Annotated in this window: 53 protein-coding genes and 1 riboswitch (1 of these 54 cut by a window edge); of the genes, 26 read left to right on the forward strand and 27 right to left on the reverse strand. The window is 64.9% G+C overall.

Annotation, left to right across the window (positions count from 1 at the left end):
- A partial coding sequence (locus tag EN846_RS12545) for a cobalamin-dependent protein (RefSeq protein WP_189523006.1) occupies window positions 1–394 on the forward strand: 394 nt, incomplete at its 5' end.
- Window positions 395–478: 84 nt separating this feature from the next.
- Here the strand turns inward: EN846_RS12545 and EN846_RS12550 are convergent.
- Window positions 479–619, reverse strand: coding sequence for an entericidin A/B family lipoprotein (locus EN846_RS12550; RefSeq protein ID WP_127393868.1), 141 nt, complete (start codon window positions 617–619; stop codon window positions 479–481).
- Between the two features lie 64 nt (window positions 620–683).
- Here EN846_RS12550 and EN846_RS12555 point away from each other — a divergent pair, with 64 nt between their 5' ends.
- The 7 genes from EN846_RS12555 (at window position 684) to EN846_RS12585 (ending at window position 6117) form a co-directional block, all read left to right on the forward strand.
- Window positions 684–1313, forward strand: coding sequence for a DUF1638 domain-containing protein (locus EN846_RS12555; RefSeq protein ID WP_127393869.1), 630 nt, complete (start codon window positions 684–686; stop codon window positions 1311–1313).
- A gap of 25 nt (window positions 1314–1338) precedes the next feature.
- Window positions 1339–1917 (forward strand): DUF4893 domain-containing protein, encoded by a 579-nt coding sequence (locus EN846_RS12560; protein ID WP_127393870.1) that lies wholly within the window; start codon window positions 1339–1341, stop codon window positions 1915–1917.
- Window positions 1918–2060: 143 nt separating this feature from the next.
- Window positions 2061–2843: a formyl transferase gene (locus tag EN846_RS12565; protein ID WP_127311104.1), complete on the forward strand. Its 783-nt coding sequence runs from the start codon at window positions 2061–2063 to the stop codon at window positions 2841–2843.
- A gap of 239 nt (window positions 2844–3082) precedes the next feature.
- Complete coding sequence (locus EN846_RS12570; RefSeq protein ID WP_127285133.1) at window positions 3083–3385, forward strand: virulence factor; 303 nt, start codon at window positions 3083–3085, stop codon at window positions 3383–3385.
- Window positions 3378–3977 (forward strand): methylenetetrahydrofolate reductase C-terminal domain-containing protein, encoded by a 600-nt coding sequence (locus EN846_RS12575; protein WP_127285132.1) that lies wholly within the window; start codon window positions 3378–3380, stop codon window positions 3975–3977. The genes EN846_RS12570 and EN846_RS12575 overlap by 8 nt, the downstream gene beginning before the upstream one ends.
- On the forward strand, window positions 3974–5065 hold the full coding sequence (locus EN846_RS12580) for a methylenetetrahydrofolate reductase (RefSeq protein WP_127285131.1): 1092 nt from the start codon (window positions 3974–3976) through the stop codon (window positions 5063–5065). The genes EN846_RS12575 and EN846_RS12580 overlap by 4 nt, the downstream gene beginning before the upstream one ends.
- 80 nt (window positions 5066–5145) lie before the next feature.
- Window positions 5146–6117, forward strand: a complete 972-nt coding sequence (locus EN846_RS12585; protein ID WP_127285130.1) for a methyltetrahydrofolate cobalamin methyltransferase — start codon at window positions 5146–5148, stop codon at window positions 6115–6117.
- Window positions 6118–6196: 79 nt separating this feature from the next.
- Here the strand turns inward: EN846_RS12585 and EN846_RS12590 are convergent, their stop codons facing one another.
- On the reverse strand, window positions 6197–6457 hold the full coding sequence (locus EN846_RS12590; protein ID WP_127393462.1) for a hypothetical protein: 261 nt from the start codon (window positions 6455–6457) through the stop codon (window positions 6197–6199).
- Window positions 6458–6528: 71 nt separating this feature from the next.
- Between EN846_RS12590 and EN846_RS12595 the strand changes: the two genes are divergently transcribed.
- From EN846_RS12595 to EN846_RS12605, 3 genes are all read left to right on the forward strand, one after another.
- A complete protein-coding gene (locus tag EN846_RS12595; RefSeq protein ID WP_127393461.1) occupies window positions 6529–8598 on the forward strand; it encodes an ASKHA domain-containing protein in 2070 nt (689 codons plus the stop codon).
- Between the two features lie 184 nt (window positions 8599–8782).
- Complete coding sequence (locus tag EN846_RS12600; RefSeq protein WP_127393460.1) at window positions 8783–8968, forward strand: hypothetical protein; 186 nt, start codon at window positions 8783–8785, stop codon at window positions 8966–8968.
- A 242-nt stretch (window positions 8969–9210) separates the two neighbouring features.
- Window positions 9211–10158 carry an alpha/beta hydrolase gene (locus tag EN846_RS12605; protein WP_127393459.1) on the forward strand — a complete coding sequence of 316 codons (948 nt, stop codon included), beginning with the start codon at window positions 9211–9213 and terminating at the stop codon, window positions 10156–10158.
- A gap of 26 nt (window positions 10159–10184) precedes the next feature.
- On the opposite strand, the gene EN846_RS12610 is transcribed toward EN846_RS12605, so the two are convergent.
- Window positions 10185–11084 (reverse strand): LysR substrate-binding domain-containing protein, encoded by a 900-nt coding sequence (locus EN846_RS12610; RefSeq protein ID WP_127284690.1) that lies wholly within the window; start codon window positions 11082–11084, stop codon window positions 10185–10187.
- Between the two features lie 208 nt (window positions 11085–11292).
- On the opposite strand from EN846_RS12610, the gene EN846_RS12615 reads away from it, so the two are divergent.
- The 3 genes from EN846_RS12615 (at window position 11293) to EN846_RS12625 (ending at window position 13250) form a co-directional block, all read left to right on the forward strand.
- A complete protein-coding gene (locus EN846_RS12615) occupies window positions 11293–11478 on the forward strand; it encodes a hypothetical protein (RefSeq protein ID WP_127284691.1) in 186 nt (61 codons plus the stop codon).
- Between the two features lie 198 nt (window positions 11479–11676).
- On the forward strand, window positions 11677–11970 hold the full coding sequence (locus tag EN846_RS35090; RefSeq protein ID WP_187331318.1) for a hypothetical protein: 294 nt from the start codon (window positions 11677–11679) through the stop codon (window positions 11968–11970).
- 341 nt (window positions 11971–12311) lie between these two features.
- Window positions 12312–13250: a GlxA family transcriptional regulator gene (locus EN846_RS12625; RefSeq protein WP_348627112.1), complete on the forward strand. Its 939-nt coding sequence runs from the start codon at window positions 12312–12314 to the stop codon at window positions 13248–13250.
- A gap of 10 nt (window positions 13251–13260) precedes the next feature.
- On the opposite strand, the gene EN846_RS12630 is transcribed toward EN846_RS12625, so the two are convergent.
- A complete protein-coding gene (locus tag EN846_RS12630) occupies window positions 13261–14604 on the reverse strand; it encodes a PLP-dependent aminotransferase family protein (RefSeq protein WP_135859619.1) in 1344 nt (447 codons plus the stop codon).
- A 280-nt stretch (window positions 14605–14884) separates the two neighbouring features.
- Between EN846_RS12630 and EN846_RS12635 the strand changes: the two genes are divergently transcribed.
- Window positions 14885–15028, forward strand: a complete 144-nt coding sequence (locus EN846_RS12635; RefSeq protein WP_127393168.1) for a DUF1127 domain-containing protein — start codon at window positions 14885–14887, stop codon at window positions 15026–15028.
- Between the two features lie 45 nt (window positions 15029–15073).
- Complete coding sequence (locus EN846_RS12640; protein ID WP_127393163.1) at window positions 15074–15925, forward strand: TSUP family transporter; 852 nt, start codon at window positions 15074–15076, stop codon at window positions 15923–15925.
- Between the two features lie 45 nt (window positions 15926–15970).
- Here the strand turns inward: EN846_RS12640 and EN846_RS12645 are convergent, their stop codons facing one another.
- The 18 genes from EN846_RS12645 to EN846_RS12730 all read right to left on the reverse strand — a co-directional run bounded on the left by EN846_RS12645 (window position 15971) and on the right by EN846_RS12730 (window position 36624).
- On the reverse strand, window positions 15971–16318 hold the full coding sequence (locus EN846_RS12645; protein WP_127393164.1) for a peptidase inhibitor family I36 protein: 348 nt from the start codon (window positions 16316–16318) through the stop codon (window positions 15971–15973).
- A gap of 96 nt (window positions 16319–16414) precedes the next feature.
- Window positions 16415–17260: a DUF1194 domain-containing protein gene (locus EN846_RS12650; protein ID WP_127393165.1), complete on the reverse strand. Its 846-nt coding sequence runs from the start codon at window positions 17258–17260 to the stop codon at window positions 16415–16417.
- Between the two features lie 81 nt (window positions 17261–17341).
- On the reverse strand, window positions 17342–19903 hold the full coding sequence (locus tag EN846_RS12655) for an FAD-dependent oxidoreductase (RefSeq protein ID WP_127393166.1): 2562 nt from the start codon (window positions 19901–19903) through the stop codon (window positions 17342–17344).
- Window positions 19904–20061: 158 nt separating this feature from the next.
- Window positions 20062–20820, reverse strand: a complete 759-nt coding sequence (locus EN846_RS12660) for a hydroxymethylpyrimidine/phosphomethylpyrimidine kinase (protein WP_127393169.1) — start codon at window positions 20818–20820, stop codon at window positions 20062–20064.
- Window positions 20811–21416 carry a thiamine phosphate synthase gene (locus EN846_RS12665; RefSeq protein WP_127393167.1) on the reverse strand — a complete coding sequence of 202 codons (606 nt, stop codon included), beginning with the start codon at window positions 21414–21416 and terminating at the stop codon, window positions 20811–20813. Before EN846_RS12665 ends, EN846_RS12660 begins: the two co-directional genes overlap by 10 nt.
- Window positions 21413–22186 (reverse strand): thiazole synthase, encoded by a 774-nt coding sequence (locus EN846_RS12670; RefSeq protein WP_128275380.1) that lies wholly within the window; start codon window positions 22184–22186, stop codon window positions 21413–21415. Before EN846_RS12670 ends, EN846_RS12665 begins: the two co-directional genes overlap by 4 nt.
- 2 nt (window positions 22187–22188) lie before the next feature.
- Complete coding sequence (gene thiS, locus EN846_RS12675; RefSeq protein WP_095783628.1) at window positions 22189–22386, reverse strand: sulfur carrier protein ThiS; 198 nt, start codon at window positions 22384–22386, stop codon at window positions 22189–22191.
- Window positions 22307–23356 (reverse strand): glycine oxidase ThiO, encoded by a 1050-nt coding sequence (thiO, locus tag EN846_RS12680; protein WP_128346605.1) that lies wholly within the window; start codon window positions 23354–23356, stop codon window positions 22307–22309. Before thiO ends, thiS begins: the two co-directional genes overlap by 80 nt.
- Window positions 23353–25188: a phosphomethylpyrimidine synthase ThiC gene (gene thiC, locus EN846_RS12685; RefSeq protein ID WP_128346606.1), complete on the reverse strand. Its 1836-nt coding sequence runs from the start codon at window positions 25186–25188 to the stop codon at window positions 23353–23355. The genes thiO and thiC overlap by 4 nt, the downstream gene beginning before the upstream one ends.
- Before the next feature lie 103 nt (window positions 25189–25291).
- A riboswitch (TPP riboswitch) is annotated at window positions 25292–25408 on the reverse strand.
- 95 nt (window positions 25409–25503) lie between these two features.
- A complete protein-coding gene (locus EN846_RS12690; RefSeq protein ID WP_128275080.1) occupies window positions 25504–26256 on the reverse strand; it encodes an FkbM family methyltransferase in 753 nt (250 codons plus the stop codon).
- Entirely contained in the window at window positions 26253–27494 is a 1242-nt protein-coding gene (locus tag EN846_RS12695; protein ID WP_127393024.1) for a hypothetical protein, read from the reverse strand. Before EN846_RS12695 ends, EN846_RS12690 begins: the two co-directional genes overlap by 4 nt.
- An 18-nt stretch (window positions 27495–27512) precedes the next feature.
- Window positions 27513–28979: an aspartate aminotransferase family protein gene (locus EN846_RS12700; protein WP_187331316.1), complete on the reverse strand. Its 1467-nt coding sequence runs from the start codon at window positions 28977–28979 to the stop codon at window positions 27513–27515.
- A gap of 34 nt (window positions 28980–29013) precedes the next feature.
- Window positions 29014–30021 carry an NAD(P)-dependent oxidoreductase gene (locus tag EN846_RS12705; protein WP_127393026.1) on the reverse strand — a complete coding sequence of 336 codons (1008 nt, stop codon included), beginning with the start codon at window positions 30019–30021 and terminating at the stop codon, window positions 29014–29016.
- Window positions 30018–30452 (reverse strand): EamA family transporter, encoded by a 435-nt coding sequence (locus EN846_RS12710; protein ID WP_127283745.1) that lies wholly within the window; start codon window positions 30450–30452, stop codon window positions 30018–30020. The genes EN846_RS12705 and EN846_RS12710 overlap by 4 nt, the downstream gene beginning before the upstream one ends.
- A 121-nt stretch (window positions 30453–30573) precedes the next feature.
- Window positions 30574–31920, reverse strand: a complete 1347-nt coding sequence (locus EN846_RS12715; protein ID WP_127283744.1) for an FAD-binding oxidoreductase — start codon at window positions 31918–31920, stop codon at window positions 30574–30576.
- A gap of 2 nt (window positions 31921–31922) precedes the next feature.
- Window positions 31923–33356, reverse strand: coding sequence for a UbiA family prenyltransferase (locus tag EN846_RS12720; protein WP_127393027.1), 1434 nt, complete (start codon window positions 33354–33356; stop codon window positions 31923–31925).
- Window positions 33357–33576: 220 nt separating this feature from the next.
- Window positions 33577–33840 (reverse strand): hypothetical protein, encoded by a 264-nt coding sequence (locus tag EN846_RS12725; protein WP_187331283.1) that lies wholly within the window; start codon window positions 33838–33840, stop codon window positions 33577–33579.
- Window positions 33841–34134: 294 nt separating this feature from the next.
- Entirely contained in the window at window positions 34135–36624 is a 2490-nt protein-coding gene (locus EN846_RS12730) for a mechanosensitive ion channel family protein (RefSeq protein ID WP_127394064.1), read from the reverse strand.
- A gap of 204 nt (window positions 36625–36828) precedes the next feature.
- Here EN846_RS12730 and EN846_RS12735 point away from each other — a divergent pair, with 204 nt between their 5' ends.
- From EN846_RS12735 to EN846_RS12755, 5 genes are all read left to right on the forward strand, one after another.
- Window positions 36829–38088 (forward strand): sarcosine oxidase subunit beta, encoded by a 1260-nt coding sequence (locus EN846_RS12735; RefSeq protein WP_128346366.1) that lies wholly within the window; start codon window positions 36829–36831, stop codon window positions 38086–38088.
- 11 nt (window positions 38089–38099) lie between these two features.
- Window positions 38100–38396 carry a sarcosine oxidase subunit delta gene (locus EN846_RS12740; protein ID WP_128274969.1) on the forward strand — a complete coding sequence of 99 codons (297 nt, stop codon included), beginning with the start codon at window positions 38100–38102 and terminating at the stop codon, window positions 38394–38396.
- Window positions 38393–41386, forward strand: a complete 2994-nt coding sequence (locus tag EN846_RS12745) for a sarcosine oxidase subunit alpha (protein ID WP_127393905.1) — start codon at window positions 38393–38395, stop codon at window positions 41384–41386. The genes EN846_RS12740 and EN846_RS12745 overlap by 4 nt, the downstream gene beginning before the upstream one ends.
- Window positions 41379–41981, forward strand: coding sequence for a sarcosine oxidase subunit gamma (locus EN846_RS12750; protein ID WP_127393904.1), 603 nt, complete (start codon window positions 41379–41381; stop codon window positions 41979–41981). Before EN846_RS12745 ends, EN846_RS12750 begins: the two co-directional genes overlap by 8 nt.
- A gap of 204 nt (window positions 41982–42185) precedes the next feature.
- Window positions 42186–43628, forward strand: coding sequence for an MFS transporter (locus EN846_RS12755; RefSeq protein ID WP_135913910.1), 1443 nt, complete (start codon window positions 42186–42188; stop codon window positions 43626–43628).
- Window positions 43629–43653: 25 nt separating this feature from the next.
- On the opposite strand, the gene EN846_RS12760 is transcribed toward EN846_RS12755, so the two are convergent.
- Window positions 43654–44358 carry a nitroreductase gene (locus EN846_RS12760; RefSeq protein WP_127311983.1) on the reverse strand — a complete coding sequence of 235 codons (705 nt, stop codon included), beginning with the start codon at window positions 44356–44358 and terminating at the stop codon, window positions 43654–43656.
- A 236-nt stretch (window positions 44359–44594) separates the two neighbouring features.
- Between EN846_RS12760 and EN846_RS12765 the strand changes: the two genes are divergently transcribed.
- From EN846_RS12765 to EN846_RS12785, 5 genes are read left to right on the forward strand one after another with little or no spacing between them, the layout of a single operon-like run.
- Complete coding sequence (locus EN846_RS12765) at window positions 44595–45182, forward strand: XRE family transcriptional regulator (protein WP_127393625.1); 588 nt, start codon at window positions 44595–44597, stop codon at window positions 45180–45182.
- Window positions 45183–45197: 15 nt separating this feature from the next.
- The gene (locus EN846_RS12770; protein ID WP_135913909.1) at window positions 45198–47633 is read left to right on the forward strand and encodes an FAD-dependent oxidoreductase; all 2436 of its coding nucleotides are present in this window, start codon (window positions 45198–45200) and stop codon (window positions 47631–47633) included.
- Window positions 47630–48529, forward strand: coding sequence for a homocysteine S-methyltransferase family protein (locus tag EN846_RS12775; protein ID WP_128346364.1), 900 nt, complete (start codon window positions 47630–47632; stop codon window positions 48527–48529). The genes EN846_RS12770 and EN846_RS12775 overlap by 4 nt, the downstream gene beginning before the upstream one ends.
- Entirely contained in the window at window positions 48529–49710 is a 1182-nt protein-coding gene (locus tag EN846_RS12780) for a pyridoxal phosphate-dependent aminotransferase (protein WP_127284947.1), read from the forward strand. Before EN846_RS12775 ends, EN846_RS12780 begins: the two co-directional genes overlap by 1 nt.
- Complete coding sequence (locus EN846_RS12785; RefSeq protein ID WP_127284948.1) at window positions 49707–52154, forward strand: FAD-dependent oxidoreductase; 2448 nt, start codon at window positions 49707–49709, stop codon at window positions 52152–52154. Before EN846_RS12780 ends, EN846_RS12785 begins: the two co-directional genes overlap by 4 nt.
- A 137-nt stretch (window positions 52155–52291) precedes the next feature.
- On the opposite strand, the gene EN846_RS12790 is transcribed toward EN846_RS12785, so the two are convergent.
- From EN846_RS12790 to EN846_RS12805, 4 genes are all read right to left on the reverse strand, one after another.
- Window positions 52292–52879, reverse strand: coding sequence for an NAD(P)H-dependent oxidoreductase (locus EN846_RS12790; RefSeq protein WP_127311991.1), 588 nt, complete (start codon window positions 52877–52879; stop codon window positions 52292–52294).
- Window positions 52879–53460, reverse strand: coding sequence for an NAD(P)H-dependent oxidoreductase (locus EN846_RS12795; protein WP_127311992.1), 582 nt, complete (start codon window positions 53458–53460; stop codon window positions 52879–52881). Before EN846_RS12795 ends, EN846_RS12790 begins: the two co-directional genes overlap by 1 nt.
- A gap of 162 nt (window positions 53461–53622) precedes the next feature.
- Window positions 53623–55020: an FAD-binding oxidoreductase gene (locus tag EN846_RS12800; protein WP_127284951.1), complete on the reverse strand. Its 1398-nt coding sequence runs from the start codon at window positions 55018–55020 to the stop codon at window positions 53623–53625.
- A gap of 2 nt (window positions 55021–55022) precedes the next feature.
- On the reverse strand, window positions 55023–55789 hold the 3' portion of the coding sequence (locus tag EN846_RS12805; protein WP_128346773.1) for a cytosine deaminase. Its footprint extends 532 nt past the window's final position; only the last 767 of its 1299 coding nucleotides appear in the window; its start codon lies off the right edge, out of view; the stop codon is at window positions 55023–55025.

Raw genomic sequence — 55789 nt, forward strand, 5'->3', positions numbered from 1 at the left:
CAAGATGGTGATCGGCACCGTCAAGGGCGACATCCACGACATCGGCAAGAATCTGGTCGGCATGATGATGGAGGGCGCGGGCTTCGACGTCATCGACCTCGGCATCAACAATGCGGTCGAGAAGTATCTGGAGGCGATCGAGCAGCACCAGCCCGACATCATCGGCATGTCGGCGCTGCTCACCACCACCATGCCCTACATGAAGGTCGTCATCGACACGATGAAGGAAAAGGGCATCCGCGACGACTATGTCGTGCTGGTCGGCGGCGCGCCGCTCAACGAGGAGTTCGGCAAGGCGGTCGGCGCCGACGCCTACTGCCGCGACGCGGCGGTGGCGGTCGAGACCGCCAAGGACTTCATGAAGCGCAAGCACAATGTGCGGGCTTCGGCTTGAGCCCAGCGGCTTCGCAATGAACAATGAAAAAAGCCGCGCCTTGCAGCGCGGCTTTTTTGTTCCCAGATTCTGGAAGACCGTGGATCAGGGATTCTTGACGGTGTCCTCGACGGCATTGGCGGTCGATTTGACGTCCTTGCCGACACCGCGGATCGTATTGGCGCAGGCCGAAAGGGCCAGCGCGCAGGCAAGAATGGCGATGGGGCCAAGGCGCGACAGTTTCATGGACGGTGTCTCCCTCGTTCTGTAGGTAAGAAGATAACGCAACCAAATCGGTTCGGCTGGTTCTATGAGTGCCGTGCGAAAAGCGCAACCCGATCAAGGCGAAAGGCTGCTCGTCATCGCCTGCGGGATGATTGCGCGCGAAGTTCTGGCCGTCAAGCAGCAGCTCGGGCTCGACCATCTCGACCTGACCTGCCTGCCGGCGGAGTTCCATTTCTATCCGGACCGCATCCCGCCGGCGATGGACAAGGCGATCGAAAAGGCCAAGGCCGAGGGCTACCGGCACATCTTCGTCGGCTATGCCGACTGCGGCACCGGCGGCATGCTCGATCGCATCTGCGAGAAGCACGGCGTCGAGCGCATGGCCGGGCCGCACTGCTTCGCCTTCTACCAGGGCATGGACGCCTACGCGAAGCTCGCCGACGACGACATGATGTCGTTCTACATGACCGATTTCCTATGCCGCCAGTTCGACGCCTTCTTCATGAAGCCGCTTGGCCTCGACAGGCATCCCGAACTGATCAAGGACTATTTCGGCAATTACCAGAAACTGGTCTATATCGCCCAGACCGACGATCCGGAGCTCGACAGGGTTGCGGAGAAGGCAGCGGCGCTGCTCGGCCTGGCCTATGAGCGCCGCTCGACCGGCTATGGCGATCTGACGACGGAACTGGCCGAGGCCGCCACACGCGGCTGACCTGCTGATCAAGAGGGGGGAATCGATGCGTTTTCGGGCTTTGCTTCTGTCTGTGTGCCTGGGTGTCGGCTTGACCCTGCCAGCTCACGCCGATGGCGAGGTGCAGAAACTGATCACCGCCGCCGACAAGGCGCGGCTCGACAAATATGGCGAGACGCGCAAGGCCGCCCTCGAGGAGGCCAAGGCCGGCGACCCGGCCGAGGTCAAGCAGTTGGATACCCTCCTCGCCAAGCCGCTGGTGGCGTTTTCCGAAAAGGACCTGACCGGCACCTGGAAATGCCGCACCATCAAGGCCGGCGGCTTGAGCCCGCTCGTCATCTATGGCTGGTTCAATTGCAAGGTGAGCGATGACGGCTCCGGCTGGAGACTGGAAAAGATCAGCGGCTCGCAGCGCACCAAGGGCCGCTTCTTCGACGAGAGCGAAAAGCGCGCCATCTATCTCGGCTCGTTCACCGTCAACGAAGATCCGGCCAAACCTTATGGCAGCGGCCCGCAGAGCGACCAGGTCGGCTATGCCTTCCGCAACAGCGCCGCCGAATGGCGCATTGAATTCCCGGCGCCCTACTACGAATCGAAGCTCGACATCATGGAATTCAAGCGCTGATTCCACCCAGAGACCTTTGGTCTCGCGCCGTCACCAAGGATTAACCCCACCAGCCTAGCATGCCGCGCGTTTGCGCAGGCCGCTCCCATCCGGGCGCGCCGGGCGCTCCGACACCAGGTGTTCCCCAGGGGGTGGCACGAACCATGGCAGCGCCAATGGCAGATCCACGACCGATCGTCGTCGTCACCGAGGGCGGTCCGCACATCTGGGCGATCGTCAACGCCATCGCCGATCGGCTCGGCCCTGTCAGCGTCGTCCTCGAAACACCTGAATCCAAAAAGCAATTGCTTCTCGGCCGGGCTCGGCGCCAGGGCTGGATCTCGGCCATCGGACAACTTGGCACCATGGTGCTGACGCGGCTTGGCAAACGGTTCTTTTCCGGCCATGCGGCACGATTGATCGCCGAGCAGAAACTGGAGACCGAACCCCGCCCCGGCCAGACCATCATCGACATCCCCTCGGCCAATGGGCCGGAGTGCCTTCGGGCGATCGCCGACCTCCAGCCGGGTGTGGTACTGCTGGCCGGCTGCCGGCTGCTGTCGCGGCAGACGCTGGCGAAGATAGCCTGTCCGGTGCTTAACTATCATGCCGGCATCGCCCCCAAATATCGCGGCATGAATGGCGGCTACTGGGCGCTGGCCTCGGGCGACGCGGGCAATTTCGGCAGCACCGTGCATCTGGTCGATGCCGGCGTCGACACCGGCGGCGTGCTGCGACAGGCGCGCGGCAAGCCTGAACCGGGCGACACCATCTCAAGCTACGCGCTGCGGCAGGCGGCATTCTCGCGCGACATCTGCGTCGAAGCGGTCGGTGACGCACTGGCGGGCAAGCTCGCCACATTCGATCCCGGCCTGCCCTCGAAACAGTGGTATCATCCGACGATCTGGTACTACCTTTGGACCGGCTTGACGAAGCGCATCTGGTAGCCGGCCGGCCGCGCTATTTCACCTTTCTTTTTGCGACCTCCAATAGCGTCGCTTTTGAATGCGCGCGCGTCGTCCCATAACAAGCGGCCCCAGTGCGCATGCGGCAATGCTCGCAGCTGCTGCATCGGCCCGAAGTCGGACTCGATCTTTGGAAAGCACGATGCAGCGAAGTTAAAGTGGTAGAGCGTCCTTTGTGCGTCCAAAAAGGACGCACGGCGCTCTACGGGAGTGAGAAATTTATGGCCGATCTGATCGTCGTCTACTGGCGCGACATCCCCGCCCAGGTCATCGTCAGGAAGGGGCGGCAGAACGCCAAGCGCGAACTGCCGCTGCGCTTCACCGAGGCGATCGACATGTGCGCCATGCGCACCGGCGCTGGCGGCACCGATGACTATCTGGCCGAATGGCGCAAGGCCGACCCGGTTCCGGTCGGCGACGACCTCGAGGCCGAGGTCGAAAGGGCCTTCCACGAGCTCGACACGAAATACGACCGCGAGCGGCTGGTCGCTCTGGTCAAGGCGGGCGGAAAAGAAAATGTCTGAACAGCAACCGGCGGTTACCCAGGCCACTCTGGTCAAGAAGGCAGCGCCGAAATCCGACTACAAGCCGGCCGACGTGTCGCCGCAGCGGCGCGTCCAGCGTTCCTTCGCGGTGAGATTGTGGTCTATCCGGCACTCACGATTGCTCGAATGGTTCTACAGCCGCTTCGCCGACATCTTCCTGCTGTTGCATCCATTGTGGAAAGGCATCGGCTACGGTCGCGTCGAGGCTCCGGTCAAGTTCGTCGAGAAGCGCGTCAAGGGCTTCATGTTCGACTGTCGCATGTGCGGCCAGTGCGTATTGTCGTCGACCGGCATGTCCTGCCCGATGAACTGCCCGAAGCAGCTCCGCAACGGCCCGTGCGGCGGCGTGCGCGCCAACGGCAATTGCGAGGTCGAGCCCAACATGCCCTGCGTCTGGGTCAAGGCCTGGGAAGGTTCGCGCAACATGGTGCATGGCGACAAGATCCTCGACGTGCAGAAGCCGGTCGACCAGTCGCTGCGTGAAACCTCCGCCTGGCTGCGCGTGACCGCCCAGGCAGCCGCCGCGCGCCAGCCGGCTGACAATGCAACCAAGACCGGAGCGTCCGCATGACCATCCGCCAGCGCGACGAGAACCCGGCCGGCATCCACCTGCCGCTCGATCCCTTGCCCGGCCACACCTCGCGCGGCCGTCTGGAGCGCGTGCTGAGGCGCGGCGAGTTCGCGGTGACCACCGAGCTCAACCCGCCGGACAGCGCCGATCCGGAGGACGTATACAACCGCGCCAAGATCTTCGACGGCTGGGTCGACGCCATCAACGCCGTCGATGCCTCCGGCGCCAACTGCCACATGTCCTCTGTCGGCATCTGCGCGCTGCTCACCCGCATGGGCTATGCCCCGATCATGCAGATCGCCTGCCGCGACAAGAACCGCATCGCCATCCAGGGCGACGTGCTGGGCGGCGCCGCGATGGGCGTCGCCAACATGCTCTGCCTCACCGGCGACGGTGTGCAGGCCGGCGACCAGCCCGGCGCCAAGCCGGTGTTCGACCTCGATTCCATGTCGCTGCTCGAGACCTGCCGCATCATGCGCGACAACGGCAAGTTCCTTTCGGGCCGCAAGCTGACGACGCCGCCCCAGATCTTCCTCGGCGCCGCCGTCAATCCCTTCGCCCCGCCCTTCGACTTCCGCCCCATCCATCTCGGCAAGAAGATCGCCGCCGGCGCCCAGTTCGTGCAGACGCAGTACTGTTTCGACGTGCCGATGTTCAAAACCTTCATGCAGAAGGCGCGTGACCTCGGCCACACCGAAAAGGTCTTCGTCCTGTGCGGCGTCGGGCCGCTGGCCTCGGCCAAGACGGCCAAGTGGATCCGTTCCAACGTGCCGGGCATCCATATCCCCGACGCGATCATCAAGCGGCTGGAAGGCGCCCAGGACCAGAAGAAGGAAGGCAAGCAGCTCTGCATCGACATCATCAACGAGGTGAAGGAAATCCCAGGCGTCGCCGGCGTCCATGTGATGGCCTATCGCCAGGAGGAGTACGTCGCCGAGATCGTCGATGAATCGGGCGTGCTGAAGGGCCGCCAGCCCTGGAAGCGCGAAATCCGCCGCGACGACCAGCTTGTCGCCGACCGGCTCGATCACATTCTGCATGACGAGATTACCGAAACCCAGGTGGACATGGTGAAGACCGCGCATTGAGAGCCGGGGCGATCACCATTCGCTTGAACGAAATCAGATAACGATATAAAGAACTCTTTATATCACGACGGAGAGATTGCATGACCCGCACCATCGTCGCGTCCGCGACCAAAGAAATCATCATCGGCTTCGACCAGCCCTTCTGCGTGATCGGCGAGCGCATCAACCCGACGGGCCGCAAGAAGCTCGCCGCCGAAATGGTGGCCGGCAACTTCGAGACCGTCATCAAGGATGCGCTGGAGCAGGCCGCGTGCGGCGCCACCATGCTCGACGTCAATGCCGGCGTCACCGCCGTCGACCCTAACGCCACCGAGCCGGCGCTGCTGGTGCAGACGCTGGAGATCGTCCAGGGTCTGGTCGACCTGCCGCTGTCGATCGACAGTTCGGTCACCGCCGCCATCGAGGCGGCGCTGAAGGTCGCCAAGGGCCGGCCGCTGGTCAATTCCGTCACCGGCGAGGAAGAGAAGCTCGAAGCCATCCTGCCGCTGGTCAAGAAGTACAATGTCCCGGTCGTCGCCATCTCCAACGACGAGACCGGCATCTCGATGGACCCGGATGTCCGCTTCGCCGTCGCCAAGAAGATCGTCGAGCGCTGCGCCGATTTCGGCATTCCCGCCCATGACGTCGTCGTCGACCCGCTGGTGATGCCGATCGGCGCGCTGGGCGATGCCGGCCGCCAGGTGTTCGCGCTGCTGCGTCGTCTGCGCGAGGAGCTCAAGGTCAACACCACCTGCGGCCTCTCCAACATTTCGTTCGGCCTGCCGCACCGCCACGGCATCAACGCCGCCTTCATCCCGATGGTGATCGGCGCCGGCATGACCTCGGCGATCATGAACCCGGTGCGTCCGCAGGAAATGGAAGCGGTGCGCGGCGCCAATGTGCTCAACGGCACCGACGAGAACTGCACCAACTGGATCCGCACCTACAAGGACTACAAGCCGGCCGAGGGCGGCCACGCCGTCGCCGCCCCCGTGGCGGTTACCGCTCCTGGCGAAGGCGCCGCTGGCGGCCGCCGCCGCGGTGGCCGTGAAGCCCGGATGGCCAGGGGATAAGCGCGCAATCGTGAGCCTTTCCGCAAACCTCGCTGAACCGATCGCACCTTTGGTGTGGTCGGTTCAGTCTGCTTTGCGCTCAGGCCAGGCCCAGGATCGCGTCGAACACGGCCATCCCCGCCCACGACCCGAAAATGCCGGTCACGCCGCCAACGATGAAATCATCGTCGGCGGCAGGCCAGAAGGCGTGCAGCAGCAATGCCGCGACGATCGCGCCGACAATGCCGGACGCCAGATATTGCGGATTGCGCAGCCAGCGGCCCTTCAGCACCCGCACCATCGTGAAAGCGGTGAATATGGCGGACAGCAGGAGATCGGACATGATTGGCCTCTGGACCATCAAACACTCCACCCAACAGTGAAACGATCCGTTAAACGGCATCGACAATCATCACCGAGACCGATGCAGGCATGAACTCGCACACCAACATCACCGACCCGCTCGTGCTGTTCATGCCGTCCGGCAAGCGCGGCCGGTTCCCGGTCGGCACGCCGGTGCTCGATGCCGCGCGCCAGCTCGGTGTCTATGTCGAGAGCGTGTGCGGCGGGCGCGCCACCTGCGGACGCTGCCAGATCGAGGTGCAGGAAGGCAATTTCGCCAAGCACAAGATCACCTCCTCCAATGACCACATCTCGGCCAAGGGCGCCAAGGAAGAGCGCTACGAACGCGTGCGCGGTCTGCCCGAGCGGCGGCGCCTGTCCTGCTCGGCGCAGATCCTCGGCGACCTCGTCATCGACGTGCCGCAGGATACGGTCATCAACGCCCAGACCATCCGCAAGGACGCCGACACCAGGGTCATCGCCCGCGATACCGCGATCCGCATGTGCTATGTCGAGATCGAAGAGCCCGACATGCACAAGCCGCTCGGCGATCTCGATCGGCTGAAGATCGCGCTGATGAAGGACTGGGGCTTCAAGAGCCTCGAGTTCGACTTCTATCTGCTGCCGCAGGTGCAGGGCATCCTGCGCAAAGGCAACTGGGCGGCCACCGCCGCCATCCACAAGGATGCCGACAGCGACATCGCGCGCGTCATAGCGCTTTGGCCGGGCCTTAAGAACGAGGCCTACGGGCTGGCCTGCGACATCGGTTCGACCACCATCGCCATGCATCTGGTGTCGCTGCTGTCGGGCCGCGTCGCCGCCTCGTCGGGCACGTCCAATCCGCAGATCCGCTTCGGCGAGGATCTGATGAGCCGCGTCTCCTATGTGATGATGAACCCGGACGGCCGCGAGGGCATGACGGTCGCCGTGCGCGAGGCGGTCTCCGGCCTCGTCGACAAGGTCTGCGCCGAAGGCAATGTCCATCGCAACGACATCCTGGATTCCGTCTTCGTCGGTAATCCGATCATGCACCATCTCTTCCTTGGCATCGATCCGACGGAGCTTGGCGGCGCTCCCTTCGCGCTCGCCGTATCGGGCGCCGTGCGCATCAAGGCCTCCGACATCGGCCTGAAGCTGAACCAGGGCGCGCGCCTTTACATGCTGCCCTGCATTGCCGGCCATGTCGGCGCCGACGCTGCGGCCGTCACACTGTCGGAAGGCCCGCACCGCCAGGACGAGATGATGCTGATCGTCGACGTCGGCACCAATGCCGAGATCGTGCTCGGCAACTCGACGCGGGTGGTGGCGGCCTCCTCGCCGACCGGCCCCGCTTTCGAAGGCGCGGAGATTTCTGGCGGCCAACGGGCGGCGCCCGGCGCGATCGAGCGCGTGCGCATCGATCCCGAGACGCTGGAGCCGAAATACCGCGTCATCGGCTCGGAGCTTTGGTCCGACGAGCCGGGCTTCCTCGAAAGCGTGCAGGCGACCGGCGTCACCGGCATCTGCGGCTCCGGCATCATCGAGATAGTGGCGGAGATGTACCTTGCCGGCATCATCTCCGAGGACGGCGTGGTCGACGGCTCGCTCGCCGCGCGTTCGCCGCGCGTCGTCGCCAATGGCCGCACTTTCTCCTATGTGCTGAAGGACGGCGAACCCAGGATCACCATCACCCAGAACGACGTGCGCGCCATTCAGCTCGCCAAGGCAGCCCTTTACGCCGGCACCAAGCTACTGATGGAAAAGCAGAACACCGAGCATGTCGACCGCATCCATTTCGCCGGCGCCTTCGGCTCCTTCATCGATCCGAAATACGCCATGGTGCTGGGCCTGATCCCGGACTGCGATCTCGACAAGGTCTCGGCAGTCGGCAACGCCGCCGGCGCCGGTGCCCGCATGGCTCTGCTCAATCGCGGCTACCGCCGCGAGATCGAGGAGACGGTAAGCCGCATCGAGAAGATCGAGACCGCGCTTGAGCCGAAATTCCAGGAGCACTTCGTCTACGCCATGGCGCTGCCGAACAAGGTCGATCCGTTCCCCAAGCTTTCGGCTGCGGTGAAATTGCCGCCGCGCAAGACGGTCAGCGAGGACGGTGTTGCCGGCGACGCCACGCCGCGCCGGCGCTCGCGCGAGGGCCATGCGGCAAGGCGCGGCCGGGAATAGCAGCCTCTCGCCGCCTCCCAAAGTCTCCCATTTTCATTTGCATGCAAATGTTTCCGGATCGCCCTATCCGGAAACCGAAACGCTGTTTTCGTGAAATCCGCTGGAAACACGCCGGGCGCATTTAGGCACCCGTCGAACGGCCGGCCGGAAATGTCTTCCCGCCGCCGCTTCCGGAGGAAACACCATGTCGATGTTCGAAAGCCTCGGCCGCTATGGGGTGGCCATCAAGCTTGCGCACAGCAGGAACAAGTCGATCCGGGCCCTGAACAGTCTGCCCGTCGACATCCAGAAGGATATCGGCTGGCCGGCGTCGCCGCCGAATGATCCGCAGGCCGTGCTTTCCCAATTGCTCCTGGGCTCGGCGCGCTGATGACGTTCGCCGACAAATGCAAGCTGCTGGCCAAGCGCCGGGGCCGTGATGCGGCTCCGGCTGCCGGCGACAACAAACTGCGCGTCGCCTTGCTGCCGCGCCGCTAGACTGGACGCAGCGGCACGGCAGGATCACACAAGCGTGTTGCACCCGGCGCAAATCTTGACATTTCCGCCCAAGACACGATCTTCGGATTAGAGGGGAATTCTCTTAGTCGGCTCCGCCGAAGTTCGTGTATCCGCATGCCCAGCTTCAAAAGTCACGTCGTTTCTTTTGTCCTCAGGCATAGCCGCAAGCAGGCCTTTTCCAGTCCGGAAAACCTGCAGCGCTGGATCGCCTATGCGCGCAAGACCGAGGATCACCATCCGCCAGCCTCGCTGCGCACCCGCTTCGATATCGCCGAGCGCATGGTGAACGGCTTTCCCGTTTATGAGATCGCGCCAAGGACCGGCGAGCGCAAGCGCATGCTCTATCTGCATGGCGGCGCCTTTGTCTTCCAGATCACCTCCTACCATTGGGGCCTGATCGCCGAGATGGCCGAGCGGCTGGGCTTCGGCATCACCGTGCCGATCTACCCGATCGCGCCCGAGCACGACTTCCACGCCATGTTCGGCATGGTCGGCAAGGTCTACCGGCAGATGCTCGAGGATACGGAAGCCGCGGACATCGTCTTCATGGGCGATTCCGCCGGCGGCAACATGGCCGTGGTGCTGACCATGATGGCGGCCGAGGACGCCTTGCCGCTCCCCTCGCACCACGTCCTGATTTCGCCCGGACTCGACATGTCGCTCTCCAACCCCGAAGTGTTCGAGGCCGAGCGCAACGATCCGTGGCTTGGCATCGCCGGCGGGCTGGAGGCGATCCGGCTCTACAGTGCCGGCATCGATCGCGCGGACTGGCACATCAGCCCGCTCTACGGCGACCTTTCGGTATTGCCGAAGACGCTGCTATTGACCGGCTCGCACGACCTGCTCACCCCCGACAACCTGATCTTCGCCGAGAAGGCGCGGGCCGCCGGCGTCGAGGTGGAGGTCGTCTACGAGGAAGGCATGTTCCACGTCTGGCCGCTGATCGAGATGCCGGAGACGCGGCGCGCGCGCAACAGCATCGTTGCCTTCCTGACTGGGGAAACCAGAACGCGGCCGGTCAAGGCTCGTGGCTGGTCGCTTGAGGGTCACGCCGCGACCTGACCCTTAGCCGGACTTGCCAGCCAAGCTCAGAACTTGCCGGTTTCCTTGAACACTTCGAAAGTAGCGCGGATATGGTCCGCGACCGCCTTCACCGGCGCACTGGCGTCCGGCGTCACCACCATGGCCAGGTTGTAAGTGCCGATATCGGGCATGCCGTCCTTCGGGCTAAGCGCGACCATCTCGTCGCCGAGGAACGATCGCGGCAGCGGCGCGACCGCGAGGTCGGCCATAATGGCGGCGCGCTGGCCGGCCGTGTGCGCGCTCATATAGGCGACGCGGTAGTTGCGGCCCTCGCGGCCGAGCGCCTCGAGGGCGCCGGCCCGCCACACGCAGCCCTCCTCCCACAGCGACACCGGCAGCGGCTCGCGCAAATGCGCGCAGCCGCCCTTGGCGCCGGCCCAGACGATCGGTTCGGTCAACAGCACCTCGGCGCCGAGCGCGCTGGTCTTGTAGGAGTTGGTGAGCAGAGTGATGTCGAGCGCCCGGTCGTCCATGCGCCGGCGCAGATTGATGCTCTGGTCGATGGTGACGTCGACGGCGATCGAGGGATGCGACTGTGCGAAGCGCTTCAGGACATGCGGCAGCACGCGTTCGCCGTAGTCGTCCGGAGAGCCCAGCCGCACCACGCCGACAATGTCGGGGATGATGAACTTCGACACCACCTCGCGGTTGATCGACAACAGCCGGCGGGCATAGCCGAGCAGCATCTCGCCGTCAGTCGTCAGCGTCACCGAGCGCGCGTCGCGCGCGAAGACGGAGCGGCCGAGGATGTCCTCCAGCTTCTTGATCTGCATGGAGACGGCCGACGGCGTACGGAAGACGGCGGTGGCGGCCGTGGTGAAGCTGCCGGTTTCGGCAATTGCCACGAAGGTGCGCAGGACATCGAGATCGAGCAGCGGCAGCGGATGATTGAGTGGGGCGTTCATCGGGGTCAGCCTTCAATTTTTCTGATGCGAACGATCATTCCATTTCGTTTGATTGAACATCAGTTTGGTAGGATAGTCAACTCCATCGAAGCAGGCTGTTGCCACAAGCAGCCATCAAACGACCCCGGCACGGACCTGCATTCGACAGAAATGAAGCTGAAACAGACTGCCGCCGGGCAACTCCCGGCCCAACGCAAAGGAGAATGAAATGTCCATCCTTTCCTCCATCGGCCGGCTTGCGACCGAATTCACCGCGGCCCGCGCCCGTTACCAGACCGAACGCGCCATCCATGCGCTGCCGATCGAACTGCAGAAGGATATCGGCTGGCCGGAAGCCGCCGATGCCAGGACCGGTGCTCGCCACGGTGTGGGATCCTGGGCTGGAGCAAAGTAAATCGTGTGTATCAAAACCTGAAGGCCTGCCCGGCGGACCCAGCCCGGCAGGCCTCTCTATTTTGTCCAACCGCCTGTTTTGTTTGCATTCAAATGATTTTTCCGAGCCATGCTACGGCTGCATGACGCATATGAACCAATCGCATAACGCTGCTTTTTCGATTTAACGCGTTGTAAACAATCGTAAATCCTGGGCACATTGCCCAAAAATGTCGCAATTGGTGTCGCTTTTCATAACAAGCGCTTCGCTTTTGCGATTTCGTTTTCGTTCGCACAAGCCTATATCAACGCCAGCAAACGAGCTGCCCCACTCCATCACGCGAAGGCGACCCGTCTGAGCAACCGAATGGAGATGATTATGAAGCTTCTTGCCCGCCTGTTCCACCGCCGCGAAATGAACCTGACGACCGCGCTCGAGCGCCAGCGCCTTTCCAAGACCATGCCCGGCCAGACCGGCGCCCTGGCCGCCGCACGCCTCGGTTTCGTCGCCTGATATTGAGACTTTAGGCGCGGCGCCTCCCAGCCGACGCTGTGAAGTTGACCTCCCCGCCGCTTCGGCAAGACCGAAGCGGCGTTTCTTTTGCCCAGGGGCCGTTCTGCCCGCTCCGGTAGCACATCGGGGCCTATTCCCCAGGCGATTGCCCATTTGCGACCCATGTCGCAAATTTAATTGTCCCAAACCTCTCTAGGCGATTGACAGGAATGGTTTTTCCTGATGTCGCTATGCTATTCGCGACATCCTGTTCGCGTCATGGCCGCGTGAGGTTTCCCGTGAATGCCGTAAAGCACCCGATCAAGAGATCGTTTGTATTTTTCCTCGTCCCCGACTTCACCATGATCGCCTTCGCGACGGCGCTCGATCCGTTGCGCTCGGCCAACCGCATGCTTGGCTACGAGGCCTATAGCTGGCGCCTGGCGAGTATCGACGGCAAGCCGGTGCGCGCCTCGAACGGCGTCGAATGCGCCGTCAACACCTCGCTTGAGGAGGAGCGCAGGAAGATGGCCGGACCGGACCGGCCGAACATGGCCATCGTCTGCAGCGGCGTCAATGTGGAGCGCTACCAGAACAAGTCGGCCTTCGCCTGGCTGCGCGAGGAATACAATCGTGGCGTCGCCGTCGGCGGGCTGTGCACCGGCGCGCATATCCTTGCCGCCGCCGGCCTGTTGTCCAACAAGCGCTGCGCCATCCATTGGGAGAATCTGCCCGGCTTTTCCGAAGCCTTCCCCAAGGCCAACGTCTTTGCCGACCTGTTCGAGATCGACCAGAACATCTACACCTGCGCCGGCGGCACCGCCGCGCTCGACATGATGCTGAAGCTGATCGGCGACGATTTCGACGAGAGCCTCGTCAACCGCGTCTGCGAGCAGGTGCTGACCGACCGTGTGCGCAGCCCGACCGACCGCCAGCGCCTGCCGCTGCGCGCCCGTCTTGGCGTGCAGAATTCCAAGGTTCTGACCATCATCGAACTGATGGAAGCGAACCTCTCCGAGCCGCTGTCGCTGATCGAGATCGCCGACCATGTCGATCTCTCGCGCCGACAGATCGAGCGCCTGTTCCGCACCGAGATGGGCCGTTCGCCCGCCCGCTACTACCTGGAGATCCGGCTCGACCGCGCCCGCCATCTCTTGATCCAGTCGTCGATGCCGGTGGTCGAGGTGGCGGTGGCCTGCGGCTTCGTCTCCGCCTCGCATTTCTCCAAATGCTACCGCGAGCTCTATGCCCGCTCGCCGCAGCAGGAACGCGTCGACCGCAAGCAGCTGCTGGCGGCCTGAGGCGGAGCGGTCATTCCACGAAGGCGAAGTCCTGCTCGCTCGCGTGCAGCATGCCTGCCAAGGTGCGCAAGGCCTCCTCGAGCCGCTCGATCGGCGGCGCCGCAAGCGCCAGCCGAACGGCATTCGGCGCGTGTCCGGGGCCGACGGCGAAGGCGCTCGACGGCGTGATCGCGATGCCGCGCCTCGCGGCGACGGCGACGAAAGCCTGCGAGCGCCAGTGTTCCGGCAAAGTGAGCCACAAATGGTAGGAACGCGGGTCAGCCTGCACCTCGAACCCTGAAAGGCAGTCGGCGGCGAGACGCTGGCGACGGCTGGCATCCTCGCGCTTGGCTGCGACGAGTTCGCCGACAACGCCGTCGGCGATCAGCCGCTGCGCGGCGTTGAAGGCGAAGCCCCCTGCCCCCCAGCCGCCGGAACGGATGCAAGCCATGACGCTTTCCCTGAGCCGCGGCGGCGCACTGACGAAGCCCAGCGTCAGCCCCGGCGCGACGCGCTTCGACAGGCTGTCCAGCACCACGCAATGGTCAGGCGCCAGCGCCGCCAGCGGCGCCTCGTCGGCGAGGAAGCCGTAGACCGCGTCCTCGATCATCACCAGGTCGAGGCTTTCCGCGAGCCGGGCCAGGTCTTCGCGGCGAGCGGCGGGCATGGTGATGCCGAGCGGGTTGTGCAGCACGGGCTGCACGTACAGCGCGGACAGCCGCGCCTCGCGATGCGCCTTCTCGACGGCGTCCGGGCGCACCCCGTTCTCATCCATGGCGAGCGGCACCAGATTGACGCCGAGCCGCGCCGCGATGCCCTTGACCAGCGGATAGGTCACCGCCTCGACGCCGCAGCGCGCACCGGTCGGAACCAGGGTGGCGATCGCGGTGGCGATCGCTTGACGGCCGCCGCCAGTGAAGGCGAGCCCATCGGGCCGGGGCGACCAGCCGCCGCGGGCGAGGAAACGGGCGCTTAGCTCTCGCGCCGCCGGCGTGCCGCCGCTGGTCGCCGGCCTCAGTGCAATCTGCATTGCGTCCGTATCGCCAAGTCCGGCAAGGCTCTGCGACATCAGTTGCGCCTGCCCCGGTAGAATTGGGAAATTGAACTCCAGGTCGATGCGCGGATCGCCGGGATCCGTGGTCGCCGCGGCACCCCGGCGCGATTGCCCCGACACATAGGTGCCGCGACCGACCTCACCGACGACCAGGCCGCGCCTCAATAGCTCGGCATAGACGCGGGTCGCGGTCGATGCCGCGATGCCGCGCTGGTAGGCGAAGCTGCGCTGCGGCGGCAGCCGCTCGCCGGGCCTCAGGCGGCCCTCTGCGATCTCCAGGGCGACGTCATCCGCGAGCTTCAGGTATTCGTTTGCCGACATAATTGCACCGAGAGCAATGTTTCGATTGCACCGAGGCAATTAGCATGCGATTTCCTAGGTCGCAAGGCAAACATTGCACCGAGGTCGAGCCAGCTCGAGGACAGGTGCAGCCGAAAAACCCGGATGAACCGGCCGGACAGCGGTCAATCAGCGTCGTGCTAGCGCACGCGCAACCCCCGCGCTCGCCCGAACGGCGGCGCCGACAGCAAAGGAGACAGAGATGACCTCGATCGTTCAGGCCACCACCAATCACCATCCGCAGCACCGGCTCGCGCACTCGATGCGGCATGGCTTCGGTGCAATCCGTAAGGAGATGCGAGCGCGCAAGGCAATGCGCGCGCTGCGGCAACTCGACGATCACCTGCTGACCGATATCGGTCTGGCGCGCGGCGAGATCGCGTTCGCCGTGCGCGAGGGCCGCTAGGAGGCGCGACGTTCGACCAACCGTTCGAGAACCCGCGAGGTCGCCATGATCACCTTGCTTTTTGCCGCCGAGCTTGCCGCCGCCGTGCTCGCCACGTCGTTTATTTCCGGCATCTTCGGCATGGCCGGCGGCATGATCCTGATCGTGGTGCTGATGGCGATCATGCCGTTGACGGTGGCGATGGTGCTGCACGGCCTCACCCAGCTCACCGCCAACAGCTGGCGGGCCTGGCTCTGGTGGAGCGCGATCCGGTGGCGCATCGCTGCCTTCTATGCCGTAGGCGCACTCGCCGCCGCCCTGTTGCTGGCGGCGATCGAGCTGGTGCCGAGCAAGCCGGTCGCGCTGATCACGCTGGCGCTGCTCTCCTTTCCCGGGCTGTCCGTGCCGCGCGCCATCGCGCCCGACATCCGCCGCGGCGGCCACGGCGTCTGCTGCGGCTTCCTCTGCACGACGCTGCAGCTCACCGCCGGGGTCTCGGGGCCGATCCTCGACGTCTTCTTCATACGCACCGGACTAGACCGCCGGCAGACCGTGGCGACCAAGGCCGCCATCCAGGCGCTTGGGCACTTCCTCAAGGTCGTCTATTTCGGACAGTTGCTGGTCACCGGCACCGACGTCCTGGCGCCGACGGCGGTGGCGCTGGCTATCGCGCTGGCGGCAATCGGGACGCAGCTTTCGCGGCGCGCCCTCGATGCCATCAGCGACGCGCATTTCACGCGCTGGAGCCGGTGGCTGATCGTCGCCACCGCCGCCACCTGCCTGGTCCAGGGCATTGCCCAGCTCGGCGGACCGCGAGCGCTTGCGGCAGCGACGCCCGCGGAACAGCAGACCGACCAGAACGAGCGCATGCAGGCGGCAGTCCCAGCGCCGGGTGCAAAGGCCCGGTCGGAGTCTTGAATCTCCGCTTGACGTCGGGCAGTCTTGGCTCAGATCACGGCCGGCTCAATACCGCTCGCCGCAATAGCATTCGGCTGATGAGATGCGATCGTTCCAGCCGGTATTGCTGAAATCGCGGACCCTGCGATTGAGCTCGATCGACCGGCCTCGCATCCTCGTATCCGAATAGGCGACGAGGGTGCAGCCGCGGCTCACGATCACCGAGGAGACGCGATCGTTCCAGAACTGGCCGCCACGAAAGCTCACCGAATCGTCCGCCCCCAATTCCAGCGCGCGGCCGCGAAAATTCGAGTGCTCGAACATGACGCAGCCCGCATCGCCGTAATACTGAGCACTGGCGCTGCCGGCGCAAAACACCGATGCGGCCGCCATCAGGATTGCGACAGATTTCATGGGACGTCTCCTCGTTTGCGCATGGAAGCCGTATGATCGGCACGGCGCGACGACTTTGCATGGCCGGCACCGGACAGGCAAGCCGGGGCATGACAACTAGCGGCTGTCGAACATCCAGCTGCGGTCGCGCCACATTTTCTCGCCGACCTGACAATCCACGATCGGCTTGTCCTGGGCGAGCACCATCGGCGGATGGGCTGCCTCATCGGCCGCCCATTGCGGCGAACCGGGACCTGCAAGCTCCAGCACCAGCTTGCGGCGGATCGCTTCCGGAAACTGCGTCCAGTCGTTGACCGGGATCATGAAGGCGCCGGGACCACCGATGACGCAGTCGCTGTAGTAGCGGTCGAGATCATTGACGTCGTAGGCGCCGGTGAAGCCGCCGCGCGTCATCAACGGCAGCCCGTTGATGGTGATGCCCTGGCTCACCACGATATCGCGCGCGAGGTTGACGGGCGCGCCCTGGTTGTTGGGCCCGTCGCCGGAAATGTCGATGACGCGCTTGACGCCCTGAAAGCCGCTTTCGGCGAAAAGATCGCTGCCGAATTCCAGCGCGCCGGAAATCGAGGTGCGCCTGGCGCTGTCCGGCGGGTGGGCGTTGAGCTGCTCGACCACGCGCTCGGCATCGGCCCGGTTGGCGATCGCCGTCCACGGCACGATGACCCGCTGCCAGTTGCTGCCCGCCCATTCGACGTAGGTGACGGCGATCTTGCCATAGGCGCCGTCGGCAATGGCTCGCAGCACCAGATCGTGCGTCAGCGCCGCCGCGTAGCCATGGCGCTGGATCTCGAGCTCTTCAGGCGACATCGACAGCGAGACGTCGACGGCAAGCACCAGCTCGATGTCGACGGGTTCCGCGGAGGATGCGGGCGTCGCGCAAAGCGCCGACGCCAGCGCGGCGCCGAACGGAAGGAGATGTCTTGCACTGGCAAAAGCAGACATGCCGCGACGGTAAGCGAGAATCGCGGCCGGACAAAGCGAAAAGCCCGGCGGGAGCCGGGCTTCTCGTGCGCTAGAAAGAACTCAGCTTCGCGGCTTCAGACTCTCCGGATCGTAGAGCGGCTTGTAGCCGACGCCGGCAACCTCGACCGGATAGGTCTCGCCGAAATACTCGACCTGCAGCTTGCGCCCTTCCTGGGCGTAGGCCCAGGGCAGATAGGCAAGCGCGATGTTCTTGCCGATGGTCGGGCCGTAGGCGACCGAGGTGGTGAAGGAGCGGCGGCCGAGTTCGTCGACCAGCGTCTCGCCGGTCGCGGGGTCCAGCACCGGCATGGTGCCGACCGGATAGCGCGCGACGCCGTTCGCATCGATGTTGTCGGTCATCACCAGCGTGCACAGCATCGCCGGCTGATGCTCGCGGGCGCGATACTCCACATGCTTGGCCTTGCCGCAGAAATCGTTCTCCTTGACCTTCGGACGTGCAAGGTCGGCCTCGAGCAGATTGTACTCGGTCAGCAGGTCGGCGTTCTGCAGCCGCAGGCTCTTTTCCATGCGGCGCGTGTTGGCATAGGTCTCGACGCCGAACGGCATGACGCCGGTCGAGCGCAGCGCGTCCCAGACGGCCAGGCCATCCTCGTAGCGCATGTGCAATTCCCAGCCCTGCTCGCCGACATAGGAGATGCGGAACGCCGTCACATCCTTGCCGCCGATCCGGATCGGCTTGATCGCGGCGAAGGGGAAATTCTCCGGCGTCAGCCCGTTCGGATCCTCGACCACCTTCTGCAGAGTGGTGCGCGCGTTCGGGCCCCAGATGCCGATGGTGACGTATTTTTCGGTCACGTCGGTGACGGTGACGTCGAAGCCTTTGTCCTGCGCGGTGCGCTGCATGTAGCGGAAGTCGCGCGGACCGGCGTCGGCGCCGTCGATCACACGGCAGCGGTCGGCCATGCGGATGACGGTGAAGTCGGCGCGCACCATGCCTTCCTCGTCGAGGAAGTGGGTGTAGATGCCCTTGCCGATGTTGTTGTCGCCGCCGATCTTGGCCGCGCACAGCCATTCGAGCAGCGCGACATGGTCGGGCCCTTCGACGTCATACATCGAGAAATGCGACAGGTTGACGATACCGCAATCCTCGCTCATCGCCAGATGCTCGGCATTGGAGACGCGCCAGAAATGGCGGTTGTCCCATTCGTCCTGGCGCACCGGCACGCGGTTGCCGTATTTCTCCAGCAGATGCTCGTTGGCGGCATAACCGTGGGCGCGCTCCCAGCCGCCGAGTTCCATGAAATAGCCGCCGAGTTCCTTCTCGCGCTCCCAGAACGGCGAGCGGCGTATGTTGCGGCCCTTCGAGAACGGCTCGCGCGGATGCACAGCCGGATTGTAGACCTTCATCGCCGTCTCGGTGCAGCGCTCCCAGATGAACTCTTCCTTCGTCTGGTGCGGGTAGAAGCGCGCATAGTCGATGGCGTGATGGTCGATCGAGGTGCGGCCGTCGGTCATCCAGTCGGCGATCAGCTTGCCCATGCCGGGGCCGTCCTTGACCCAGATGGCGACGGCGTACCAGAGGCCCCTCACCTTCTGGCTCTCGCCCATCGACGGGCCGCCGTCGGTGGTCACCTGCAGCAGGCCGTTGAAGGAATGGCTCTCATTGTAGCCGAGCTCGCCCAAGATCGGCGTCAGCTCCATGGCGCGTTCCAGCGGCGCCAGGATCTGCTCCATGTCGAGATCGCGCTGCGACGGCGACAGCCGCGCCTGGTCCTTTTCGAGCAGGTCGCGCGGGTGGCAGAGACGCGGATTGTTCTCTTCGTAATAGCCCCACTCGATCTGTCCGCCCTCGGCGGTCTTCGGGTCGCCGGTGTCACGCATATAGGCCGAATTGCCCTGGTCGCGCAGCAGTGGCCAGCCGATCTCCTTGCCGGTGCCGGCGAACTCGTTGTAGGGGCCGAAGAAGGTCAGCGGATGGTCGATCGGCATCACCGGCAGGTCCTCGCCGACCAGCGCCGCGGTCAAACGGCCCCAGATGCCGGTGCAGACGACCACATAGTCGGCCATGATCGTTCCGCGCTCGGTCACCACGCCCTTGATGCGCCCGTTCTCGACGATCAGCGACTTGGCCGAGGTGTTGGCGAAAGACTGGAGCTTGCCGGAGGCCACACCCTGGTCGACGAGCTTGCCGGCGACCGTCTGCGAGCGCGGAATGACCAGGCCGGCATCCGGATCCCACAAGCCGCCCTGCACCATGCTCTCTTCGATCAGCGGAAACTTTTCCTTGATCTCGGCCGGCTCGATCAGCCGCGCCCGGGTGCCGAAGGATTTGGCGGAAGCGATCTTGCGCTTGATCTCCGCCATGCGGCTGTCGTCGCCGACGCGCGCGACTTCGAGGCCGCCAATGCGCGCGTAATGGCCCATCTTCTCGTAAAAATCGATCGAATAGAGCGTTGTCCAGCAGGACAGGAAGTCATGGCTGGTCGTGTAGCAGAAGTCGGACGCGTGCGCCGTCGAGCCGATATCGGTCGGGATGCCGGACTTGTCGATGCCGACAATGTCGTCCCATCCGCGCTCGATCAGGTGATGGGCGATGGAAGCGCCCACGATCCCGCCCAGCCCGACGATGACGACCTTCGCCTTTTCCGGAAACCCTGCCATTGCCCGTGACTCCAAAGTGGTAAAGCGGGCGGACTATAGGGCGGAGCGGTGTCGCGATTGAAGCCTGTTTGCGACATTACGAAAAGACCGAGCGACCCTAACGGCTGAACATGCTTCCTTCGGACACCACAGGCGAGGATTTTTGCCATGCGCCGGAGTCAGTCGGACCGCTCCATGAGTTTCTGGAAGACAAGCTGCTTACCTTCGCGCACGCTGTCTTCAAGCGGCTTCGCCTTCGCCAGATGCGCGGCGATCGCGCTGGCCAGCATGCATCCCGTCCCACGCATCGATACTGTAAGGCGCGGTGTGTCGAAGCGGAGTGGGTCTTGGTTCGAGCGCAACAGAATGTCGGTCGATCGCGGTCCCGATGCATGACCGCCCTTGATCAGCAGGGCCTGTGCACCTGCGCCGAGCAATTCCTGACCCTGCCTGATCGCGCCATCCTCGTCGGTAGCGCATTCCGCCGCGACAAGAAGCGCCAGCTCGATGAGATTGGGCGTGACCAAGCGGCAAAGCGGCATCAGGTCATGCTTCATGGCCGCGACCGCGTCAGCTTCCAGCAGCGCCCGGCCTGAGGTGGAGGCCAACACCGGATCGAGTATTGCCGGCACCCGCGGATTTTCGCGCAGCACGGCCGCAACGGCAACGACGGTCTCGGCAGTCGCCAGCATGCCGATCTTGATGGCGACCACCTCGTTGGCCTGCAGCGCGGCGCGCATCTGGTCGGCCACCAGGCGTGGCGATGAGCGGTGTATTTGCGCCACGCTTTCGTGCGTCTGAACTGTCAGCGCGGTGACGGCCAGGCAGGTGCGCACGCCAAGCGAAGAGATCGTCTCGATATCGCGTGCAAGTCCGGCACCCCCGCTGGAGTCGGATCCGGCAACGACAAGGACGTGCGGTTCTTGCCTCAGCGCCATCGCTCCGTCCTTGCGATCCATTCCCGCGTGCGCGCCTCGGGATCGGCATTCAACGTGATATCGGTCACAACCGCGGCGCTGTCGGCGCCCGCGTCGAGAACGCCGTCGAGCCGGTCAGGGTTGAGGCCGCCGATGGCGACCAAGGGGATGGGCGCGACCCGGCGCTTCCACTCGCCGATCCGCTCCAGCCCTTGCGGCGCCCATTTCATCTTCTTCAGGATGGTGGGATAGACGGGGCCGAGCGCGATGTAGTGGGGCTTGGCGGCGATGGCCGTTTCCAGTTCGGCATGATCATGCGTGCTGAGCCCGAGCCTCATACCGGCTGCGCGTATCGCCGAGAGGTCTGCGGTCTGCAGATCCTCCTGGCCAAGATGGATGAAGTCGCAGCCTTCCTCGATCGCCAGTCGCCAGTGGTCGTTGACGATAAGCTGGCATTGGTGCTCGGCGCACAAGGCTTTCGCCTTGCGGATTTCGGCGCGCAGTCCGGCCTCGTCCATAGCCTTGATGCGCAACTGAACCAGCCTGACGCCGAGGGGCGCCAACCGTTCGATGCAGTCGGCGCTGTCGACGATCAGGTAGAAGGGATCGAGCTTCATACGAAAACCGCCCTGCCGAATGTCGGCGTCGACGGCATCGCGACCTCGCGCGGTTCGAGCATTCCCGAGCGGAACGCCTCATGGCCGGCTTCCACCGCCTTGCCGAATGCCCGCGCCATGCCGACCGGGTCGGCAGCCTTGGCGACCGCCGTATTCAGGAGCACCGCATCGAAGCCGAGTTCCATCACGGTCGCGGCATGTGATGGCCGGCCCAATCCCGCGTCGACGATCAGCGGGATGCCAGGGAAATGTGCGCGCATCGATCGCAGCGCCGGGATGTTGACCGGCCCCAGCGCCGAACCGATGGGCGCGCACCACGGCATCAGGACCTTGCAGCCCGCCTCAAGCAGCCGTTCGGCGACGACGAGGTCGTCGGTGGTGTAGGGGAATACCGAAAAGCCGTCCTCGCTGAGGATGCGCGCCGCCTCGACCAGGCCGAACACATCCGGCTGCAGCGTGTCGTGGTTGCCGATCACTTCCAGCTTGATCCAGTTCGTGCCGAACAGTTCGCGTGCCATCTTCGCGGTCGTGACCGCTTCCTTGACGGAATGGCAGCCGGCGGTGTTGGGCAGGATTTTCGTGCCAAGCGTGCTGATCAGCGCCCAGAATTTCTCGCCGGCCTTGCCGCCCGCCATCTCCCGCCGCAAGGAGACGGTCAGCACCGATGTGCCCGAGGCCTTAACCGCATCGGCAAGGATGGCTGGCGACGGATATTGCGCCGTTCCGAGAAGCAGGCGAGAGGGAAGCGTCGTCCCGAAAAGCTCCAGCATCGCTAGCCTCCCTGCATGGGCGAGAGGATTTCGATCCGGTCACCGTCGCTCAAATGGAATTCCGCCCGATGGGCTTTGTGCACGAGGTCGCTGTTGACGGCCGTTGCCAGCCAATCGCCCTCATAGTCGAGCGCCGCAAGCAGCGCCGCCAGGGTTGTCGCCGTGATCTCGAGCGCTTCGCCGTTGACGATCAGTTTCATGTGTAGACTCCACAGGTTCGTGCTGCCTGAAGACAATTTCGGCTGCTTGCCGTGCCACGGCGGGCGCCAGAAGAAAGCCATGACGATAGAGGCCGTTGATCCTGACGGTGTCGCCGCTCGTTTCGACGCGCGGCAGGTTGTCTGGAAAGGCCGGGCGAACGCCGACGCCGGTCTCAAGGACCTCAGCCTCGCCAAAGGCCGGATGGAGCGCGCAGGCAGAGCTTAGCAACTCCATGATCGAACGGGCTGTGATCGATCCCCCGGACTGGCTTTCGATCATCGTCGCGCCGATCATGAAACGGTGGTCGGCGCGCGGCACGATGTAGAGCGGAAAGCGCGGATGAAGCAGCCGGACCGGCCGCGACAGCGAGACGTCGGGCGCACGCAGGATCAGCATCTCGCCGCGCACGCCGCGCAGCCTGTCGTCGACAGCGGCCATTCCCGTGCAGTCGATCCGGCGATCGAAACCGGAAACCTGCCTGATATCGGCGCCGAAGCGGAATGCGACGCCCATGGCCGCGAGCCGGTCATGAAGTTTCGCCATCGCCTCGCGCGGGTCGAGGTGGGCCTCGTCGGGGAAGAGCAGTCCACGACGGAAGCTGCCGGCGAGGTCGGGCTCGAGGCGCGCGACTTGGTCTTCATCGACACGCCGGTGACCCGTCGTGCGGCTGGCGAAGCGGTCGAGCTCGCCCGCATCGCGCGGCGCGGCCACGACCAGCGTTCCGGCCCGCGTCACCTGGCCGGGCGTCGCCGCATCCCACCAGTCAGCGGCGTCGCGTCCGAGATCCAGCACCGGCTGCTCGGCGCTTTCACGCTCGCACCAGGGCGCCAGCATGCCGCCGGCGAACCACGACGCATTGCCGCCAAGGCCGTGCCTTGTCTCCGCAACCGTCACCGTCGCGCCGCGCGTGGCGAGTTCGAAGGCGGCGGTGAGGCCGGCGACGCCGGCCCCATTGACCAGCACCTTCATGACGGCTCACGCCCCTGTGGTATGAGCGGTGCGCCGGTCTCGTCCGCCGGCACGTAGAGATCGCCGCCCTCACGGTATTTCGCCGCCATCGCCGCCATGCCTTCTTTCTGTGCCTCGGCGCGGATGTCGTGGGAAATGCGCATGGAGCAGAATTTCGGCCCGCACATCGAGCAGAAATGCGCCAGCTTGTGCGCCTCCTTGGGCAAGGTCTCGTCGTGGAACGAGCGCGCCGTTTCGGGGTCGAGCGACAGGTTGAACTGGTCTTCCCAGCGGAACTCGAACCGCGCGCGGGAAAGGGCATCGTCCCTGACCTTCGCCGCAGGGTGGCCCTTGGCGAGATCCGCGGCATGGGCGGCGATCTTATAGGTGATCACGCCGGTCTTGACGTCATTGCGGTCGGGCAGGCCGAGATGTTCCTTCGGCGTGACGTAGCAGAGCATGGCCGTGCCGAACCAGCCGATCATGGCAGCACCTATGCCTGAGGTGATGTGGTCGTAGCCCGGCGCGATGTCGGTCGTCAGCGGCCCCAGCGTATAGAACGGCGCCTCGCTGCAGACGGCGAGCTGCTTGTCCATGTTCTGCTTGATCTTGTGCATCGGCACATGACCGGGCCCCTCGATCATCACCTGGCAGTCCTTGGCCCAGGCGATCTGAGTCAGCTCGCCTAGCGTTTCCAGCTCGGCGAACTGCGCGGCGTCGTTGGCGTCGGCGATCGAGCCCGGACGAAGCCCGTCGCCGAGCGAGAAGGACACGTCGTAGGCACGGCAAATGTCGCAGATCTCGGCGAAGTGTTCGTAGAGGAAGCTCTCCCGGTGATGGTGCAGGCACCATTTGGCCATGATCGAGCCACCGCGCGAGACGATCCCGGTCACCCGGTCGACGGTCAGCGGGATATAGTGCAGCCGCACGCCGGCGTGGATGGTGAAATAGTCGACGCCCTGCTCGGCCTGCTCGATCAGCGTGTCGCGATACACCTCCCATGTCAGGTCCTCGGCGATGCCGCCCACCTTTTCCAGTGCCTGGTAAAGCGGCACCGTGCCAATCGGGACTGGCGCATTGCGCACGATCCATTCGCGGATGTTGTGGATGTTGCGGCCCGTCGACAGGTCCATCACCGTGTCGGCGCCCCAGCGGATCGCCCACACCATCTTCTCGACCTCTTCGGCCATCGACGAGATGACAGCGGAGTTGCCGATATTGGCGTTGATCTTGACCAGGAAATTGCGCCCGATGATCATCGGCTCGCTCTCGGGATGATTGATGTTGGCGGGAATGATCGCCCGCCCGCGCGCCACCTCGTCGCGCACGAATTCTGGCGTCACGAAGTCGGGGATTGCCGCGCCGAAGGCTTCTCCGTCGCGCTCGAGCTTACCGCGCAGGGCCTCGCGGCCCAGATTCTCGCGGATCGCGACGAACTCCATCTCGGGCGTGATGATGCCGGCGCGCGCATAGGCAAGCTGGGTCACCGCCTTGCCGGCTTTCGCCCGCAGCGGACGATTGCGGATCGGAAATTCCGGCGTCAGGCGCTCGCCTGTCGCGAACCCGTTGTCTTCCGGACGCACATGGCGGCCGTCATAGGCTTCGACATCGCCGCGTGCTGTAACCCATTCCTGGCGAAGCCGGGCAAGGCCCTTTTCGATGTTGGTTTCGACAGCCGGGTCGGTATAGGCGCCGGATGGATCGTAAACGGTAACGGGCGGCTCGCCGGCCGTCGGATGGACGGAGATCTCGCGCATCGGCACTTTGATCTGGGGGTGGAGGCTGCCTTGCTTGTGGACCTTGCGCGAGGCGGGCAACGGCCCCGTCGACACGGTGGGGGTAAGGGCATTCATCTTGAGGCTCCTTTGCTCATGCATTGGAGACCCAGTTCTGTGCCGGAAGGATGAAAAGACGCTTTGGTCGCCCTGCCGAAACAGGACCTCGGGCATAGACTCCCGCAAAGCGCTTGCACCGTCCCTACGCCAGCATGAACTGGATCAGGTTCAACGGGTCACTGCGCCGCGAAAGCCAGCAGTATCTCAGCCCCTTGCCGGGACTCCCCTGGTGAATGCCTCAGGTTGGAGGGGCCGGCGCCGCTTTGTCAAGCCGTGTTCTGCCGGCGCGGCGGCGGGAGAGACTTGCCCTTGTGGACGGGGGGTCGGCGAAACTCAGGCGAAAGCCCAGACGTCCTCGGCCTGGAAGCCGACCTGGTAGCCAGCGGTCTTCAGTTTGACCACCACCTGGCCGATCTCGGCCGCCGGCAGCGCGCCGACTTCGATCTTGATCATGCCGGGACGGTAGCGCTTGAGGTCCAATTGGTCGAACACCATCCAGTCGGCGCCCTCGCAATCGACGAGGAAGGCGTCGATATAGGCAATGCCGTTGCGGTCGAGCAGCGTCTGCAGTGTCTCCGACGGCACCTCGATGTCCTTGAGGTGCGGCGCGAACTTGTTGAAGTTGGCGTCCGCCTCGCCCCAGGCGTTCTTGCCCGACATCAGATTGGTGTCGGTTACCGACGAGCAGCCGATGAACTCGATCGGCAGCGTGCCGTCTTCGAGCGCGGCGGCGTCAAATGTATGAACGGTGATCGTCCCCCTGGTCCGCGTCACCGCCACAGGCTCGATGATGAAGCGCCCGGTATCGGGATAGTTGGCGCGCAGGCGCTTCTGATTGTAGGGGATCGGTTCGACCAGCATCGCCCGCGCCCTTGGAATGCGATGCAGCCAGGGCGTGACGTCGTCGAATAGGGCGCCGTCGCAGGCGCCGACATTGACCATCTGGAACGGCCTGCCGCCGAAGCGTGCCATCAGCGCCGCCCGGGCGAGGAACTTCGTGCCGCGCAGCGCCGGCCCGCGATCGAGCAGCCCGGCCGGAAGGCCGAACGAGAGCGCGATGCGCGCCAGGTTGGAAACGGAACTCATTGCGTGTCTCCGGGCTTGTCTCCGCCAACGACGAGCGGCGCGGCGCGGCGTTGGCCGACCGAGGCCCACAGCGCCATCAGCGGGCCGCCCAGCAATAGGAAGGGCGGCAGCAGGTTGGGGAAATAGATGCGTGTGTCGTGGATTGGGAACACCGTGAACTTCGCCAGCACGCCGAGCACCAGCGCCGCAAGCAGGATACCGGCGCGGCGCTCGAGGCGGAAACCGGCGCGGCCAAGCGCGTACCATCCGGCCAGCGCCAGAACCGAGACGCCCACCCAACTGTTGGCGTTGATCGCACGCAGCAGCGAGACCGCGAAGGCCTTGAGGTAGGCCGCGAGCGAGAATGGTGGTTCGAAGCCGTCCATGTTGTAGTGCTGCTCGATCGTGGAGAACCACAGATGCGGCCACCAGCCGGGATGCTGGGCCCAGTGCGAGATGGCGAAATAGGCAATGAAGGAGGCGGCAAAGCCCGCCAACGCACCCCAGGCCTTTTGCCGGAAGACGATGATCAGCACAGCGAAGATCGCCAGGAAGACGATGTTGTCCGGCCGCGCCATGAAGGCGAGGAACAGCAGGATCGCGGTCGCCGCCTCGCGTCTGCGCACATAGGCGAACAGGCCGCCGAGGAACAGCGCCGCGCAAAGGAGGTCTGGCGTCGAGGCGCGCGCCGCATCGCCGAAATCGGCCATGATCAGCACCGCGCCGACTATCGGAGCCAGGGCCAGCGCGCCTTCCGAACGCAGCCAGATGAGCGTGATGCCGCCGAACAGCAGCACCGAGACCACGGAGACTAGCCGCATAGCCTCGACCGGCGACACGACATGGCTGAGGCCGGACAGGATCTCGGCATAGAGGAACTTGATCCGGTACATGCCGAGCAGCGAATGGAAGTCGGCGGCATTTTCCGCCATATGGCTGCGGTAGCCGCCGCCATCGTCGGTCAGCGTCTTGTAGTCGGCGGCCGAGACGCCCGCCTTAACCGTGCTGTAGGCATAGTCGTGCAGGACCTGCGGATCGGGATAGGTGCCTTCCTCGGCGACCGCCAGATAGGGCAGCATATCCCAGTTGGCGTCGGGCATGATCCAGGCCGTTGCCGCCGTCAAAAGGATGTAGAGCGAGAAAGCCGCCGCGCCGATGGGTGCCGCCAGCCGCGCATAGGTGCCCTCGCCCCAGGCGAGACCAGCCCCGGCGAACCGGTCGAGCGGATTGGTCGGGACAGTCGGCGGCCTGGTCAGCATCGTTCTGCTCAGCGCCCTCTACTTGCCGACCTGGCTTTTGACGAAATCCTTCACGATCGCCACGATGCCGCGCGACAGAAGGTTGTCGAAGGCATCGACGAAGCGGTCGACATGCTCGCGCTGGCAGATCAGCGGCGGCTCCAGCCGGATGACGTTGCGATTGTATTCGGTGAAGGCCACGAGCACGTCGTAGTCGCGCAACAGCAGCGAGCCGACGAAGCCGGACAGCGAGCCCTTCAGCTTGTCGTCGAGCACGCTGACGATCGGCCGCAGCACCATCGGCAGGGTCTGCGAGAAATCGTGGAACTCGAGCCCGATCATAAAACCCTTGCCGCGCACGTCCTTGATGATCTTCGGATACTTCTCCTTGAGCGCCTGCAGGCGCTGCAGAAGGTAGTCGCCCGTCGCGGCCGCATTGTCGATCAGGCCTTCGTCGTAGAGCACGTTGAGCCCCTCGATCGCGGTGACGCAGGCTTCGCCCATGCCGCCGAAAGTCGCCATGGCATGGATCATCGCCGTCTTCGGCGTGCCATAGGCCTTCATGTAGACGTCGCGCCTGGCGATCATGGCGCCGACCGCCGCCTTGCCGGCGCCGAGCGATTTCGCCAGCGCCGTCACGTCCGGCACGACACCGTAGTGCTCGAAAGCGTAGAAGCGGCCGGAGCGGCCATAGCCGCACTGCACCTCGTCGGCGACCCACAGCACGCCGTACTGGTCGCAAAGCGCGCGCAGCTTCTGCCAGTATTCGCCAGGCGCCTGGATGATGCCGCCGCCGCCCTGGATGGTTTCGAGCACGATGACGCCGATCTCGGGATCGCTCCTGAACAGGCGCTCGACCGCATCGATGTCGGCGAAGGGCACCCGCACCACATTGTCCGCCACCTTGAAGTCGGCGCGGTAGAGCGAACCGTCGGTGATCGCCAGCACGCCCTTGGTCTTGCCGTGGAATGAATTCTCCGCATAGACGACCTTCGGCCGCTTCGGGCCGGCGGCGCGCTCGGCAAGCTTCACCGCCGCTTCCATGGCTTCCGAACCGGACGAGCCGAGGAACACCATGTCGAGGTCGCCGGGCGAGCACTTGGCGATGTTGTGCGCAAGGGCCGCTGCATATTGCGACATGAAAGCGATGGCGATTTCCTGCCGCTTCTCCTCCTGGAATTTCTTGCGTGCTTCGAGGATGCGCGGATGGTTGTGGCCGAAGGCCAGCGAGCCGAAGCCGCCGAAGAAGTCGAGGATCTTGCGGCCGTTCTGGTCGATGTAGAACATGCCCTCGGCGCGCTCGATCTTGACCTTGTGGAAGCCGAGCAGCTTCATGAAATGCAGCTGGCCCGGATTGAGATGCGCCTTGAACAGGTCGGTGATGCGGGCGACGTCCATCGCCTTGGCCTGCTCGACGCTGATCAGCTCGGGCTTGGCGATGGTGGCGGGCGACAGCGCCGGCGCCTCGACCAGCGTGCGCGTGCCCGTGTGTTCCGGCTTGGCCATGACGGTCATCTGAAAAATCTCCCCTTCGTCGCCTTTATTCGGCAGGAACGTGTTTGGTGGCGACGGCGTGGCCGTCCTTCTTGGCGCGGTACTCGCTGTAGGCGGCGATCAGCATGTCCTCGTCGCGATATTGCGGCACCCAGCCGAGCTGGCGCTCGGCCTTGGACACGTCGAGCACGCACTCCTCGTCGGCGATCAGATACTGCTCCGGATCCATGATCGGCATGTTCATGAGGTCGAGCAGGTCGAGCGTGCGCTTGACCGCCCAGCCCGGTGTCGGGATCAGGACCGATTTCGAACCGGCATGCCGGATCAGGTCGCCGAGCAGCTTCTTCACCGGCGGCGGGTTGAGGGAGCCGAGATTATAGGCCTCGTTCGGCACGCCGGCCTTCCAGGCCGCGCGGGCAGCTTCCGCGCAGTCGAAAACAGAGATGAACTGGTAGGGATTCTTGCCCGAGCCGATCATCGGCACGGGCAAATTCCAGTCGATCAGCTTGAACAGTTTTTCCAAAATGCCGAGGCGGCCGGGGCCGATGATCAGGCGCGGCCTGAACAGCGAGATCGACATGCCGCGCTTGCGCCGTTCGGCAGCCAGCTCCTCGGTCCTCAACTTCGACAGGCCGTACTCGCCGAGCGGCGCGACCGGATGCTCCTCGGTCATCGGCATCGTCACCGTGTGCCCGTAGATCATGTCGGTCGTGTAGTGGACGAGCTTCGAGGCGCCGGCCTTGTCCATCGCCTTCATGATGTTCTCGGTGCCGTGGAAATTCACCGGGAAGAAGAAGTCGTGCCGCTTGGCGCGCACCTGGATCGGCGACAGCATCTTCGCCGACAGGTTGTAGACCATGTCCTCTCCCCTGAGCCCGACGGTCGCGACAGAGGCCGGATCGGTGACGTCACATGTGACGAAACGAGCCGAGCGATAATGCGGCAGATCGCTCTTGACGATGTCGGCGACAACGACCTCTTCGCCGTCGGCAACAAGCTTGGGGGCAAGGTGGCGGCCGACGAAACCGTCGCCGCCGAAAATCACATGTCTCATCGAACGATCTCGCTTGTGCCGATCTTGTCTTGGGTGATGGAAGCGGTCCGGTCCTCGTGCCCTCGCCCACTTTGGGCGATCAGCACCGTGCCGACGCAGATGCAGGCGATGCCAGCGACGCGCCAGCCATTGAGGTCCTCGCGGAAAACGAAATAGGCGAAGACGGCGACCGCGACATAGGCGAGGCTAAGAAATGGATAGGCGAAGCTGAGCTCGACTTTGGACAGCACATAGAGATGCGAAGCCATCGAGATGACGAAGGTGCAGAGCCCGAGGAACACCCACGGGCTGAAGACGATCTGCAGCAGCTTTAGCAGCGGATTGGTGCCCTCGAACGAAATTGGCCCGAGCGACATCATGCCTTGCTTCAGCATCAGCTGGGCCGCCGCATTGGTCATGACCGTGAAGAGAATGAAGACGATGTATTTCATTGTTGCCACCCCGCCCGCAGCGGTCCTATTACAAACCTGCAAACATTTCGTGAAGTCACGTGACTGTTTGAGTAAACCCTGGCTTTAACGCTTCTTTTACCAAGATTTATTCGAATTCTACCTATTCCGCCGCTTGCGCAGCTCCCTGCCGTTCATCCAGTTTCTTTGCCGTGCGCGCCCAGAAGTCGGACATGAAGGCGGGATCGCGCACAGCTTCCAGCCGCGGCCAGTCCGGGAAGGATGCCGCGAAGGTCTCGGCGCCCATGCGCGCGTCCTTGTATGGGTTGACCGCGCCGCCCGCCTCGATCGTAATGCGGTCGAGTTCGGCAAGCAGCCTGAGCGTCTTTTCGCCCCGGTTGGGGAAGTCGAGCGTCAGCGTGAAGCCTGGCCTCGGGAACGACAGCAGCGCCGGCGAGTGGACCTTGCCAAAACGCTTCAGCACGGTGAGAAAGGACCCCTGCCCGGCGCGCCTTGCCGCTTCCAGCAGCGCCGGCACGGCATGCCGCGCCGGCCCCTCCGGCACCACGCTCTGGTGCTGGAAAAGGCCCTTCGGTCCATAGAGCCGGTTCCAGTCGCCAACACCGTCGAGCGGAAAGAAAAAGCCCTGGTAGCCGACCTGGCGCGGCGCCGCCGATCGCCCCTTCTTCCATCGATAGGCAGCATTGAAAGCAGTCAGGAACGGCCGGTTGAGCACATTGAATGGCGGCTGCAGCGGCACCGAAAGGCGCGCGCCGGCACGGGACGCCGCATGCAAACCATGCTCGGCATGGTTGCCGGTGAACAGCAGGCCGCGCCCTCGCCCTCCGGCGAGCTGGTCGATCCAGGCGACGGCGTACTCATTGGCCTGGTCGGCCGCTTCGGTCAGCTCGAAGAATTCGCCGAGATCGCCAAAGGGCGTCGCCTTCTCGACGATGTCGAGCGAAGGCACCCGCATGAGCCGGATCGACGCCGACAGGATCAGCCCGGTCAGCCCCATGCCGCCGATGGTTGCCCGAAACAGCCGGGCATTGCTGGTCGCCGAGCAGCGATAGGTCTTGCCGTCCGAGCGCAGCAGCGTCAGCGATTCGACATGGCAGCCGAAGGTGCCGCGCCGGTGATGGTTCTTGCCGTGGACGTCGTTGGCGATTGCCCCGCCGAGCGTCACGAACTGCGTGCCGGGAACCACCGCCGGGAAAAAGCCGTGGGGTGCGGCGTGGGCGATGATGTCGCACAACAGAACGCCGGCATCCGCCTCCAGCACACCCGTCTCGGCGTTGAACGCGCGGACGCGGTTGAGCGGCCGCATGTCGACCACCGAGCCGGCCTGGTTCTGGCAGGTGTCGCCATAGGAACGGCCATTGCCATAGCCGAGCAAGGAACCGTCCTTCGCCGCGCCGCTCTTCAGCAGCGCGATGGCGTCTTCCGCAGGGATCGCATGGCGCGCCGCCGGCGTGGCGCGGCCGAAACTTTGGAAACTGTAAGCGGCCATGCTCACCAGCCTCCGGCAACCAGGAACGCCGCGCCGATGGCGACGACGATCTGGCTGCGCCAGTCGCGGATGATGAAGACGACCGGATCGTCATGCATCTCGTCGCGGCGGGCGAGGATCCAGACGCGCATGGTGAGATAGAGCACGATCGGCGCCAGTGGCCAGACCAGCCACGGATGCGGATAGAGTTCGCGCACCGAGACGCTGTCCATGTAGAGCGCCAGCACCAGCGCCGAGGAGAAGGCCGAGGCCATGCCCGCCTGGGCGACGATCTCCTGGTCCTCGGTGCGGTAGCCGCGGCCGGCAATGCGCTCGCCGGCCGGGATGGCGGTGGTGCGCAATTCGACGAAGCGCTTCACCAGCGCCAACGACAGGAAGAAGAAGATCGAGAAGGCGAGCAGCCAGAACGAGACGTCGACGCCGGTCGCCGCCGCGCCCGCCAGCACCCGGATCGTGTAGAGGCCGGCGAGCGTCAGCACGTCGACCAGCAGCATGCGCTTGAACGACAGCGAATAGGCCGTGGTGACGACCATGTAGCCGCCCAGCACGCCGAGGAATTCGATCGGCAGCGCCAGTCCGGCGGCAATGCCGATGGCGATCAAGGCCACCATCGCGCCGAAGCCGAAAGGGATCGACAGCGCGCCGCTTGCGAAGGGGCGATAGCGCTTGGTCGGATGCTTGCGGTCGAGCGCGAGGTCGAAGAAGTCGTTGAGGATATAGATGGCCGAGGCCACCGCGCTGAAGGAAATGAACGCCAGCACGCATTCCCAGATCATGTCGATGTTGAAGTACTCGTGCGACAGCACCATCGGTACCGCGATCAGCGCGTTCTTCAGCCATTGATGCACGCGCAGCATCTTGACGAATGTCTTCAAGGTCGGCTTCGGCGCCGCAACCGTTTCGCCGCCATGCGCGGCCTGCCAGCGCGCCGCATGACGGTCGGGCGCCACGATGATCGCGCTACGCGCGGCGTCGAAGACCTTGAGGTCGTGCCGGCTGTTGCCGGCATAGTCGAAGCCGCCGTCGCCATAAGCGGCGACCAGCGAGTCGCGTTTCCTGCCCGAGGTCATGTTGTGCGGGCCATCGGTCGCCAGCACGCGATCGAAAATGCCGAGATGCGAAGCGATCGCCTCCGCGAACTTGCGCGGCGTGCCGGTCGCCAGCACGATCAGGCGGCCCTCGTGGTGATCGGTGCGAAGCCGCTCGAGCAGCACCTCACGATAGGGCAGCGAAGCCGGATCGATATCGATGCGGGCGGCGATCTCCTGCTTCAAGCGCGCCGGGCCGCCTGCCAGCCAGAACGGCACCATGAAGACATAGAGCGGGTTCTTCTTGAGAAGGATGAACAGGCCTTCCCACAGAAGATCGGTTGCAATCAGCGTGCCGTCGAGATCGACCGCAAGCGGAATTGCGTTCCTATCCGACCGCGCGTCCATGATTCCCTGCCTGCCTGATCCTTCGCGCCGCGTTTGGGCGTCTTCGCGACCGGTATAGCGGGGAACGGCGTAGCGAACGTTAAAACGCCCGGTTGCATCCGGTGTGTACGGTGGTATTTCCCCCGTCATTGTTAAACGACTGCTACCGGAAACAATAAAAGGCCGGGCAATGTGCCCGGCCTTCGCAAGAGATGCTGCCTTGGTTACTTGATGCGGACGACTACTTGATGCGGCCGACGCCGCCCGAGATCTCGACCGTCTCCGAGCCGGTCAAGGCTTCGAGGTCACCATTGGGCAAAGTGACGAAACAGCCGTTCGGGCAGAATTCCACGGTTTCGCCGGCGGCCAGCGCCAGCTCCGTCTTGCCGCCGCCCTCGGTCACGATCAGCGTCCTGGTCTCGGCGTCCTTGTTGACCGCGCTGGCGGCAAAAGCCGACCCGCTCACGGCCAGGAAAGCGATGGCGGCGACGACAGACTTCCACATTTTGCAATACCGGTGTTTCCACACCGCCTCTTGTTGCATTTCGCAAGGCATTCTCGCCCTTTGCATGCGAGCTTATATGAGATCGAAGCTGAACCGCAACTGAATGCCGCATTCATGCCGCAATTGGTTTGCGAGCACGCTGCGGCGTCTCCAAGGTGTACTGAGATTCAGGTCAGGCCGTGTCGAAAACGGTGGGTTCCGAGAACCGGAGCGGAGCGTACATAAAGTAGGTGAGCACCGGAAGCGCAGGCAGCCGCCGTTTGCAGGCCGGCCTCACCTGAATATCAGCCCACCTCAATCCGGGTCGGGCTTGCTGCCCTTGCGCCTGGACTTCGCCAGGCGCGCCTTCTCTACCGCGGCTTCGGCCTCCGCTTGCTCCTTGTCGGCGAAGTCGGCCTCCATCTTGTCGTCGTCGAGCGGCCATGCCTCGGGCTTCTTCGTCTCGACCACGGCGCGCGGCGTCGACGGGATCTCGATGTGCTCGCTGTTGAACTCATCGAAGATGGCGAAACGGATGTCGTTCTGGACGATGTTGCCGTTGAGGATGTCGGCGAGGAAGACGCGGATCTCGAATTCGAGTGCGGCGGCGCCGAAATTGGCGAACAGCACGAACGGCTCGGGGTTTTTCAGCACCAGCGGATGGCTGCGCGCGATGTCGAGCAAAAGGGCATGCACCCGCTTGACGTCGCTGCCATAGGCGACCCCGACCTTGATATCGACACGGCCGAGCTTGTTGCGGTGCGTCCAGTTGCCGACCGCATTGTTGATCAGGTTCGAATTGGGCAGGATCACCGACTGCCGCTGGAACGTCTCGATCTCGGTGGCGCGCACGCTGATCTTCCGGACCGTGCCCGTGGTGTCGCCGGCGACGATCCAGTCACCGACCTTGAACGGCCGCTCGGCGAGCAGGATCAGGCCGGAGACGAAGTTCGACACGACATTCTGCAGGCCGAAACCGATACCGAGCGACAGGGCGCCGGCAACGAGGGCCAGGTTCGACAGGTCGATGCCGGCCGCCGAGACGCCGACGAGGCCGGCAATGGCGACGCCGGCATAACCAACCGCCAGCCGTATCGAGTTGCGCACGCCGGGATCGACCCTGCCGCGCGCCATCACTGAGCCGTCGAGCCAGCCCTGGAACCAGCGCGTCAGGAAATAGCCGATGACGAAGACGACGATGCCGCTGAGGATGCCGGTGAACGAAATCGTCACCGAGCCGATGGTGACGCCCGTCGCCAGCTTGTAGGCCCAGGCCTGGATGTCGCCGGGCTGGAATCCCCACATCAAAAGGATCAGCGGCAGGAACACCAGCACGATCATCAGGTTGATGGCGATGCTGACGACCAGGCCGAGCTGGTCGAGCGCAGTCTCGTCATAGCTGGAATTGGTGGTCAGCCAGCGCCCTATCGATGTGTCGGCGAAGCCGCCCTCCTCGCCGATCGCCCGCGCCGACAGGAAGCCGATATAGGCGGTGACGAGGACAGTGCCGGTGACCACCACCTGCAGGGAGACGAAGAGCGCAAGGCCGATATAGCCGAGCAGCGCCGCGGCGATGGTGAACAGGCCGAGCGCCACGGCGGTGACGCGAAGCCAGGCTGGCCACGGGCGCCATGTTCCATCCCTCGCCCGGAATGGCTTCAGCAATGCCATCAGGATCAGGATGACGCCTACGATGATGGTGGCGACGAAGCTTCTGGCAATGGTCAGCGACAGCGGCGAGCCCATCTTGTCGTTGACGACCGCCAGGAAATTGTTGAAGCCGATGACCACAGCCATCGCCGTGGTCAGCCGCACCAGCCAGCGCGCCGGGCCAGTTGCGACCGGGATCAGGCGCCAGTTCGGCAGGCGCGGCTCGAGTGCGGCATTGGTCAGCCGGTTGACGCAGAACACCACCGCGATGACGGCCAGCAGCGCATTGAGGAAGACGCCGATGTCGCCGCGCAGCACATTGTAATAATTGAAGAAAAACACAGTCGAGGCGAGGAACACTGTGAGCGCCGCGGACGGCAGCAGCGTCGACCAGAACGCCACGGAAAGCCGGCTGAGATAGGACGGCTCCTCGATGGACGGGTCGGGTTCGAAGATCCGCCCGAACAGTCGCCGGCCGCCGACCAGCAGCACCGCCGCCAGCCCCAGCGCCATCAGGGCCGCCGCGAGCACGGCCTGGAGCTTGAATTTGAAGGCGAAGCTCAGCCAGGACACCACCGCCTTGTAGAGGCCGGTGAACTGATCGTGAGCATCGGAAAAGGCCTGCGGGCTGAGTGCGTCGGTCAGCTCGTAGCGTTTGGTCAGAACGTTGCGGAAAAGCTCGCTGCGCATGATGCCGATCTTGTCGATCAGCCCGTTGATGCGGATCGACAGGTTCTGCGCGCCGGCGATGACGGCGTTGATCTCCGCCTTTTCGGCGGCAAGCGCACTGCGCTCGTTGGTGACGATCGCGGGCTCCGGCGGCTGTCCCTGCGCCGGCGGCGGCCCCAGCACCTCGATGCGATTGTTGATGTCGGTGAGGCGCGACCGGAAGGCCAGCGCGCTGTTCAGCGCCGCCCGCGACATATCCTCGAGCTGCAGGCGGATGTCGACGAGCGCGGCGTCGTCCTCGGCATCGTCGGTGACCTTCTTTTCGAGACCATCGGTCTTGGCCGTCAGGTCCTGGACGACCTTCTGCTGGTCGGCGATCAGCTGGGCGGAACCCTGGCCGATCGCCTGCGCCATCGCGTCGAACGACGGCTGCGCCGACACGACGAGCATGAAGACCAGGATCAGGCGAAGCAACCGGAAGAGCATGACGTTGTTGGCGACTCGCTGCCGAAAGACTTGGAAAAACTCCGTTCTTGATAAAGACCGCCATACCATGCGGCAAGCCGTCCCCGTCCAGAGCCGCCGAACGGACCGGAGTCGGCCAGTCGAAAAGCGATGGCGCAATCTTGGCTTTGCGCCCGCCGCCTGCTCTATAGTCTGCCGCATCGCACAAACCGGACGACATGAAACATGGCGGAATATTCGGCCTTTTCGCTCCTCAAGAACGCGCTCAGCGGAAACCAGGACTGGAAGCCGGCCTGGCGCAAGCCGGACCCGAAGGCATCCTATGACGTGATCGTCATCGGCGGCGGCGGGCACGGCCTGTCGACCGCCTACTACCTCGCCAAGGAGCACGGCATCACCAACGTCGCGGTGCTGGAAAAGGGCTGGCTCGGCTCGGGCAATGTCGGCCGCAACACCACCGCGGTTCGCTCGAACTACCTTTTGCCGTCCAACACGCGCTTCTACGAGCATTCGATGAAGCTGTGGGAGAACCTGTCGCACGACCTGAACTACAACGTCATGTTCTCGCAGCGCGGCTGTCTCAACCTCGCGCATACGCCGGCCCAGTTCGATGACTATGCCAGGCGCGGCAACGCCATGCGCCATCTCGGCGTCGATGCCGAACTGATGACGGTCGACCAGATCAAGCGGCTGGTGCCTGTGCTCGACGTCTCCGGCTCGGCGCGTTTTCCGGTCATCGGCGGACTGATGCAGCGGCGCGCCGGCAGCGCCCGCCACGATGCGGTGGCCTGGGGCTATGCGCGCGGCGCCGACCGCCGCGGCGTCGACATCATCGAGAATTGCGAGGTCACCGGCTTCCTGCGTGACGGCGACCGCATCACCGGCGTGTCGACGACGCGCGGCGAAATCCGCGCCAGGAAGGTTGCGCTTGCCGTCGCCGGCAGCACCGGCCGCGTCATACAACTGGCCGGCATCGACAAGATGCCGATCGAGAGCCACGTATTGCAGGCCTTCGTGTCGGAATCGCTGAAGCCGATCATCGACACCATCCTGACCTTCGGCATGGGCCACTTCTACATCTCGCAGTCCGACAAGGGTGGCCTGGTCTATGGCGGCGACCTCGACGGCTACAACAGCTATGCCCAGCGCGGCAGCCTGCCCATCGTCGACGAGGTGATGAGCGAGATGCTGGCGCTGTTCCCGGGCCTGGCGCGCGTGCGCATGCTGCGCTCCTGGGGCGGCCTCTGCGACATGACGATGGACGGCTCGCCGATCATCACAACCGGCCCGCTGCCCGGCATGTATCTCAATTGCGGCTGGTGCTACGGCGGCTTCAAGGCGACGCCTGCCTCCGGCCTGTGCTTTGCCTGGACCATCGCCAAGGACGAGCCGCACGAGCTCAACGCGCCCTTCACGCTCGACCGCTTCTATCGCGGCCTCGTCATCGACGACAAAGGCCAGGGCGCGACGCCTCGGCTGCATTAGGGTTTAGATAAATGCTCATCACCTGTCCCTATTGCGGCCCGCGCGACGTCATCGAATTCACCTATCAGGGCGACGGCAACCGCGAGCGCCCGCAACCTGCCTCGCAGGACATCGACGCCTGGAACGCCTATGTCTACGACCGGCTGAACCCCGCCGGCGACCACAATGAGATCTGGCAGCATTCGGGCGGCTGCCGCGCCCATGTCAGGGTCGTGCGCAACACGCTGACGCATGACATCTCCAGCACCGCCTTCGCGCATGGCGGCCACAAATCCGCCGCGCGGCACAGGACGGAGGCGAAGTCGTGAGCCCGCGCCGCACTGAGACCGGCGGTCGCGTCGACCGCCTGCGCACCATCCGCTTCAGCTTCGACGGTGCTTCGTACACAGGCCATGCCGGCGACACGCTGGCCTCGGCGCTGCTCGCCAATGGCGTCACGCTGTTCGGCCGCTCGTTCAAATACCACCGCCCGCGCGGCGTGCTCACCGCCGGCGTCGAGGAGCCGAACGCATTGGTGACGGTGCTGCGCGGCGAGGTCCGCGAGCCGAACATCCCGGCCACCATGGTCGAGATCTATGACGGGCTCACCGCCGTCAGCCAGAACCGCTTCCCCTCGCTCGCCTGGGACGTCAGCGCGGTCAATCAGCTCGGCGGCAAGCTCCTGTCGGCCGGCTTCTATTACAAGACCTTCATGGGGCCGGTGATCGGCCCACTCAAGGGCACGCGTTTCTGGATGTTCTGCGAGCATTTCATCCGCCGCGCCGCCGGCCTCGGCAGGGCCGGCACCGCCGCCGACACGTCGCGATACGAGCGCATGAACGCCTTCTGCGACGTGCTGGTGGTCGGCTCAGGTCCGGCCGGCCTGATGGCCGCCAAGGCTGCCGCCGACCAGGGCGCGCGGGTCATCCTCACCGAGCTGGAGCCGCGCTTCGGCGGCTCGGCCAACTGGTCCGGCGAGACCATCGACGGCATGCCGGCGGCCGACTGGGCGGCGCGCGCAGCCGGCCAGCTCGAAGGCAACGACAATGTGCGGCTTTTGCCGCGCACCACGGTCTGGGGCTACTATGACGGCAACACGCTTGCCGCGCTGGAGCGTGTCACCGACCACAAGGAGAGCCCCGCCAGGGGCGAGCCGCGCCACCGCTACTGGGCGATCCGCGCCAGGACCGTGGTGCTCGCCACCGGTTCCTTCGAACGGCCGCTCGTCTTTCCCGGCAATGACCGGCCGGGCGTCATGCTGGCGCATGCGGCGGAGCGTTACGCCAATGAATATGGCGTGCTGCCAGGCGAGCGGATTGCCCTCTTCACCAACAATGACAGCGCCTACCGCTCCGCCCAGGCATTGAAGCAGGCAGGGGCCGCGATCGTCGCCATCATCGACGTTCGCGCCGAGCTGTCGGATGAGATGCGCAGGCTGGCCACCGAAGCCGAGGCGGAAATCCTGTCCGGCCATGCCGTGATCGCGACGGAAGGCGGCAAGGCGCTCAACGGCCTCAAGGTGCAGCGCTTCGACATGCTGAGCGGCGCGCTCACCGGCGATGCGCGCAGCATCCACGCCGACTGCCTGCTGATCTCTGGCGGCTGGTCGCCGACCATCCACCTCGCCAGCCAGGCCGGCGCCAGGGCCGAGTGGGACGCTTCCCGCCAAGCTTTCCTGCCGCCCAAGCCGACGCAGCGCTGGGTCGGCGCCGGTGCCTTCACCGGCAGTTTCTCGACCGCCGAGGCCATTGCCGAAGGCCGTGCCGCGGGTCTCGCCGCCGCCGGCAGCCCTGGCACGCCGGCGGCGTTGCCGGACGTCGAAGCAGCGCCCGGCGAGCCCGATCCGGCGCCGGTGTTCGAGATCAAGGCGAAGGGCAAGAGCTTCGTCGATTTCCAGCACGACGTGACGGCGGAAGATGTGCGGCTGGCGCATCGCGAGGGCTTTGTCTCGGTCGAGCATCTGAAGCGCTACACCACGCTCGGCATGGCCACCGACCAGGGCAAGAGCTCAAACGTGCCGGGCCTCGCCATCATGGCCGAGGCGCTCGGCAAGCCGATCCCCGAGGTCGGCACGACGCGCTTCCGCCCGCCCTATACGGCGGTGTCGATCGGCTCGCTGGCGGCCGAGCGTTTTGGCGACGTCAAGCCCGAGCGGCTGACGCCGATGCATGACTGGCACATCGCCAATGGCGCGAGGATGTATTCGGCCGGACTCTGGTACCGGCCGATGATCTACGGGCTCGCCGGCGAGACGGTCGAGCAGGCCTATGTCCGTGAGGCCAAGGCCACCCGCGACAGCGCCGGCATCGTCGACGTCTCGACGCTGGGCAAGATCGCGGTGCAGGGGCCGGACGCGGCGGAGCTCCTCGACCGCGTCTACACCAACATGTTTTCCACGCTTGCCGTCGGCAAGGCGCGCTACGGCCTGATGCTGCGCGAGGACGGGCTTGCCTTCGATGACGGCACCACCTGGCGGCTTGGCGAACAGGACTTCCTGATGACCACCACCACCGCCAATGCCGGCAAGGTGATGCAGCATCTGGAATATTTCCTCGACGTCATCTGGCCGGAGCTGAAGGTCACCGTCACCTCTGTGACCGACGAATGGGCTGGCGCCGCCATCGGCGGGCCGAAGGCGAGAGCCATCCTTGCGGCCTGCGTAACCGGCAGCGCCGTCGACAACGCCACCCTGCCCTTCATGGGCATTGTCTACGGCCAGATATCAGGCGTGCCGGTGATGATCTGCCGTCTCTCTTTCTCCGGCGAGATGGCCTTCGAGGTCTATTCCGGCGCCGGCTACGGCACCCATGTCTGGGAGGCGCTGATCGCGGCCGGCAAGCCGTTCGGCCTGGTCACCTACGGGCTCGAGGCGCTGGGCACGATGCGCATCGAGAAGGGCCATGTCACCGGCGCCGAGATCGACGGCCGCACCACGGCGCGCGACCTGCATCTCGACTGGATGCTGTCGAAGAAGAAGCCCTTCATCGGCTCGGCAATGATGGACCGCGAAGGATTGATCGCGCCTGACCGGCTGCAACTGGTCGGCCTGGTCTCGCTCGACAACCGCCCGCTCAACGGCGGCGCCCATATCGTCGAGGAATTGGACGAAGCCAATCCGCACAATTCGATCGGCCACATCACCGCCTGCTGCTACTCGCCGGCGCTCGGCAAGCATATCGCGCTGGCGCTGGTCAAGGGCGGCAAGGCCCGCCACGGCACGCGCGCCTTCGTCTCCGACCCATTGCGCAACCGGTTCGGTCCGATCGAGATCGTCTCCAACCACTTCTACGACCCGGACGGGAGCCGCATGCATGGTTGAACGCCAATTACCCGTGCGCTTGTCTCCGCTCGAGCCGGAGTACCATCCGGGCTCGCACGGCAATTTCGAACAAGGCGTCGACGTCATCCTGTCGGAGACGCGGCCGGGGTCGATCCTGCAGCTCGCCGCTTGGCCGGGCGAGGAGAAGCGGCTGATGTCGGCCATATATAAGGTTGCGGGCCTTGCCCTTCCGGACGGCGCAGGCGGCGGCGTCGCCAACGGCGTAAGAGCGGCGTTCGGCTTCGCCCCGGGCAAGTTCACCGTCGTCGACGAAGCCGAGGGCCTTGCGGCCGCGTTCTGCGGCGTCGTCACGCCGGACGTAGGCACCGTCACCGATCTGTCGCACGGCCGCACCGCGATCCGCATCGCCGGCCCGAAGGCCGAATGGGTGCTGGCGAAGTTCTTCGCCATCGATTTCGCCCTGACGGCCTTCCCGGTCGGCGCCGGCCGCTCGACAACGCATCACGACGTCTTCGCGCAGATCCAGCGCAGCGGCGGCGACCAGTTCGACATCTACGTCTTCCGCTCCTTCGCCCGCTCGTTCTGGAAGGCGCTGTGCCACGCCAGCGAGGAAGTCGGCTACGAGGTGCAGTAGAGCAATTCCAGGAAAAGTGTGCAGCGGTTTTCCATCCGGAATTGCGTAAGACAAGAGGACAATTCTGGAAAAACACGCAGCTGGCACTACGGACGGCTGCAACTGCTGCTTGAGCCTTAGGCCAGCCGGGACGATAGATAGGAAATCACGGGCTCCTGTCGGGGCAGGTGCCCGTCCAGGCAACCCGTTCGACCATATCCTCCAATGACCGCAGAGACTTCGGCGACAGCCACAACCCGCTTTGCCCCGGCGGGCGAAGCGTCGATGCTTTTGCCGGCGACGGTCGCCTGCGGCGTCTTCATGACCAGTCTCGATCAGAATGTAGTGGTGACTGCGCTTCCCGGCATCGGTGAAAGCCTGGCCCGTCCGCCGAGCCAGCTTGGCCTGCTGATCACCGTCTATGTCGCCAGCCTCATCATCTCGATGCCGCTCGGCGGCTGGGCCGCCGACCGCTTCGGCCTGCGCAACGTCTATTGCTTTGCCCTGCTGGTCTTCGCCAGCGCCTCCGCACTTTGCGGCCTCTCGGAGAACATCTGGATGCTGGTCGCCTCGCGGGCCATGCAAGGTTTCGGCGGCGCGCTGATGGGCACGCTCGGCCAGGTGGTGATCCTGTCGAGCTTTCCGCGCGACCGCACGCTGAAGATCAACATGTACATTTCGCTGGCCGGCCAGTCCGGACCATTGGTCGGCCCGCTGGTCGGCGGCGCGCTCACCACCTACGTCTCGTGGCGCTGGATCTTCTACATCAACATCCCGATTGCGCTCATTGCCGCGCTGCTCGCCGCCTCGCTGTTCCCCTCCGCGACCAAGCCGGTCCGCACGCCGTTCGACTTTCCGGGCTTCCTGCTGGTCGGCAGCGGCATGGCGCTGCTCGTCTTCGGCATGGATTCGCTCGCCGCCAAGGACGCCGCCGCCGGCATCATCGCCGCCGAGCTCGGGCTGGCGACCGCCATCCTGACCGTCGCGTCCTTCTATTGCCTGCGCGTCCGCAATCCGCTGCTCGACCTCAAACTGCTGCGCATCCGCACCTTCCGCGTCAGCTTCCTGACCGGCGGCGGCCTCGATACGATCGGGCTGAGCTCGGTCGTCTTCCTGTTGCCGCTGATGTTCCAGCTCGGCTTCGGCATGAGCGCGGCGCAGGCGGGATCGCTGACCTTCGTTGCCGCGATCGGCTCGCTGCTGACGCGCTTCATGATGCCGCGCATCCTCAACCGCTTCGGCTTCCGCCGCGTGCTGGTCGCCAACACGCCGATCGTCGCCTGTCTGGTCGCTGGCTTCGCCTTGATGCAGGCAAGCCTGCCCGCTTGGATCGTGCTCGCCTATATCTTCATCTTCGGCATCTTCCGCTCGGTGCAATGGGCCTCGACCGGCAACCTGTCCTACTCGGACATCGCGCCCGAGCAACTCGGCCGCTTCAGCGCGCTCTACTACATCCTCTGGCAGCTCGCGGTGGCGGTCAGCGTCGGCCTGGCGGCGGCACTTCTGTCGCTGCTCGCAGGCGGCGGCCAGGCGAGCGTCAACGATTTCCGCATCCTGTTCGTTATCGAAGGCCTGATCACGCTCTGCGCCTTGTTCGCCTATCTGCGGCTGACGCCGCAGGACGGCGCCCATGTCAGCGGCCATGGCGTGCGTATGAACACCGAGTAGGCTGCAGGCGTGGCGGTCGCGAGCCTTACTCGCTGAACGTCACCCATTCCTCGAGCGGCGCGCGGTCGGTGCGGAATTCGTTCTCCGGCTTCGACGTGTCCTCGTAGCCCAGCGCCATGCCGCAGACGACGATCTCCTCGTCCGGGATGTTGAGAACCGGGCGGATCTGCCGGTGATAAGGCGCGAAGGCCGCCTGCGGGCAGGTGTGCAGGCCCCTGCCCCGCGCCGCCACCATGATGTTCTGCAGGAACATCCCGTAGTCGATCCACGAGCCCTTGTTCAGCCGCCGGTCGACGGTGAAGATCATGCCGACGGGTGCATCGAAGAAGACGAAGTTTCGGTCGTGCTGGGCACGCATCCTGTCGACCTCGCGCCGGCCAATGCCGAGCGCGCCGTAGAGGCCGAAGCCGTTGGCGCGGCGACGGGTGAGATAGGGTTCGAAGAACTGGTCGGGGTAGTAGCGATATTCGTCCCACTCCGCCTTCTCGGCGCGAATGCCGGAATTGAGGATGGCGTCTGAGATGCGCTGCTTGACCTCGCCCTTGGTCACATAGACCCGCCACGGCTGCATATTCGTGCCGGAAGGCGCGCGCGAGGCAACGGAAAGGACGTCGCGGATGGTCTCGTCGTCGACCATGTCGGGCAGGAAGGCGCGCACCGAGCGGCGCGACGTGATCGCCTCGTCGACGATCGCCGCGTCCTTGGCAATCCGGCTGTTGTTCTCCAGCATGGGTCGTCCCTTTGCGCGTGGCCGGAAACCGAAACCGGTTCCCGCGAAGGACCACGCGCAGACTGCTTGAAACCTGGTCCACGACCGGACGTCCCCACCCGCCGTTCGTGGCCGAGCCTTTGCATGAACCGCAAAAAACGCGCAAGCAAATCTTGTGGGAGTATGAAAATACTCTTGATTTTTTCATGCGGCTGGCCTCTCATGAAATTAATCTGAATTTTTTCACCGGGAGGCCGATGACCCCGACCACCCTCAGATCGGAACAGGACAATGGCGAGCGGCTGCTGGCCGGCGACATCCGTGCGCTGCGCAAGGCGCGCGGGCTGACGCTGGCCGAGATCGGCCTGAAACTCGGCCGTTCCGTCGGCTGGGTCAGCCAGGTTGAGCGCGGCCTGTCGGTCCCTTCGCTCGGCGACCTCAGGGCCTTCGCCGAACTGTTCGGCGTGCCGCTCAGCCTGTTCTTCGGCCACGACGTGCCTTCCGAGAAGGAGCGCGGCGTGGTCGTGCGCGCCGGCAGCCGGCGCTCGCTTGGCACAAGCGAATCCGGCCTCGTGGAGGAGCTTCTGTCACCTGATCTCGGCGGTAGCTTCGAGATGTTGCGGTCGGTCTTCGCGCCGGGAGCGGAACTGAAGACCGAGGCGCGCCGCCCGACGGAAGAAGCCGGCTATGTCGTGTCGGGTGTTTTCGAGATCGAGATTGCCGGCGTCTGGCACCGGCTCGGCGAAGGCGACAGCTTTCGCTTCGAGGGCAAGCCGTTCCGCTGGCGCAATCCGGGCGCCGAGCCGGCGGTGGTCATCTGGGTGGTTTCGCCACCGGTCTATTGATTGAAGGGGAAGAACATGGCGGGTTTGCCGAGCACGGCACGCGTGGTGATAATCGGAGGAGGTGTCGTCGGCGCCTCCTCGCTCTACCACCTCTGCAAGGCGGGCTGGACCGACTGCGTGCTTCTGGAAAAGAACGAGCTGACCTCGGGCTCGACCTGGCATGCCGCCGGCAACGTCCCGACCTTCTCATCCTCATGGTCGCTGATGAACATGCAGCGCTATTCGACCGAGCTCTATCGCGGGCTTGCCGAAGCAGTCGACTATCCGATGAACTACCACGTCACCGGCTCGCTCAGGCTCGCCCATTCGAAGGAGCGCATGCAGGAGTTCCAGAGCTACCAGGGCATGGACATCGACGTCGTCGGGCTCGACGAGATCAAGCGCCGCTATCCGTTCATCGAGACGCATGAGTTGAAAGGCGCGCTCTACGACCCGAGCGACGGCGACATCGATCCGGCGCAGCTGACCCAGGCGCTGGCCAAGGGCGCGCGCGACATGGGCGCCAGAATCATCCGCTTCTGCCCGGTCACCGGCGTGCGCCGCGAGAACGGCGAATGGGTGGTTGCGACGCCGCAAGGCGACATCCGCTGCGAGATCATCGTCAATGCCGCCGGCTACCGCGCCGCCGAGGTTGGAAAAATGTTCGGCCGCGAGGTGCCGATGATGGTGATGAGCCATCAATACATATTGTTCGAGGAAATCCCCGAGCTTGCCGCCTGGACCAGGGAACAGGGCAAGAAACTGCCGCTGCTGCGCGACGTCGACACCTCCTACTATCTGCGCCAGGAAAAGAGCGGCATGAATCTCGGCCCCTACGAGCGCAATTGCCGCGCGCACTGGGCGACCCACAACGACCCGATGCCCGAGGATTTTTCCTTCCAGCTCTTCCCCGACGATCTCGACCGGCTGGAGCACTATCTCGCCGACGCAGTCGCCCGGGTGCCGATCCTTGGCACTGCCGGCCTCTCCAAGGTGATCAACGGACCGATCCCCTACGCGCCGGACGGCAACCCGCTGATCGGCCCGATGCCCGGCGTGCCGAACGCCTTCGAGGCCTGCGTCTTTACCTTCGGCATCGCCCAGGGCGGCGGCGCTGGCAAGGTGCTGGCCGAATGGATCACCGAGGGCCAGACCGAATGGGACATGTGGTCCTGCGACCCGCGCCGCTTCACGTCCTTTGCCGCGGCGCCCGACTATTGCGTCGCCAAGGGCATGGAGATCTACGGCAACGAATACGCCATCCAGTTCCCGCGCCATGCCTGGCCGGAGGGGCGCAACCGCAAACTGTCGCCGCTGCACGATCGCATCAAGGCGCTCGGCGGCCAGTTCGACGCCTATAATGGCTGGGAGCGCGCCACCTGGTACGCGCATCAGGGTGACGACACATCGGAGCAATCGACGCTGACCTTCCGCCGCGACGGACCGTGGCAGCACCGCGTGCGCGAGGAATGCCTGGCGGTGCGCGACGCCGCCGGCATCCTCGACCTGCCCGGCTTCTCCCGCTTCAATCTCGAGGGCCCGGGCGCCGCCGACTGGCTGGCGCTGCAGGTCACCGGCCTGGTGCCGAAGCCCGGCCGCATCGGCCTCGTCTATTTCTCCGACGACAAGGGCCGCATCGTCACTGAAATGTCGGTCGTGCGCCACGGCGAGGAGCAGATGACGCTGATCACCGCCGCGGTCGCCCAGTGGCACGATTTCGAATGGCTGAAATCGCGCATGCCGAAAGACGCAGCCTTCACCCTGACCGACCGCACCGAGGACTATTCGACGCAAATCCTCGCCGGCCCCAAGTCGCGAAAAATCCTTGCCGAGGTCTGCGCCGCCGACCTGACGCTTCCGTGGCTGACGCATCAGGAAACGACGATCGCCGGACGCTGGGCGAAGCTGGTGCGCGTCTCCTTCGCCGGCGAGCTCGGCTGGGAGATCCACACCAAGGTCGCAGACACGGCGACGGTGTTCGATGCTGTCTGGGCCGCCGGCCAGAAGCACGGACTGAAGCCCTTCGGCATGTACGCGCTCGATTCCCTGCGTCTGGAAAAGGGCTACCGCGCCTGGAAGGGCGACCTTTCGACCGACTATACGATCCTGCAGGGCGGGCTGGAGCGTTTCGTCAAATGGGACAAGCCAGACTTCCGCGGCAAGGCGGCACTGCTCAACGAGAAGCAGCAGGGCGTGAAGAAGCGTTTCGTCACCCTGGTCGTCGAGAGCCCCGGCGAATGCGACGCGCCCTATATGTCGACGCTCTGGCATGACGGCAGGGTCGTCGGCGAGACGACATCGGGCGGCTATGGCCACCGGGTCGAGAAGTCGATCGCGCTCGGCATGCTGCGCGCCGATCTCGCCGAGCCCGGCGCCTCGGTCGAGGTCGAGATCTTCGGCGACCGCTTCAAGGCCGTGGTGCAGAAGGACGAACCGCTCTGGGACCCGAAGAACGAAAGACTGCGGACATGAAATCAGTGATCCTCACCGACGGCGGCATGGGCCAGGAACTGGTCCGGCGCAGCAAGTCCGAGCCGACGCCCTTGTGGTCGGCCAGGGTGCTGATCGACGAACCGGACCTGGTGCGCGACCTGCATGTCGAGTTTATCCAGGCGGGCGCCCGCGTCATCACCCTCAACACCTATTCCGCGACGCCCGAACGCCTGGCGCGCGAAGGCGCGGAAGACCTGTTCAAGCCGTTGCAGAAGCGCGGCGTCGAGCTTGCCAGGCAGGCTTGCGAGCAAGCCGGCGATGCAGCCGTCGCCGGCTGCCTGCCGCCTCTGTTCGGCAGCTACGCGCCTGCGCTGACCATTTCCTACCAGGAGACGCTCGACACCTACCGCCGCATCGTCGCCGAGCAGGCCGATGGCGTCGACCTCTTCCTGTGCGAGACGATGGCCTCCGCCGACGAGGCGCGCGCCGCCGTCACGGCAGCGTCGGAAAGCGGCAAGCCGGTCTGGGTGTCGTGGACGCTCGCCGACCACGGCACGCCGCGCCTGCGCAGCGGCGAGACGATCGCCGCGGCGTCGAGCGCGCTCGGCGACCTGCCGGTCGCTGCCAGGCTGGTCAATTGCTGTCGGCCGGAAGCCGTGAGCGCCGCACTGCCCGAGCTGATCGCGCTCGGCGGACCGGTCGGCGCCTACGCCAACGGCTTCACCTCGATCGAGGCGCTGAAGCATGGCGGCACGGTCGACGTGCTGCATGCCCGCCACGACCTCGACCCGCAGGCCTATGCCGACCAGGCCATCGGCTGGGTCGAGGCCGGCGCCCTCATCGTCGGCGGTTGTTGCGAGGTTGGCCCCGCCCACATCGCCGCCCTGCGCGACCGGCTCGATGAGGCCGGCCACCGGATTTCGGGAGTTCAATGATGCCCAGACCCTCATCGCGCATCGCCGGCATCGTGCCTTCGGGCAAGGACGGCTGGGAGGTGCATTTCGCCGCCTGGACCCGCAAGCAGGCCGGCGAGGACATTATCATGCTGTCGGTCGGCGACCATGATTTCGACACGCCCTCGCAGACGATCGAAGCCTGCGTCAGCGCCGTTCGCGCCAGCAACCACCACTACACGCCGCTGCCCGGCCTGCCGCGACTGCGCAAGGCGATGGCGGCGGCTTCGACCGCTTGCACCGGCGTCCTGACGGAACCCGACCAGGTCATTGCCACGCAGGGCGGACAGGCGGCTCTCTACGCCGCCGTGCAGGCCGTGCTCGATCCCGGTGACCATGCCATCGTCGTCGCGCCCTACTACGCCACCTACCCCAACACGTTCAGTGCGGCGGGCGCCGAATTCACCGTGGTCGAAACCCCGGCCGAGAACGGCTTCCAGCCGCGGGCCGACATGATCCGCGAGGCGCTCAAACCCAACACCCGCGCCATCCTCATCAACACACCGAACAACCCGACCGGCGCCGTGTATTCGCGCGAGCGGCTGGAGGAACTGGCGCAAGTTTGCCGCGAGCATGACCTCTGGCTGCTCTCCGACGAGGTCTACTGGACGCTCGGCGGCGGCGAGCACATCTCGCCGCGCTCGCTGCCCGGCATGGCCGAGCGCACGCTGGTCATCAATTCGATGTCGAAGAGCCACGGCATGACCGGCTGGCGCATGGGCTGGCTGACCGGCCCAAGCGAGATGATCACGCTGCTCATCAACCTCAATTTGGTGACAACCTACGGCCTGCCGGCCTTCATCTCGATCGCCTGCGCCGAGGCGCTTGAAAACCACTACGGCGTCAAGGAGATCGCCGAGCGTTACGCGGGGCGGCGCACGCTGTTCCTCGAAGCGATCCGCGGCATGAACGATGTCACCGTGCGCGGCTCCGAAGGCGGCATGTATGTGATGCTCGATATCTCGGCCGTCGAACGCGACGACGAGAAATTCGCCTGGGCGCTGCTCGACAAGGAAAAGGTCGGCGTCATGCCGGGCTCGAGTTTCGGCGAGGCCGCCGCCGGACATATCCGCATCAGCCTCTGCCAGCCGGAGCCCATCCTCAAGGAAGCAGCGCTTCGCCTGCGCCGCTTCGCTTCCGCTTACCGCCGCGAGGCCGCATGACCAAGAGCATTCCCAGCAAGGCTCGCGCTGTCATCATTGGCGGCGGCGTCTCCGGCTGCTCGGTCGCCTATCATCTGGCCAAGCTCGGCTGGACCGACATCGTGCTGCTCGAACGCAAGCAGCTCACCTGCGGCACGACCTGGCATGCCGCCGGCCTGATCGGCCAGTTGCGCGCCTCGCAGAACATGACCCGGCTGGCGAAATATTCGGCCGACCTCTACGTCAAGCTCGAAGCCGAGACCGATGTCGGCACCGGTATGCGCCAGGTCGGCTCGATCACCGTGGCGCTGACCGAAGAGCGCAAGCACGAGATCTACCGGCAGGCCTCGCTGGCCCGCGCCTTCGATGTCGATGTCCGCGAGATTTCGCCCAGCGAAGTCAAGCAGATGTATCCGCATCTCAACGTGTCCGATGTCGTCGGCGCGGTGCACCTGCCGCTCGACGGCCAGTGCGACCCCGCCAACATCGCCATGGCGTTGGCCAAGGGCGCGCGCCAGCGCGGCGCGACAGTCATCGAGAACGTCAAGGTGACCAAGGTCCACACCAAGGGAGGCCGCGTCTCCGGCGTGTCGTGGGCACAGGGCGACGAACAGGGCACGATCGAGACCGACATCGTCGTCAACTGCGCCGGGATGTGGGCGCGCGAACTCGGCCGCCAGAACGGCGTCACCATCCCGCTGCACGCCTGCGAGCACTTCTATCTCGTGACTGAGCCGATCCCGGGGCTGACCCGCTTGCCCGTGCTGCGCGTGCCGGACGAGTGCGCCTACTACAAGGAAGATGCCGGCAAGATGATGCTCGGCGCCTTCGAGCCGGTGGCCAAACCCTGGGGCATGGACGGCATTCGCGAGGATTTCTGCTTCGACCAGCTGCCCGAGGACATGGATCATTTCGAGCCGATCCTCGAAATGGGCGTCAACCGCATGCCGATGCTGGGCACCGCCGGCATCCACACCTTCTTCAACGGCCCCGAGAGTTTTACACCCGACGACCGCTACTATCTCGGCGAGGCGCCGGAACTCTCCGGCTACTGGATGGCAACCGGCTACAATTCGATCGGCATCGTCTCCTCCGGCGGCGCCGGCATGGCTTTGGCGCAGTGGATCAACGATGGCGAGGCGCCCTTCGACCTCTGGGAGGTCGACATCCGCCGCGCCCAGCCCTTCCAGAAGAACCGCCGCTATCTCAAGGAGCGCGTCTCCGAAACCCTCGGCCTGCTCTACGCCGACCATTTCCCCTACCGCCAGATGGCGACGTCGCGCGGCATCCGCCGCTCGCCGTTGCATGAGCATCTGAAGGCGCGCGGCGCCGTCTTTGGCGAGGTCGCCGGCTGGGAGCGTGCCAACTGGTTCGCCCGCGACGGCCAGGAGCGCGCGTACCGCTATTCCTGGAAGCGGCAGAACTGGTTCGACAACCAGCGCGAAGAGCATCTGGCGGTCAGGAACGGCGTCGGCCTGTTCGACATGACCTCGTTCGGCAAGATCCGCGTCGAGGGCCGCGACGCCTGTGCCTTCCTGCAAAGGCTCTGCGCCAACGACATGGACGTCGCGCCGGGCAAGATCGTCTACACGCAGATGCTCAACGCCAAGGGCGGCATCGAGAGCGACCTCACCGTGTCGCGCCTGTCGGAGACAGCCTATTTCCTCGTCGTGCCCGGCGCTACGCTGCAGCGCGACCTCGCCTGGCTAAGGCGGCATGTCGCCGACGAATTCGTCGTTATCACCGACGTCACCGCCGCCGAAGCGGTCATCTGCATGATGGGTCCCGAGTCGCGAAAACTGATCCAGAAGGTGAGCCCCAACGACTTCTCCAATGAGGCCAATCCGTTCGGAACCTTCCAGGAGATCGAGATCGGCATGGGGCTGGCCCGCGCCCACCGCGTCACCTATGTCGGCGAGCTCGGCTGGGAGCTTTATGTCTCGACCGAGCAGGCGGCCCACATCTTCGAGGCGCTCACTGACGCCGGCGCGGAGGGCGCCCTCAAGCTTTGCGGCCTGCACACGCTGGATTCCTGCCGCATCGAGAAGGCCTTCCGCCATTTCGGCCACGACATCACCGACGAGGATAATGTGCTGGAAGCTGGCCTCGGTTTCGCCGTCAAGACGGCCAAGGGCGACTTCATCGGCCGTGATGCCGTGCTGCGGAAGAGGGAAGCCGGGCTGGACCGCCGGCTGCTGCAGTTCCGCCTCAAGGACCCGCAACCCCTGCTCTTCCACAACGAGGCGATCCTGCGCGACGGCAAGATCGTCGGCCCGATCACCTCCGGCAATTACGGCCACCATCTCGGCGGCGCGATCGGGCTGGGCTACGTGCCTTGCAAGGGCGAGAGCGAGGCGGATGTTCTTGGCTCGTCCTACGAGGTGGAGATCGCCGGCGAGCGCTTCGCGGCGGAGGCATCGCTGAAGCCGATGTATGACCCCAAGGCGGAGCGGGTGAAGATGTGATTTCTTCCTTCTCCCCGTTCTACGGGGAGAAGGTGCCCGAAGGGCGGATGAGGGGCAGCGCCAAGTTCTGTCAGTGAAGCGCCGCCCCTCATCTGCCTGCCGGCATCTTCTCCCCGTAAACGGGGCGAAGAAGGCTATCAAAACCTCTCCAACCGCGCCCTTACCTTCGCCAGGAACGCCGCCCTGCTCTTCTGCGTCGAGGCGTCCATCAGATAATGCGCCAGGAAGAAGGTCCGGCAGCGCGTGGCGCACAGCGCCCGCATGCCGCGCAGGATGGTTTTGCGGCCGGGCTGGCCGACGACGACGCTCCACCAGGTCGGCGCGCCGCAGGTGGTGATGACGCCGACCTTGGTCACATGCCGCATCAGCGACGTGATCCGCCCCTTGCCGGCCGGCAGCTTGAACGCGACATCGGTCGCCCAGACCCGGTCGAGCCAGCCCTTCAGCATTGCCGGCAGCCCGTACCACCAGGTCGGATAGACGAACAGGATCGCCTCGGCCCACATGAGATGCTCGAAATGCGGTTTGAGCGCCGGATCCTGCGGCGCGCGCTCGTTGTAGAAACGCCGCTCCTCGCAGCTCATCACCGGGTTGAAATTCTCGGCATAGAGATCGAGCAGCCGGACCTCCCAACCGCGTCGGGTCAGCACCTCGACGGCACTGTCGCGGATCGATGCGCAAAAGCTCTCGGGCACCGGATGGCAATAGACCACCAGCACGCGCATCAGAATTGATCCATGCTCGCCGCGACCTTCGCCGTGAAGGCCGCCCGCGACGCGTCGGTGGAGAGGTTCATCGAGTAATGCGCGAGGTAGGAGACGGAGGCGCCCGGCTTGATGGTGGCGCGCAGCATGCGCTTGACCACCTTGCGCGGCGGGTCACCCATCAGCAGGGCCCGGAACCGGCTGCCGCCATAGGTGGTGACAGCGGCGAGCTTGCTTATGTTGTGCAGCGTCGGCCGCACCTTGCCGTCGACCAGCTTGAACGACACGCCAGGCAGGAAGACGCGGTCGAAGAAGCCTTTCAGGATCGCCGGATAGCCGTAATTCCACACCGGGAATGACAGCACCAGCGCTTCGGCTTTCCGCAGCCTTTCGACATAGCCGGCCACGGCGTCATCCGGTCCGCGCTGGTCGTGGTAGCCGAGCCGTTCGGCCCGCGTCAGCCGGGGATCGAAATCCTCGGCATAGAGGTCGCAGTCGTCGATCGTGTGACCTGCCGTGCTCAGCCGCTCGACGATCGTCCGGTGCAGGCCGGCATTGAAGCTGGTCTCCACCGGATGAGCGTAGAGGACGAGGACGTTCACGGGAGGAGTTTCCCTAGGTCAGCGCCAGGCACCCTTTTCCGCCACGCCTGTCCTTGCAACGTTGGAGGTTGGCGAAAGCGGCGGAGCGAATGATCTCCCCCCTTGAGGGGGAGATGGCCGGCAGGCCAGAGGGGGGTGCAGCGCCAAACGCCCGTCATCGTCTCACCCCACCTTTTGCAGCCCCTTGAACAGGAACGACTTGCCGGAGCGGTAATCATAGTCCGGGTTCTCCCAGGCGATCATCTTGCCGGGGTTGAGCAGGCCTTGCGGGTCGGTCTCGCGCTTGAAGGCGAGTTGGACATCGTCGGTCCGCTTCATGCCGCCCTCTTCCAGCGTGTAGCGGTGCGGATTGAAGATCCAGCAGCCATTATCCTCGTGGATGCGGATGATCTCGTCCAGCCGCTCTTGCGTGGTGTAGCGCACCAACGGCAGGCCGGCAGCGCCGATCGCGCCGTCGAAACGGATGAATTCCAGATGCGCCGGCACCTCGTCGCCGAAGCGGTCGACCATCGCCTTGACGTGGGCAAGATGATCCGGCGACGGATAGCGTGCTTGCAGATAGGTGATCGTCGGATCGACGCGGATCGCCCGCAGCGTCGTGTGGTTCCAGGTCAATTCGTAGGCCGGCGGCAGCCCCTTGAGATCGGCCTCCTGGTCGGCCCGGAAGACGATCTCGCCCTTGCCGCTCTTCACGAAGGCGACAAAGGCTTCGATCGCATGCGGCGCGATCATGCACACCACGATGCTCTGCTCGCGTCGGAAGAATTTTTGGTGCCGCTTGAAATAGTCGTAGGGGATCGGTGCGGCGATCGGCGTGATCAGCTTCGCCAATATGCCGTCCTGGATGGCGAGGTCGTTGCCGAAGCCGGCCGCGTCCATGAAATCGTCGAAGCCGACGATGACATCGATCCAGTCATAGGACGCCGTCAGCGGCATCTCGACCTCGGTGATGATGCCGTTGGTGCCGTAGGCGTGCATGACCTTGAGCACCTCCTCGCCGGTCAGTTCCATGACGCGCGGTTCCGCCTCCATCGTCACGGTCCGGAGCCGGATGACATTGCCGAGGTCGCGCAAGCCGCCCCAGCGGATCGAGCCGACGCCGCCCGAACCGCCAGCGACGAAGCCGCCGATCGACGCCGTGTTGTAGGTCGAGGGCGACATGCGCAGCTCCTGCGCCGAATGCGCGCGCGTCGCCTTGTCGATCTCGGCCAGCACCGCGCCCGGTCCGGTGACCACCCGCCCCGGTGCGATCGCCTTGACCTGGTTCATTTCGGCGAGGTTCAGCACCACGCCGCCGGACAGCGGCATCGCCTGCCCGTAGTTGCCGGTGCCGCTGCCGCGCGGCGTCACCGGGACGCCGCGCCGATGGCATGCCGCGAGCACGCGGATCACCTCGTCCTCGCTCTTCGGCGTGACGATCAGGTCGCCGGTGACATGGTCGAGCTGTGCTTTGAGCACCGGGCTGTACCAGTAGAAGTCGCGGCTCTTCTGCTGGACGATCGCCGGATGGTCGTCGATCTTGAGCCCTTCGAGGTCACGCTTCAGCGCTGCGATATCCATCGTCACACCATCAATTCGTCGAGTTCGGCATAGTCGGGCAGTTTCCGTTCGATCGCCCTGCCCTCGCGCACGACGATGCGATCCGATTCTGGCCGCGACAGCATTTCGGTCCAGCTCCGCCCCTTGAAGACGATGAAGTCCGCGCTGCCGCCGGCGCTGAGTGTACCAAAGCCCTCCAGCCGCATCACCTTGGCCGGCGTCGCCGCGACCGCTTGCGGCCAGTCGCCGACCGGGTGGTCGAAATGCAGGATGCGCGTCGCCATGCGGTAGACTTCGAGCATGTCGAGATCACCATAGGCGTAGAACGGATCGCGTGTGTTGTCTGACGCGACGGCGACCGCAATGCCCCTCGCCTTCATCTCATGCAGCAGCGTCACGCCCCGCCAGCGCGGCGTGGTGTTGTTGCTGCGCCGGTCCTGCAGATAGAGGTTGCACATCGGCAGCGACACCACGGCGAGCCCTGCCTTCGCCACCTTGTCCAGCGTGTCCAGCACTTCAAGGTCGGGCTGGCGCGAGAGCGAGCAGCAATGGCCGACCAGGATGTTGCCGTCAAAACCATTCCACAGCGAGGCCTCGGCAATCTTCTTCAGCGATATCGCCGCGACATCGTCGGTCTCGTCGGCGTGGAAATCGAGGTCGAGCCCGTGCTTGATCGCCTGGGCGAAGACCTGGTCGAGAAGTTCTTCCAGGTCCGGCACCATATAGGTGACGACACCGAGCACGCCCTTGGCGGCGGCGACACGTTTCGCCAACCGCTCGAACCAGGCCT

The sequence above is a fragment of the Mesorhizobium sp. M4B.F.Ca.ET.203.01.1.1 genome (assembly GCF_004791025.1).
Taxonomy (GTDB): domain Bacteria; phylum Pseudomonadota; class Alphaproteobacteria; order Rhizobiales; family Rhizobiaceae; genus Mesorhizobium; species Mesorhizobium abyssinicae.

What these genes read in the sequence shown, in the direction of transcription:
- EN846_RS12550 (WP_127393868.1), bottom strand. Translation starts at nt 619, where the DNA reads ATGAAACTGTCGCGCCTTGGCCCCATCGCCATTCTTGCCTGCGCGCTG.
- EN846_RS12555 (WP_127393869.1), top strand. Translation starts at nt 684, where the DNA reads ATGAGTGCCGTGCGAAAAGCGCAACCCGATCAAGGCGAAAGGCTGCTC.
- EN846_RS12560 (WP_127393870.1), top strand. Translation starts at nt 1,339, where the DNA reads ATGCGTTTTCGGGCTTTGCTTCTGTCTGTGTGCCTGGGTGTCGGCTTG.
- EN846_RS12565 (WP_127311104.1), top strand. Translation starts at nt 2,061, where the DNA reads ATGGCAGCGCCAATGGCAGATCCACGACCGATCGTCGTCGTCACCGAG.
- EN846_RS12570 (WP_127285133.1), top strand. Translation starts at nt 3,083, where the DNA reads ATGGCCGATCTGATCGTCGTCTACTGGCGCGACATCCCCGCCCAGGTC.
- EN846_RS12575 (WP_127285132.1), top strand. Translation starts at nt 3,378, where the DNA reads ATGTCTGAACAGCAACCGGCGGTTACCCAGGCCACTCTGGTCAAGAAG.
- EN846_RS12580 (WP_127285131.1), top strand. Translation starts at nt 3,974, where the DNA reads ATGACCATCCGCCAGCGCGACGAGAACCCGGCCGGCATCCACCTGCCG.
- EN846_RS12585 (WP_127285130.1), top strand. Translation starts at nt 5,146, where the DNA reads ATGACCCGCACCATCGTCGCGTCCGCGACCAAAGAAATCATCATCGGC.
- EN846_RS12590 (WP_127393462.1), bottom strand. Translation starts at nt 6,457, where the DNA reads ATGGTCCAGAGGCCAATCATGTCCGATCTCCTGCTGTCCGCCATATTC.
- EN846_RS12595 (WP_127393461.1), top strand. Translation starts at nt 6,529, where the DNA reads ATGAACTCGCACACCAACATCACCGACCCGCTCGTGCTGTTCATGCCG.
- EN846_RS12600 (WP_127393460.1), top strand. Translation starts at nt 8,783, where the DNA reads ATGTCGATGTTCGAAAGCCTCGGCCGCTATGGGGTGGCCATCAAGCTT.
- EN846_RS12605 (WP_127393459.1), top strand. Translation starts at nt 9,211, where the DNA reads ATGCCCAGCTTCAAAAGTCACGTCGTTTCTTTTGTCCTCAGGCATAGC.
- EN846_RS12610 (WP_127284690.1), bottom strand. Translation starts at nt 11,084, where the DNA reads ATGAACGCCCCACTCAATCATCCGCTGCCGCTGCTCGATCTCGATGTC.
- EN846_RS12615 (WP_127284691.1), top strand. Translation starts at nt 11,293, where the DNA reads ATGTCCATCCTTTCCTCCATCGGCCGGCTTGCGACCGAATTCACCGCG.
- EN846_RS12625 (WP_348627112.1), top strand. Translation starts at nt 12,312, where the DNA reads ATGATCGCCTTCGCGACGGCGCTCGATCCGTTGCGCTCGGCCAACCGC.
- EN846_RS12630 (WP_135859619.1), bottom strand. Translation starts at nt 14,604, where the DNA reads ATGTCGGCAAACGAATACCTGAAGCTCGCGGATGACGTCGCCCTGGAG.
- EN846_RS12635 (WP_127393168.1), top strand. Translation starts at nt 14,885, where the DNA reads ATGCGGCATGGCTTCGGTGCAATCCGTAAGGAGATGCGAGCGCGCAAG.
- EN846_RS12640 (WP_127393163.1), top strand. Translation starts at nt 15,074, where the DNA reads ATGATCACCTTGCTTTTTGCCGCCGAGCTTGCCGCCGCCGTGCTCGCC.
- EN846_RS12645 (WP_127393164.1), bottom strand. Translation starts at nt 16,318, where the DNA reads ATGAAATCTGTCGCAATCCTGATGGCGGCCGCATCGGTGTTTTGCGCC.
- EN846_RS12650 (WP_127393165.1), bottom strand. Translation starts at nt 17,260, where the DNA reads ATGTCTGCTTTTGCCAGTGCAAGACATCTCCTTCCGTTCGGCGCCGCG.
- EN846_RS12655 (WP_127393166.1), bottom strand. Translation starts at nt 19,903, where the DNA reads ATGGCAGGGTTTCCGGAAAAGGCGAAGGTCGTCATCGTCGGGCTGGGC.
- EN846_RS12660 (WP_127393169.1), bottom strand. Translation starts at nt 20,820, where the DNA reads ATGGCGCTGAGGCAAGAACCGCACGTCCTTGTCGTTGCCGGATCCGAC.
- EN846_RS12665 (WP_127393167.1), bottom strand. Translation starts at nt 21,416, where the DNA reads ATGAAGCTCGATCCCTTCTACCTGATCGTCGACAGCGCCGACTGCATC.
- EN846_RS12670 (WP_128275380.1), bottom strand. Translation starts at nt 22,186, where the DNA reads ATGCTGGAGCTTTTCGGGACGACGCTTCCCTCTCGCCTGCTTCTCGGA.
- thiS (WP_095783628.1), bottom strand. Translation starts at nt 22,386, where the DNA reads ATGAAACTGATCGTCAACGGCGAAGCGCTCGAGATCACGGCGACAACC.
- thiO (WP_128346605.1), bottom strand. Translation starts at nt 23,356, where the DNA reads ATGAAGGTGCTGGTCAATGGGGCCGGCGTCGCCGGCCTCACCGCCGCC.
- thiC (WP_128346606.1), bottom strand. Translation starts at nt 25,188, where the DNA reads ATGAATGCCCTTACCCCCACCGTGTCGACGGGGCCGTTGCCCGCCTCG.
- EN846_RS12690 (WP_128275080.1), bottom strand. Translation starts at nt 26,256, where the DNA reads ATGAGTTCCGTTTCCAACCTGGCGCGCATCGCGCTCTCGTTCGGCCTT.
- EN846_RS12695 (WP_127393024.1), bottom strand. Translation starts at nt 27,494, where the DNA reads ATGCTGACCAGGCCGCCGACTGTCCCGACCAATCCGCTCGACCGGTTC.
- EN846_RS12700 (WP_187331316.1), bottom strand. Translation starts at nt 28,979, where the DNA reads ATGGCCAAGCCGGAACACACGGGCACGCGCACGCTGGTCGAGGCGCCG.
- EN846_RS12705 (WP_127393026.1), bottom strand. Translation starts at nt 30,021, where the DNA reads ATGAGACATGTGATTTTCGGCGGCGACGGTTTCGTCGGCCGCCACCTT.
- EN846_RS12710 (WP_127283745.1), bottom strand. Translation starts at nt 30,452, where the DNA reads ATGAAATACATCGTCTTCATTCTCTTCACGGTCATGACCAATGCGGCG.
- EN846_RS12715 (WP_127283744.1), bottom strand. Translation starts at nt 31,920, where the DNA reads ATGGCCGCTTACAGTTTCCAAAGTTTCGGCCGCGCCACGCCGGCGGCG.
- EN846_RS12720 (WP_127393027.1), bottom strand. Translation starts at nt 33,356, where the DNA reads ATGGACGCGCGGTCGGATAGGAACGCAATTCCGCTTGCGGTCGATCTC.
- EN846_RS12725 (WP_187331283.1), bottom strand. Translation starts at nt 33,840, where the DNA reads ATGTGGAAGTCTGTCGTCGCCGCCATCGCTTTCCTGGCCGTGAGCGGG.
- EN846_RS12730 (WP_127394064.1), bottom strand. Translation starts at nt 36,624, where the DNA reads ATGCTCTTCCGGTTGCTTCGCCTGATCCTGGTCTTCATGCTCGTCGTG.
- EN846_RS12735 (WP_128346366.1), top strand. Translation starts at nt 36,829, where the DNA reads ATGGCGGAATATTCGGCCTTTTCGCTCCTCAAGAACGCGCTCAGCGGA.
- EN846_RS12740 (WP_128274969.1), top strand. Translation starts at nt 38,100, where the DNA reads ATGCTCATCACCTGTCCCTATTGCGGCCCGCGCGACGTCATCGAATTC.
- EN846_RS12750 (WP_127393904.1), top strand. Translation starts at nt 41,379, where the DNA reads ATGGTTGAACGCCAATTACCCGTGCGCTTGTCTCCGCTCGAGCCGGAG.
- EN846_RS12755 (WP_135913910.1), top strand. Translation starts at nt 42,186, where the DNA reads ATGACCGCAGAGACTTCGGCGACAGCCACAACCCGCTTTGCCCCGGCG.
- EN846_RS12760 (WP_127311983.1), bottom strand. Translation starts at nt 44,358, where the DNA reads ATGCTGGAGAACAACAGCCGGATTGCCAAGGACGCGGCGATCGTCGAC.
- EN846_RS12765 (WP_127393625.1), top strand. Translation starts at nt 44,595, where the DNA reads ATGACCCCGACCACCCTCAGATCGGAACAGGACAATGGCGAGCGGCTG.
- EN846_RS12770 (WP_135913909.1), top strand. Translation starts at nt 45,198, where the DNA reads ATGGCGGGTTTGCCGAGCACGGCACGCGTGGTGATAATCGGAGGAGGT.
- EN846_RS12775 (WP_128346364.1), top strand. Translation starts at nt 47,630, where the DNA reads ATGAAATCAGTGATCCTCACCGACGGCGGCATGGGCCAGGAACTGGTC.
- EN846_RS12780 (WP_127284947.1), top strand. Translation starts at nt 48,529, where the DNA reads ATGCCCAGACCCTCATCGCGCATCGCCGGCATCGTGCCTTCGGGCAAG.
- EN846_RS12785 (WP_127284948.1), top strand. Translation starts at nt 49,707, where the DNA reads ATGACCAAGAGCATTCCCAGCAAGGCTCGCGCTGTCATCATTGGCGGC.
- EN846_RS12790 (WP_127311991.1), bottom strand. Translation starts at nt 52,879, where the DNA reads ATGCGCGTGCTGGTGGTCTATTGCCATCCGGTGCCCGAGAGCTTTTGC.
- EN846_RS12800 (WP_127284951.1), bottom strand. Translation starts at nt 55,020, where the DNA reads ATGGATATCGCAGCGCTGAAGCGTGACCTCGAAGGGCTCAAGATCGAC.